Genomic DNA, 56912 nt, shown 5'->3' on the forward strand with positions numbered 1-56912 from the left:
ACTTCCGGATATCCGGAAGTTCCGCTTCCAACACGGCGGGGGCGGGGCGGGTCAGGTGCCGCGCAGGGAGTGCAGCCAGGCGCGGGCGTCGCCGAAGGCCGCGTCGCTGGTGTGCGGTGTCACGTGCACCGCGGTGCCGTGCGCGGCCGGGTAGCTGCCGAGGAACCGCACCTCCGCGCAGACCCGCTTGAGCCCGAGCAACGCCTCGCCGACCCGCTCGTCGAGGACGTGCCCCTCGATGTCGATCGAGAAGCAGTAGTCGCCCATCGACGACTTCGTCGGGCGGGACTCCAGCCGCGACATGTTGATGCCGCGCACGGCGAACTGCTCCAGCAGCTCTAGCAGCCCGCCGGCGTGGTCGTCGCGCTGGAACAGCACCAGCGTGGTCTTGTCTGCGCCGGTCCGCGCGGGCAGCTGCCCCGGGCGGGCGACCGACACGAACCGCGTCACCGCCGCGGCGTTGTCACCGATGTCCTCGGCCAGCACCTCGAGTCCGTGGTTGGCCGCGGCGATCGGGGCACAGACCGCTGCCTGGTATGCCGCGTGGCCACCGTCGCTGCCGACCAGGCCTGCCGCGGCGGCCGCCGTCGACAACGTCGGGACGTAGACCGCGTCGGGAAGGGTGGCCCCCATCCAGCCGCGGACCTGGGCCCAGGCGTGGCTGTGGGTGCCGACAGCGCGGACCTGGGCGAGCGGCATACCGGTGGGAGCGGCGAGCACGAAGGTGATCGGGACGAGGACCTCGCCCACCACCACCAGCGGGTCACCGCTGGCGAGGGCATCGAGCGTGGCGCTGACGCCGCCCTCGACGGAGTTCTCGATCGGCACCATCGCTGCGTCGATGTCGCCGGCGCGCAGGGCACCCAGGGCGGCCTCGACCGACGGGAGGGCGACGTGGTCCTGGCCTGCGGCCGGGCCCCACGCGTTCAGCGCCATCTGGGTGAAGGTGCCCGCGGGGCCGAAGTAGCCGTGTCTGGTCACTGGTCTGGTCCTGGTGTGGTCACGGAGGTCAGGCTCCTTGGGATCCGGTGCGGGCGGCCGCGAGGGCCTGCTGCTCCTCGGGCGTCAGGGTTGCGTCGGAGCCGCCGCCGACGATGCCCTTGGCATAGGTGCGAGACTCGCCGCGGGCGTGGATCGAGGAGAACACCAGCCCGTCACCCCGGTCGTCGATGACCGCGGCACTGAACGAGAGCCGACCACCCATGTCACCGAAGGCGTCGTAACGCACCACGGCGACGTGCCGCAGCGCCTGGGCGATGTCGGCCCGCAGGGCGGCGAGGTCGCCGCTGCCGACGGGACGCTGGCCCTCGATCACGCRCAGCTGGGTCCGGACCCGCGCGATCCTGACGACGGAGACGAGCGCGACCACCAGCGAGACGGCGGCGACCGCGAGCGCTGCCGCGGCGAGGGTCTGGGGGTCGGACACCCCGTCAGCGTATTGGGGCGCCGCGGATACAGTCGACGCGATATGGATTTCGACCTCGCCACCATGGCCATCGTCTTCGGCTCGATCTTCCTGGTCGAGCTGCCCGACAAGACCTTCATCGCGACGCTGGTGCTGGCGACCCGGTTCCGGCCGCTGTACGTCTGGATCGGGGTGTCGCTGGCGTTCCTCGTGCAGACCGCCGTCGCGGTCACCGTCGGGGGGCTGCTGGCCCAGCTGCCCAAGCGACCGGTCGAGATCTTCGCGGCAGTCATGTTCCTGATCGGGGGGATCATCCTGCTTCGCGGCGCGGCCAAGGCCGACGAGGAGGAGGCCGAGACCGAGGAGGAGTTCGCCCACAAGGGTGCGGCGACCGCGGTCGGCCTCAAGGCGATCGGGGTGTCGTTCGGCGTGCTGTTCCTCGCCGAGTGGGGCGACCTGTCACAGCTGCTGACCGCCTCGATGGTGCTGCAGTTCAAGGAACCCGTGTCGGTCTTCGTCGGTGCGTTCCTCGCGCTGGCCGCGGTGTCCGGCCTCGCAGCGGTCCTCGGACGGGCCCTGCTCGCCAGGGTGAAGCTCGCCACGATCCGGCGCATCGGTGGCGGGGTCTGCCTCCTGCTGTCGGCCCTGACGGTCCTGCAGATCTTCGAGGTCATCACCATCTGACTCGAGCAACCTTTGCTAGCAAAGGTTGCTCGATGGTGGACAGGTTGCAACCTGTGCACCAACACTTTCCCTTGTTAGCAAAGGTTGCTTCAGCCGGTTGGTATGCCGTTCAGCCCTCAGCCCTCGGCGGGCCTGAGCGGCAGCCGCACCACGACGACCGCGCCACCGTCTCGCGACTCCAGGGAGATGTCGCCCCCGTGGCGTTCCACGACGATCCGACGGGAGATGTCGAGGCCGAGACCGGTGCCCTTCCCCACCTCCTTGGTCGTGAAGAACGGCTCGAAGGCGTGGGCAGCGACGTCATCGGGGAGGCCTGGTCCGTCGTCGGCGATCTCCACGACGACGCCGTCCTCGATCCCCCGGACCGTGATCCGCAGGGTGCCGCTGCCCTCCATGGCATCCACCGCGTTGTCGATCACGTTGGTCCACACCTGGTTGAGCTCGCCGGGGATCGCCTCGACGACCGGCAGGTCGGGTGCGTAGTCGCGGACCACGGTGACCCCACCCCGCAGCTTGTGCCCGAGCATGACCAGGGTGCTCTCCAGGCCCTCGGTGACGTCGGTCGGCTGCACGAGCGCGCGGTCGAGCTGGGAGTAGGAGCGGACCGCAGCGACCAGTTCCGAGACACGGTGGGTCGCCTCCCGGATCTCGCCCAGCAGCCCCACCACGGTGAGCGAGCTCGCGATCCACTCCAGGCCGGGCTCGAGCTGGCCCGGACGCAGGTCCGCCGCGGCCCGCTCGAAGAGGTCGACGCCGGTTCCGGCCGCAGCGAACGGCGGGGCGATGACCCAGTCGCGCTCGACGTCGTGGGCGACGAGCCATTCGGACAGCTCCTCCTCACGGTCGGCGATGCCGAGGGCGTCGAGCTCCTGCCCGGCCGGCGCGATGCCGCGGCGCATGGTGTCGAGCGCGACGAACTGCTCGGCGGTCATGGAGTTCTCACCCAGCCGTCGCAGCGAGGCCAACAGCGCCTCGGTGGCCTGGTCCAGGGCGTCGACGGCGCGGGTCGCGGCCGACGCCGGGTTGTTGATCTCGTGCGCGAGCCCGGCAGCGAGTGTGCCCAGGGCGACCAGGGACTCGCGCTGGCGGGCCTTGGCCTCGATGCTGCGCACCGTGTTGACCAGCCCCGAGATGAGGTGGACGCCGAACGGAAACCACTCCCGCGCGACGTCCCCGAGCGCCCCGGCCGGGACGCGCAGCAGCCGCCCGGGCAACACACCGCGAGCGGTGGCCATGTAGACCCCGTGGGCATCCCAGGCCTGGAAGCCACCGGCCCACTGACCCGGTGAGCTCATCACCCCGAGCTCGGTCTCCTGCTGCCCGACCCGACGCGCGAGGCTGAGCGACCCCTCGAGGAGCACCCACCAGAAGTCGGCCGGCGTCCCCTCGCGAAAGGGCACGTCACCGGCCACGAACGTCCACTCCGTGCCCGCGGTCCAGAGCCGCTCGAGCTGCTCGTCGCCGAGCCCGTCGAACAGCGCGAGGCCCCTCAGCTCATCGGCGCCCATCAGCCTCCGATCCCCACGTCGTCCCCCTCACGTCGGCCCTCACGTCGTCGCCAGGAAGCGGTGCACGAGGTAGACCGCCATACCGCCCTCACCCACGGCGGAAGCCACCCGCTTCATCGAGTCGAGGCGCACGTCTCCCGCCGCGAACACGCCGGGGATGCTCGTCTCCAGGGCGTAGGGCGGACGGTCGGCCGACCAGGCCCCGCGGCCGGGAAGCACCAGCAGGTCCTGGCCGGTCACGATGAACCCGTGGTCGTCGCGAACGACCTCGTCCCCCAACCAGTCGGTGCGTGGCATCGCCCCGATGAAGATGAACAACGACGAGGTCTCGACCTCCTCGGTCGCCCCGGTCGCCCGGTCGCGCAGAGTCAGCGACTCGAGGTGCCCGTCGCCGCGCGCCGCCACCACCTCGCACCCCACCCGCACCTCGATGCTGGTGCACGCCCGGATCCGCTCGACGAGGTACTGCGACATGGTGAGCTCGAGGCCGGCGCCGCGGACGAGCATCACCACCTTCTTGGCGTACCGCGCGAGGTTCAGCGCCGCCTGCCCCGCCGAGTTCGCGGCGCCGACGACGTAGACCTCCTCGCCCTCGCACTGGGCCGCCTCACTGGCCGAGGCCCCGTAGTGGACTCCCCGGGCCCCGAGCTCGTCGAGGCCGCCCGCCTCGAGCCGTCGGTAGGACACACCGGTCGCGATGACGACTGCCCGCGCCTCCAGCTCGTCGGCGCCGTCGATGACCACGGAACGCACCGGACCCTTGGTCCGCAGCCCCACCGCCTCGCGCGCGACGACCATCTCGGCGCCGAACCTGGCCACCTGCGCCACGGCCCGGTGGGTGAGGTCGGCCCCCGACAGCCCCTTGGGAAAGCCGAGGTAGTTCTCGATGGAGGCGCTCTGGCCCGCCTGCCCGCCCGGTGCGTCGCGCTCCACCACCACCGTGCGCAGGCCCTCCGACGACGCGTAGACAGCCGCAGCCAGCCCCGCCGGGCCGCCACCCACGATGCACAGGTCGTAGAGCGGGGCGTCGGCCAGCGTGTGCAGACCCAGGGCGTCGGCAACCGCGCGGTTGCTCGGGCTGCGCAGTGGTTCGCCGTCCGGGACGAGCACGAGGGGCAGGTCGGAGGCCTGCGCTCCCGCGAGCTCGGCCAGCTCACGCGCGCCCTCGTCCCGCTCCACGTCCAGCCACCGATAGGGCACGTGGTTGTGCGCGAGGAAGGTCTTGACCTCCAGGCTCCGGTCGGACCAGCGGTGGCCCACCACCCGCACCTGGCTGGAGTCGTCGCGATGGGTGTCCCGCCAGTCCCCGAGCAGGTCCTCGACCACGGGGAAGAACTTGTCCTGCGGCGGGTCCCAGGGCTTGAGCATGTAGTAGTCGAGCCCGATGTCGTTGATCGCCCGGATGGCGACGTCGGTGTCCGCATAGGCGGTCAGCAGCAACAGCTTGGTGTCCGGGCTCACGCTCCGCACCTGCTCGAGGAGCTCGATCCCGGTCATCCGCGGCATCCGCTGGTCGGACACCACGAGCGCGGTCGAACGCCCTCGCAGCGTGAACTCGGTCAGCAGCTCCAGCGCGCCCGCCCCCGACGTGGCACCGACCACCCGGTAGTCGGCGCCGAAGCGGTCCCGCAGGTCGCGCGTGATGGCCTTGGACACGACGGGGTCGTCGTCGACGGCCAGGATCGTCGGCTTGGCCACGGGTCACTCCGTCCCCGGTCGCCGGGCCCGGCGCTGCACCCGGGGCGGCGGTCCGCTGCTCGGAGGCTACCTGCACCCGCCGGAGCCGCGCCATGGTCCAGCAGGACCACCGGAGCACCGGACCACCGGACGGTCATCCCACGACGTTGACGGGGGCGCCTTCCGCGAAGGCCAGCACCTGGTCGACCGCCGCGTCGTAGAGCCGCTCCAGGACGTCCCACTCGACATACCCCAGGTGCGGCGTCGCCGTGACGTTCGGCAGGGCAAGCAACGGGTCGGCCGCGTCGAGCACGGGTTCGACCTCGAACACGTCGACAGCTGCCCGCCCGGGACGCCCTGCCTCCAACGCGGACACCAGTGCTCCGGGGGCCACGATCGAGGCCCGTGAGGTGTTCACGAACAGCGCGTCGGGCCTCATCAGGGCTAGATCCGCGGCCGTCACGATCCCGGTGGTTTCGGGGACCAACGGCAGGTGCACGCTCAGCACGTCGCACTCGGTGAAGAAGGCGGCGCGACTGGTCGCCGCGGCATACCCGGCCTGCGTCGCCCGGGAGAGCGAACCCTCACGTCCCCACACGACGACGCGCATCCCGAACGCGCGCCCCACCTCGGCCACGAGGCTTCCGATGCGTCCGAAGCCATAGACACCAAGGGTTTTCGCGTGCAGCCCCGTGCCCACTGAAGCCTGCCACTGCCCGGCCCGCAGCCGCTGCACCTCGTCGGGCAGGTGCCGCAGGGCAGCCAGGATGAGCGCCCAGGTCAGCTCTGCGGTGGCCTGCGGACCTCCCGCCCCTCCCGCCGAGACCGTGATCCCTCGCTCGGTGCAGGCGCCTACGTCGAGGTGGCTGGTGTTGCGCCCGGTCTGGCTGAGCAGCCGCACCGTCGTGAGCCGCTCGACCACCTCGCGAGGGACCGGGGTCCGCTGCTGGAGCAGGATGACCGCGTCGAAACCCTCGAGCCGCTCGGCGAGCGCCTCCCCGGTCACCGAGTCGGTGAACGCCACCACGTCGTGGCCCTCGAGCAGCCGCGCCGCCGGCAGCCGCGCGAACGCCCCGGCATAGTCGTCGAGGACCGCGATCCTCACGGCGCCGCCTCGGCCCGTTCGACGGTCCCAGGCTCCTGGGTATGCCGCGTGGCCGGCTTGCTGTGCAGGGCCCACCACAGCAGGGCGAGGGCGAGCAGGGAGCCGAAGGTGTCGGAGTTCTGCAGGACCCGGCCGAACCAGCGCGGCCAGTCCGGGTGGCTCAGCCACGTGATGCCCCACCACGGCAACCGGCACAGGAAGAAGCCCGTCACCACCGCGGCGGCGGCGAGGCGGCGGCGGTCGCGCAGCGGGTCGGCACCGAGGACGGCGAAGATGACGACGACCATCCAGTGCAGGTGGTGGATCCAGGCCACCGGCGACAGCAGCACGGCCATCAGCCCGATCGCGGCGACCTCGCTGATCGAGTCGCCCGCCAGGTAGGCACGTCGCGCGAGCTGGTAGCCGATGAACCCCACCACGGCGACGAGCCCCAGCCACAGGACGTCACCGGGCAGGCCGGACGGGCCCAGTCGCAGCAGGAAGCCGCGGATGCTCTGGTTGGACGTGCCGGCGTTGGGACCGAGTCGAGCGGGGTCCTGGAGCGCGCCACCCCAGAAGGCGAACGACGACTCCGGCAGCAGCACCCACGAACCCAGGGTCACGGCGACCGCGGTCACCACGGCGGTGATGGCTTCCTTCCACCGCCGGTTGACCAGGTAGTGCACGACGAAGACACCCGGAGTCAGCTTGATCGACATCGCCAGGCCGACGAGGACACCGGCCGGGATGCGGCGCAGCAGTCCGGGGCGCGGCGTGCGCAGGTCCATCAGGCAGGCCAGCACCATGAAGGCGTTCACCTGTCCGAACCGGATCCCGTCCGACACCGGGTGCAGCCACAGCATCGGCACCGTGAGGAGGGCCAGGGTGATCGGCGCGAGGGTGCCGGTGCGGTGGATGAGGCGCCACCCGGCATACCAGACGATGGCGGCGGTAGCCGCGACCTGGGCCAGGGTCCACAGCCAGCCGATGGCGCCAAAGGGCAGCAACGCCAACGGAACCGCGAGCACTGCGGCGAAAGGTGGGTAGGTGAAGGGCAGCAGCTGGGGGGCTTCGGTCATGGCCGAGTAGATCGGTCGCCCGGTGAGGATCGAGACGCCCGCCTGGCGGTAGACCTCGACGTCGACCTGCCACTGGTCCAGCGGCCAGAACACGAGGTAGCGCAGCACCGGTACGGACGCGCCGGCGAGGACGATCACGACGGCGAGCGTCCACCGCGCGGCCGGCGACCAGCCCGCCACGCGGGAGCCGACGGAGCGACCCAGGGCACGGAACCGGTGTCCACGTCCTCGGGCCACGGCGGCGGTCGGGGTCGCGGTGGTCACGCCCCCATTCTGTCCTGCGCCGCGACCCGTAGCCTGTACGGGTGACCCGCCGCGCCCGACTCTCCCTCGCCGGCCTGTTTTCGATCCTCCTCGTGACCCTGCTCTCCGTGCTGCTGCCGGGTGCGACCGCCGCCGCTGAGCAGCCTGCAGCCACCCCCGCAGCCACCCCGGCGGACGCGACCAACCCGATCATCCTCATCGGCACGGGCGGCCTCACCTGGAGCGACGTGAGCGCCAAGGGCACCCCGGCGCTCTGGTCGTTCCTGCGCGACGGGTCGACGGCGGCGCTCTCCGTGCGTTCGGTCTTCCCCAACACCTGTCCGATCGACGGGTGGCTGAGCCTGTCGGCCGGCAACCGCGCGGCGGCCCCCGGCACCGGCAAGAGCGGCTCCCGCAAGACCACCGACCCCTGCCCGCCCGTCCCCGAGGTGAACAGCGGCGTCGTGCCCGACTGGAACAGCTACGTCAAGGCTGCCGACGCGCTGAAGTTCGACTCCACGCTCGGCACCCTCGGCGAGACGCTCGCCTCCAACCAACAGTGCGTGCAGGCCGTGGGGCCGGGTGCCGGGGTGGGCGCGGCCTACCGCTCGGGCGCGGTGCCCAGGTATGCCGCGTGGGAGCGCACGGAGCTGACCGGCCTGCTCTCGCGGTGCCGGGTCACGCTCGTCGACGTGGGGTCGTTGCGGGACCCGACGGACCTGCCCGAGAACGAGATCGCCACCGAGGCGGGAACCCGACAGGTCCAGGCCACCGCCATCGACAGGCGGATCGCCCAGGTCCTGGCGGCCGCGCCGAGCGGGTCCGACCTCGTCGTCGCCAGCCTGTCCGATGCGGGGATGAGCGAGCGACTGCGCCTGGTGGCAGCCAAGGGCCCGCGGTACGGCTCCGGCACCCTCTACTCCCCCTCCACCCGCCAGGACGGCCTCGTCCAGTCGGCCGACCTGACCGTGACCGCCCTGAGCGCGGCCGGCGTGCCGACCCCCGAAGCCCTCGGTGGGTTCGCGCTGCGCAGGGGCCAGGAGGACTCCAACTCCGAGGCCGCGGCCCGCGACCGGCTGCGGCACCTGCTGGACTTCGACCAGGCCAGCCACGAGGTCCACCCGCTGGTGCCCCCGTTCTTCAACGCCGTCGTGATTGCCCAGCTCGCGATCTACCTGCTGGCGGCCATCGTCTGGCGCCGCGACTTCGGGTCGACCGCCCTGCGACTGCGGCTGCTGGGCATCACGCGTCGGGTCGCCGTCATCGCCGCCACGATCCCGGCCGCCACGTTCCTCGCCAACCTCCTCCCGTGGTGGCGCTTCCCCATCCCGATGGTGGCGGCCGTCCTCAGCGTCGGGCTGTTCGTGGCCCTCATCTCGGCGATCGCGCTGGTCGGGCCGTGGGCCCGTCGCATCCCCGGGCCCCTGGTCGTGGTCGCCCTGGCCACCCTGCTCGTCCTCGGGGGCGACGTGATGTTCGGGTCGCACCTGCAGATCTCCTCGCTGATGGGACTGCAACCCGTCGTCGGCGGCCGCTTCTACGGCATGGGCAACGTGACCTTCGCGCTGTTCGCCACGGCTGCCCTGTTGCTCTGCATCGCGGTGTCCAGCCACTTCGTCCGACGCGGGAACCCGCGTGCGGCGGCCGCCGCCGCGCTGGCCATCGGGCTGGCGGCCGTGGTGGTCGACGGCTACCCCGGGTGGGGTGCCGACGGCGGCGGTCCACCGGCCCTGCTGCCGGGCCTGGTCTACCTCGTGCTCGCCATCCTCGGCATCCGGATGACCTGGCGGCGCGGCGTCCTCCTGGCCGGAGGCACGATTGCGCTCTTCCTGCTCGTGGGCTTCCTCGACTCGCTGCGTGGCAGCGAGAACCAGTCCCACCTGGGGCGGTTCTTCGACTCGATCTTCAAGGGCACGGCAGGCGACATCATCGTGCGCAAGCTCCAGCAGAACATCGACATCCTGTTCGGCAACTACCCCCTCGCGCTGCTCGTCCCGATCGCCCTGGTCTTCGTCATCGTGATCCTGGCTCGACCGACCTCGTGGGGGTCGCGGTCCCTGCAACGCTCCTACGAGGCGGTCCCGACCCTGCGCCCCGGCCTGATCGCCCTGCTGATCACGATGACCATCGGCTTCGCGATCAACGACTCGGGCGTGGCGATCCCGGCCAACGGCGCGATCATCGCGGTCCCCCTGATCATCGCCGTCAGCGTCAGGGTGCTGGAGGACGAGGCTCGGGGTGCTGCGACGACACGCGCGTCGCGGCGACGGTGAGCCACCCCCACACCAGCAACGCGGCATACGGCACCGGGGTGCGGCGCACCCACAGGGTGATGCGCTCGACGGTCGGCGTCATGCCGACCACGCGACCCGGCACGTAGGCGACTGCCATCGCGACCAGTCGCACCAACAGGATCACGTCCAGCACGCTGGCCGCGAGCACCGGCAGCGTCGCCCACGTGAGCAGGTCGTACCACGGCAAGGAGTAGGGCGCAGCGACGGTGTAGGCCGTGCTCAGCACGAGCGCCCATCGAACCGCCGCCCCGGTCGAGGTGGCGGGCGCGAGGTGTCGGGTGAGCCGGGCGAGGACGACCACGAAGACGAGGACCGCCAGCACTGCCAGCCAGGTGACCACGGTGCGGGCGTGGCCGGAGGTGAGCGGCCCGGTCAGGGCTTCGTAGAGCAGCCGCCACGGCGTCGCGAGCGAGATCGACCGGCGAGCCCGGTCCAGCTGGTCGAACACGTGCGGCCCTGCCCACAGGTGCAGGGGCACGACGAGGACGAGGGCGGCGAGCGCGAACTGCACCGCCCGGCGGACGAAACCGGCCCTGTCGTGGACCCACCAGCCGAGCAGCACTGCGAGCGCCACCACGCCGTAGGTGACCTTGCAGGACACCGCGAGACCGGCGAAAGCGCCGGCGGCCCAGGGGCGGCGCGCCGCCAGCACCAGCGCGGCGACGGCCAGCGCGGCGGCGACGAGGTCGACGTGGGCACCGAGGACCCCGACCCCGAAGACCAGGGGGTTGAGCGTCCACAGCGTGTCCACCCGGCGTGGGGTCGCGCCCGCCCGCAGGAGGAGGAACCGCACGGCCAGCCAGGCCAGCACGACGAGGACCTGCCAGCACCAGACCGTCTCGCGGACGTTGGCCCCCGCGACGTGGGAGGTCAGCGACTGCAGCAGGGTGGCGAAGGGTCCGTAGACACTGACCGTGTCGGTCCACGGGGGTTCGACCGCCGAGGTCACCGGGTCCAGGGCGGACCACCCGCTCGGCGGGGTGAGGTAGGGGTCTCCGCCGAGGGCGGCGATCCGGCCGTAGGCCGCGTAGTTGGTGTGGTCGGCGGAACCGAACGGACCCGTGAGCAGGGCCAGCACCGCCAAGCCGACCGGAAGCGCCCAGCCACCCGGGACCAGTCGGCGTCGGGCCCGGGTGGCGACGGCACCGAGCATCGACGCCCCAGACACCACGGAGTGCTCTCCGCGCAGCCGCGCAGCGACTCCCAGGGCGCCGACGACGTAGGCGGTCCACAGCAGGCCGGTCACGAGCGCCGGACCGGGTGACCAGGCCAGGTCGCCCGGCGCCCAGCCGCGCGGACCCAGCGGGGGTTTCGCCGCGCTGGGCCCGGCCAGTCCCACCAGCAGGAGGAGCGCGAACGACAGGGTCAGGGCGGGCGTCACCAGCCTGTGGCCCCGAGCCCGCAGGGACGTCGAGGCCCCACCCGCCGTCGTCATCGTCGCGCCGGTCAGCGCAGCCCGCGCCGGGCCCGGCGGCGCGCCAGGGCGAGGGCGACGTCGCGGTACTGCTTGGCCCGGTGCACCTGGCCGCGCCAGTCGGAGCCGCTGACGCGGTGGTGCAGCTCGCAGGGCACCTCCTCGACGCGCAGGCCCGCCAGCAGCACGTCGACGGTCAGCCCGACTTCCACGCCCCAGCCTCGTGCGAGCGGACTGGCCGCATCGAACGCCTGCCGGGAGATGCACCGCATGCCCGACAGCGGCTGCTGCGCCACGAAGCCGGTGAGGTCCTCGATTCCCTTGCGGGCCAACCGGACCACGAACCCGTGCCCTCCCCCCGCCGTCTTCTGCGGAGGCAGGGTGGCGATCGTCATGTCGGCCCGTCCCTCGAGGACCGGCGGCACGAGCACCGCGACGTTGGCAGCGGTGTCCTCCAGGTCGCCGTCGACGAAGAGCAGCGGTCGTCGGCCCGCCGAACCACCCACGCGGCCCTCGACCCCTTCATGACGGGCGACGTAGCCGGCACCGGTGGTCATGGCCGCGGCCTTGCCGCGGTTGCGCGCGTGCCGCACCACCTCGGCCCCGGCCTCAYGGGCGATCTGCGCCGTGTCGTCGGCGCTGCCGTCGTCGACGACGACGACCAGGTCCACCCCCGGTATGCCGCGCACGGCACGAACCGTCGCAGCGATCCGGTCCGCTTCGTCCTTGGCCGGGATCACCGCAGCCACGGTCAAGGTGGTGGGCTGGGTCATGTCAGCGCAGGGTCACCTGGCGGCTGAGCAGTCCGGACCGGGCCCGGCGCTCCTCCGCGGTGAGGGGCGAGTCGGCAGCCGAGGCCGCGGCATACCGGGTCATGAACTCCGCCAGCGGGGCCTCGTAGTCGTCGGACGTCTTGTCGGACTCGAGGTCCCAGACGGGCACGAGCAGGCCACCGGCGCGGAACGCGCCGAGCAGGCGGGTCGGCTCGCCGAGCCCGCTGTCGCCGCTGGCGTGCAGGCGGGCCAGGGCGTCGGTGGCGACGTCCTCGTCCTCGGGGAGCACCAGGCGGATGTGGGTGCGGTCGCCGATGCGGCACCAGTAGGCCGACGGCGCGGCGGCCATCTTGACGGTCGGGATGACCGACTCGTTGGCTCGCTCGAGCGAGGCCTTGGCCTCGTCGTCGAGCTCGCTCTCACCGACCCAGAAGTCGAAGCCCTGGTGCACCGTGACCTCGAACGGCGCGGAGGTGTCGAGGAGGTCCTGCAGCCGGGGAGTGTCCGCCGTCGCGGCTGGCGTGCTGGTGATGGGCATTCCCTGCTCGGCCGAGGCGGCCGCCAGCAAGGAGGTCGCGAGGTCGCGCGACGCGTCCCCGGAGATGGAGCCGGACTGGGTGCCGACGAAGACCGCACCGTCCGCGCGGTGCAGGCCCGGCCACGCGAGCGGGAGCACCGTGGCGATGGTCACCTCGGTGGGCGCGCCCTCCGGCGCCCGGCCCTTCGCGAAGGTGACGGTCGCCGTGGCGGCCGGGAGGATCTCGCGCATCGCGACCCAGTCGGTCTCGCCGGGCAGACCCTCGAAGGGCCGCGCGACGAACGGTGCGGGATCGACGCGCGTCGTGGCCGTGCCGTGGTCTGCGCCCTTGCGGCGCCGTGATGCCTTGCCCATGGCGCAAACCCTAGTGGGAGGTCGTCGCCGAACCCTCAGTGACTGCGGCGCCGGGAGGGGCCGCCGAGGGAGGCCCACACCGTCGAACCGTTGCGGTCCTCGGTGACTCCCCACTCGTGGGCGAGGCTGCGGACGATCCGCAGGCCTCGACCCGACGGCGCCCAGATGGTGCGGGGAGCCGGGCGGGGGGTGCTCTCGCTGCCACCGTCGGTCACTTCGACCTCGACGACGCCACCCTTGACCTTCCAGTGCACCCGCAGGTTGCCGTCGGCCAGGGGACGGGCGTGCCGGACCGCATTGGAGACGAGTTCGGACACCACGATCTCAGCCTCGTCGATGACGGCGGCAGGCACCTCACGTCCCTCGAGGTCGTCGACGAGCGCCTTGCGGATCTGGGCGACCGACGTCGCCCGCCACGGGACCCGGACGGTCCGGGACGCGTCTCGGCTGCGCCCCGCCGACGACGGTTGCGAGCGGTGAGGGCGTTCCCCCATCGATGCTGCTGCCATCCGTTGCCCATGTCCCATCGTTGCGAGTTCGCTCGGAGACTACCGACTGACCTCCACAGCGTCGAGGACCGCGCGTGGACGGTTGCTGATGATGGCGTCGACGCCGAGTTCCAGACAGAGCTCGATGTCGGCCTGTTCGTCGACCGTCCAGGCATAGACCTCGTGCCCGTGGCGGTGCTGCCGAGCCACCGTCTGGGGGTAGCGCCGCAGGATCTTGATGTCGATCCCGACCGTGTGGATGCCCTTGGGCAGCGACCCGTCGCGGAACCGCAACGGCACCGAGTCCTCGATGAGGTAGACCGCCGGCACCTCCGGGCAGAGCTGGCGCATCCGCTGGACGGCCAGCTGGGAGAACGACATCACGCGCACCCAGTGCTGGTCGGGACGTCGGGGGCGGTCGAGGTCGAACTCGGCCAGCACGCGGGCCAGCTGGCGCTCGACCAACCCGGCATAGCGGGTGGGGTGCTTGGTCTCGATGGCCAGGCCGATCGGCCGTTCGGACTCCAGGACCGTGGTGAGCAGGTTGCGCAGGGTGAGGAGCCTGTTGCGGTCACGGTCGGGCAGCTCGAGGTCACCGGGGTGGTCCTGCTTCCACGAACCCCAGTCGAGGCCCTCGAGCTCAGCGAGCTCGAGGGTCGAGACGATGCCGCGTCCGTTGGAGGTGCGGTTGACGCGGCGATCGTGGACGCAGACGAGGTGCGAGTCGGCCGTGAGCCGGACGTCGCACTCGAGAGCGTCCGCACCCTCCTCGATGGCCCGCATGTAGGCCCGCAGTGTGTGCTCCGGCTCGGCGAGGCTGGAACCCCGGTGGGCGATCACGAGCGGACCGCTCCGGAGGGTCTGGCCGGAAGGTGTGGGGACGACATCGTCGAGCACCAGACCATGCTTCCACACCACGGCTGTTCCCACCGGGCGCTTTGCCGGATCGCCGCAACGATGCGGCACGATGGCAGCCCGGGCACGTGCCGCGCCCTGCCGGCCCTGCCGGGCACGCGGCACACCGCGGCGGTTGGCTCGACTTGGCTCCACGGGCTCACACGGCTCACACGACGGGGAGGTGCGGCGTTCCATGGGTGTGAAACTGCCCGCCTTCCAGACCCTCGTCGACGCGCACTGGCGCGACGTCGCACGCCTCGCCCACGCCCTCGCCGGTCCCGTCGACGGAGACGACGTGGCCCAGCAGGCGTGGACGCAGGCGCTCGCGGCCTACCCGACGTTGGGCTCGGCCAGGAACCTGCGCGGCTGGCTGCTCACGATCACGCACCGGTGCGCGATGGACGTGCACCGGGGACGGGCCCGCCGGGCGGTGCCCCATGACGACCCGGCCTCACTGGCCACGGGCCCGGCCGCTCTGTCAGCTCCGGCCGCTGACGCCGACCTGCCGGACGGACCCCTGTGGGCCTCCGTGGCGGCGCTGCCACCCCGCCAACGCGAAGCCGTCGTCCTCAAGTACGTCGCCGACCTCGACCACCCCACCATCGCCACCGTGCTGGGCACCTCGCCCGCCATGAGCCGGCGCCTCGTGAGCGACGCGCTCGCGACCCTGCGTAAGGACGTGTCATGACCGACCCCACTGCCCGCCTCGCGGCCTTCGAGCCGAGCCCCTCCCACCTGCACCCTCCGGTGCTCGCCCCCAGCGACGTCTCCTACGTCGTGGAGGACACCGCGATCGGTCGGATGCTGTTGGCCCGCAACGACTCTGGCGCTCTTGTCGCCTCGGCGTTCGTGGCGACCTCCGAGGACGAGGACCACGTCCTGGCGCGACTCAGCGAGCGTGTGTCGCCGCGGGTGCTGCGCCAGCCACGCGAGCTGGACGAAGCCCGCACCGAGCTCGAGGACTTCCTCGCCGGACGGACGCGAGCGTTCACCGTGCGCACCGACCTGGCGCTCGCGTCGGACTTCCAGCGAGCCGTGCTGCCGCGCCTCGCGGCGACGGTCGGCTACGGCGACCGGGCGACCTACGGCGAGCTGGCCGCCCGGGTGGAGCGACCGAAGGCGGCCCGCGCCGTCGGCGCTGCCCTCGGGGCCAACCCGTTGTGCGTGGTGCTCCCGTGCCACCGCATCGTCGCCTCCAGCGGCGCCCTGACCGGGTATGCCGGTGGGCTGGCCGCCAAGCGCTACCTCCTCGAGCTGGAGGCCAGCCACCGCTGACGGGTGAATCTGCGAGCATCGGACGCATGTCGCTCTCCGACCTCGACCTCACCCACCTGCGCCAGTGCGTCGACCTCGCCCGTGAAGGGCTCGAGGCGGGCGACGAACCGTTCGGTTCGGTCCTCGTCGACGGCGCGGGCGCCATCCGGTTCGCGGACCGCAACCGCGTCCAGGACGGCGACCAGACGCGTCACCCGGAGTTCGAGGCGGCGAAGTGGGCGGCCCAGCACCTCGCCGCAGACGAGCGGGCCGCCTGCACCGTCTACACCTCCGGCGAGCACTGCGCGATGTGCTCTGCGGCGCACGCCTGGGTCGGCCTCGGCCGCATCGTGTATGCCGTGTCCACCGAGCAGCTCGTCGGCTGGCTCCGCGAGTGGGAGGTACCGCCCGGCCCGGTCACACCGCTGTCGATCCAGGCCGTGGCGCCGGGACTCCGGGTGGACGGTCCGGCTCCCGAGCTCGAGCAGGAGGTGCGCGAGCTGCACCGCCGGCTGCACGGCATACCCGAAGGTCGTTGACGGCGAGGCAGTCAATGGCGGGGTTCGGCCGGGGCGGTCCCTCCCTGGGCGTCGAGGCGGGCCGTGAGTGCGTCGACCGCGCGCCGCAGGTCGCCGATGGTGGCGCTGCGCGCGTCGGGCCGCAGCTCGACGGTGATGGAACCGCCCGGTTCGAGCGCGACGCGCTGCACCTCGCTGAGCGAGTCGGCTCCGTGTGTCTGGATCGCGTTGTTGAGCTCCTCGGGACTCATGCCCACGTGGGCGAGGGCCCGGTCGTCGAGCACGCCGTCGTCGACCACCACGGTGGGCCGACCGTCGAGCAGCCAGGCGACCCGAGGGCTGCGCAGTGACCAGCGGTCCAGTCCCGCGTTGACGACGACGAGCACGGCTGCGCCCAGCAGACCGCCCACGAGCGAGTTGTCGTTGCCGATGATGGCGTTCTGGACGACGTTGGACAGCAAGAGCACGACGACGAGGTCCTGCGAGTTCATCTGTGCCATCAGGCGTTTGCCGGCGACCCGGATGATCAGCAGGATGCCGAGGTAGATCACCACGGTCCGGATGACCTTCTCCACCGGGGGCATGTCCAGGTGGAGGAGGTCGTCGACGACTCCCTGCGGTGCTGCGGCGACGAGCTGTACTAACACGGGGGCTCCCTCAGGCTGATGGCTCTGGGCGCCAACCTAACCCCGTCCCCGCCTCCCCGCGGGTAGCGCGGCTACTCGCGGCCGGACGAGATCCAGGCCGGGTCCTGGCTGAGGTTGCGGCCACCCTCGACGAGGTCCGCGGCGCCCTGCAGTCGAGCCAGCTGGTCGTCGTCGAGGTGGATCGCGAGGGCCCCGAGGTTCTCGTCCACCCGCTCGGGACGACGGGTGCCGGGGATCGGCACGACCGGCATACCGAGGCGCGCGCCCTGGGCGAACAACCACGCCAGCGCGACCTGGGCCGGGGTGGCGCCGAGCTCGGCGGCGACGGCCGTGACCACCTGGACGACCCGCTGGTTGGCCTCGAAGCCGGCGTCGAACCGCGGGTGACCCTTGAGCATCGACCCGGCCACCGCCTCCCTGGTCATCGCCCCGGTGAGGAAACCCCGCCCGAGCGGCGAGTAGGGCACGAAGCCAGCCCCCACCTCGCGTGCGGCCGGCACGACGAGGTCCTCGACGTCGCGCGACCAGATGCTCCACTCGCTCTGCACGGCGGTGATCGGATGGACCGCGGCGGCCGCACGCAGCTCGTCCGCGGTGACCTCGGACAGCCCGAGGTGCCGCACCTTGCCCGCTGCGACGAGCTCTGCCATAGCGCCGACGGTCTCCTCGATCGGGACGGTCACGTCTCGGCGGTGCAGGTAGTAGAGGTCGATGACGTCCGTCCCGAGACGTCGCAGGCTCGCCTCCGCCGCACTGCGGACGTATGCCGCGTCGCCGCGGACGCCCGTGCCGCCCGGTCCGTGGGTGGGGACGCCGGTGATGCCGAACTTGGTCGCGAGCTGCACCTCGTCGCGGCGGGTTCGCAGCAGCTCGCCGACGAGCTCCTCGTTGGTGCCGGCCGGCCCCGACTCGCCCTCGCGGGGGCGGCCGTAGACGTCGGCGGTGTCGATGAAGGTGACGCCTGCGTCGACGGCGTGATGGAGGGTGCGCAGTCCCTCCGCGGGGTCGGTCTCGCCGTAGACGTGCGTGATCGCCATGCCGCCGAAGCCGAGGCGGCTGACCTCTAGGCCGTGGCCGAGGTCGATGCGGGTGATGGCGTCGGGGCTCTGGGTGGCGTGGTTGGTGGTGTCGCTCATGGGGTGGTGCTCCTCCCTGTTCGGTCCACTCGTTCACAACCCCACGGCCCGCGCGATCCTTCCCTCGCCAGGAGCCGGGTGAGCGCAACGGCGCCGCGTTCAGCTGGCTGAGTGTCGGGCCTGCTCCAGGTTCGACTGGTGGGGGCCGGAGAGCCAGTCGTTCTGCTGCAGACGCGCGTCGACCGGATCCTCTCCTCGGCGCAGCGCATCGATGTAGGCACGATCGGCGGCGAGGCGCGCGGCCACTTCGGGGCCTTCGGCCACGGCGCCGTGGCCGGGGATGACGACCTGGACGTCCCTGGTGGCCTCACCCAGCCGGTCGAGGGCCGACGCGTACGCGTCCACCTGGCCCGGGCGGCGAGCGTCGAGGAGCGGGATCAGGACATCGGAGAGCATGTCGCCCGCGACCAGGACGCCGCGGTCAGCCAGGAGGAGCGCGGCGTGGCCGGGGGCGTGCGCCTGGTGCTCGATGACCTCTCCCGGCAGGGGTGCCCCGTCCGAGGGCAGCGGGGTGAGGAGCGCGACCAGCTCGAGAGGGATGCCCGACGCGCTGTCCGCAGCCATCGCCTGCGCCCGCTCTCGGGCTTCACTGGCAACCCGGGCGCCGGTGGCGGTGGCGTAGCGCGGAACGTCACCGAAGCGGGAATGCCAGAGCAGGTGGTCCCAGTGCGGATGGGTGGAGAACCCCGCGACCACCGGGATGCCGAGCCGGTCCACGTCATCGGCGAGCTGGTCCAGATCGGAACCGTCGATGCCGGGATCGACGAGGGTCAACCCAGTCTCCCCGCGCACCACGACGGCGTTGCTCCAGACCCACTCGCTCTGCCGGACCCAGACGCCGTCAGCCACCTCGTTCAGCATCGAATCACTGTGTCAGGTGTGTGCGTCCGGCGCGAGGCGCCCGGCGATGGCGCCCGCCTGGAGCTCGCTCGCTTCGTGCGACCCGATTCACTGCCTGGCTCACCGACCGCCATGGCCAACGAGCTGGGACTGCAACGTGGCCTTCGAGGTGGACGACGTGCAGGCGGCTGTCGACTGGGCTGCGACAGAGGGCTACGGGCTGGTCGGGGGCACTGGCGAGTACGAAGGCACGTGGAAGATGGCCTATGTCCGGGGCCCGGAAGGGATCATCGTCTCCTTGGCCCAGCGCCTCGACTGAGCCTCGCCACGAGCCGGGGCAACGCCGTTCCACCGAACGCGGAACGGCGTTGCCACGGCGTGGTTCACGAGGCCGTCACCACCAGGGTGTGCGACCCGGCCTTGGTCGGGACCGTGACCTCGAGGCCGCGGTTCGTCGTGCGGCTCGTCCAGTCGGACAGCACCTGGCCGTCGAGCACGACCTGGGTCACCGTGCTGCCACGCGGGACGGTGTGCCCGATCCAGACCTTGTCGGCGCCGACGGCCGAACCGACCTTGATCGTGGTGGTGTAGCGCGAACCGAGGACCGAGGCCGAGACGTCGGCGAACCCGCGGCCCAGCCGGATCTGCTCACCGGAGGCCGACGGCTGTCCGGCCGGCACCTGCGGGACCACGACCAGCTGACCGTTCCCGAGGTCGGGCTGGATGCCGAGCCACTGGTGCACGACCGCCCAGGCGGTGCCGTAGTTGCCCCACGCCTGCATGAACATCGAGCGGCAGGTCCAGCACCGGTCGATGTTGGCGCCCTGGTCGGGTGAGGGGAAGATCTCCGGCATGGCGCCCGGCTGCTCGTCGGGAGTCCCGCCCGTGGCGGGTTCGGCGAACATCGGGTCGGCCAGAGCGTGCGTGTAGCGCTGCTGCTGTCCCGCTCCGAGGCGGCCGTAGTTGCCCTCGCCGATCGACTGGATCGACGTCGTCAGGCCGAAGACCACCTTCTCGCCCGTGCCGTTCTGGCCGCCGCCGCAACCGGTGTGGAACAGACCGGTGGACAAGGGTGCCGTCCCGCTGTAGCAGGGGTCTTCCCGGCCGGCCAACGCGGTGTTGCCGTGGGCGAACGGCGCGAGTCCCGGCACGGTGCGCCCGTTGACCCGCAGCTCGGCCTCCATCGGGGTCTGGCCGATCCAGTGCTTCTGGAAGGACTGGACGTTGCCGGGGTCGGTGAGCGAGTCGGCGTACTGGGACGCCGCGGCATACCACCACGCATGGTCGAAGCGGTCCTGGATCTGGCGGGCGAGGTTGTTGGCCCACGCGAAGGTGGTGCCGTCGTGCTTGGCCTTCGCCATGTCGGCCAGGTCGTAGAGCCCGCGGATGTAGTAGACGGTGTTGTCGAGCTTCTCGGTGCCCATGCCGCCGCGCTCGACGTTGCCCAGGCCCTCGGGGAAGCCGTCGTGGTCGGCGTCGAGGGTGCGCGTGACGTACTTGAGGTTGCGCACCGAGAAGTCGTACAGCTCGTCGCGGAACCCGTTGTCACCGGTCCAGCGCCACAACAGCGCCACGGTGCTCGGGAACTTCACCGTCTCGTCGGTGTTGAAGTTGTATGCCGTGCTGCCGTCCGGGTTGGTGYTGCGCGAGTCCTGGCCGTACCAGATCGACCCGTCCGAGACGACCTCGTGCGTCACGACGCCGGAGCGGTCGTTGAGGATGTCGGACACCTCACGCAGCGCCCGCAGGTGGTCCTTGATGGCCTCGAACTGCCCGACCGAGACGGACGCGAAGGCGGTGTACTCGGCGTCCGTGCCGAAGATCCACGGGTAGTCGGGGAAGCCGGCCCCGATCCAGGTCGCCTTGGCGACGGTCCCGGACGGTGCGGGGAACTGCTTGCCCTGGTTGGTCCAGCGGATCTGCAGGTCCGTCGCCGTCTGGGTGAGGTCGGCGATGTTCTGCTTGCCCCACTGCACCGCGTCCTGCACGAGCGGGTCGCCGGGCAGGGACAGCTGGGTCATCTGCGACAGCGCCTGGCGCGAGGCCTTCTTGGCGGCCAGCGCGGCGGCGGGGTCGGCCAGCGCCTTGGCGAGCTCGCCGCGAGCCGAGGTCAGGCTCGCGGCCTGGGTCGAGCCCTGGTCGGAGCCGGCCACGCCCAGCCAGATGGTCTTCGAGCCACCGGCCGGCAGGTCGAGGTTGTACGTCAGCCGGCCGCCGGTGCCCTTTCCGAACGGACCGTCGTCACAGACGGAGGGCTTGGGGTCGGCCGGGGCGCCGGTCTCGGTGCCGGTGCAGCGGTGGCCGGGCTGGGGGCCATAGAACTGGGGACCGATCTCCCCCGTGGTCGGGGTGGCTGCGGTGCCGACGACGGCGGCGTAGTGGTGGACGGGCGCCCCGGGGAGCGCGCCGTCGTCGGTGAAGGCGAGGCTCTTCCCGTCGTAGGCACCGGTGTCCTGGATGTTGTCGCTCGCGTTCGGCGTCACGCCGCCGAAGCCCCATGGGTACTGGCCCATCAGCTCGGAGTGCGCGTCGACCGACAGCTTGGCCGTGCGGGCGGCACCGGGATTCGTCACGGTCAGCCCGAAGAGCGCGCCGCGGACGCCGTCAGGCACGAAGTCAGTGCGGGCGACCTTGAGGCCCGCGGTGTCCGGCAGGTCGTAGCGGCTGTACCCCCACCCGCTGGTGAACTTCGTCGCGGGACCCACCCACTGGTCGTCGAGGCCGAACCACACACCGTCGACCATCTTCATGGGCGGGGTCCAGACACCGCCCATCTCACCGGTGATGTGCCAGCCGTTGGCATAGAACCGGCCGTCCTCGAACCCGATCGAGTAGGCGCGTGTCCCGGCCGAGACCTCCCGCCGGTCGGCGAGGCGGGTGCTCACCGACAGCTCGTCGCCGGCTGCGGCGACCGCTGCTGCGGTTCCCCCTCCCCTCGGCGTGGCAGTGGCTGGCACCTGTGCCGCCATGACGGCCGCTCCGAGCAACAGCGCTGTGGCACCGGCAACATGAGATCGAGACATCGTCGTCCTCCGACCCAGAAGGGGGAGCGGCGCCGGGCGGCGTCGCCTGGGTGGTCAGGACCGTACGTCCGAGGTTTTCGGACTACTTTGTCCGGACCTTGGGACGCTACACCCGCCCCTGCGCACCGGCAACGCCAGACAGCTGGCCACCTCACCGAGGGCGCCTCGGGCCGCTCACCTGCGCAAACGCGCCGCCGGGGCGCTCGGTCAGGCTCCGTGCGCGGGAGGCTCCTCGGCCAGGACCGTGACGGCGCGCTGACGCCGGGTGTCGACGGTCAGCTGGAAGACGTCGGGGCGGTGGTAGTGACCGACGGGGTCGAACATCCGCCGCCCGGCCGCCACCGCGGCGAGGTCGATCTCGGCGGTGAGGATGCCCTCCTCGTGCCGCAGCGGACCCGCGACGATCTCGCCGTTGGGGTTGCAGATCACGCTGTTGCCGGGCTCGACCCACTCGGCCTCGGCGCCCTCCTGCGCCCGCCACACGCGGTCGCGGTCCGGGAAGTCGGCCGGGATCTGGTCGACGCGCAGGCAGGGGTTCACCCCGAGCACCCACACCCGACCCTCCCGGGCGATGTGCCGCATCGTGGCGATCCAGCCGTCACCCTGCGCCAGGGTCGGCGCGACCCAGATCTCGACGCCCTGGGAGTACTGGTGGAAGCGCGCCAGCGGCATGTAGTTCTCCCAGCAGATGAGGCCACCCACCCGGCCCAGGTCCGTGGGCACGACGTCCAGCATCGAGCCGTCGCCCATGCCCCACACCGTCCGCTCGGATCCTGTGGGCATGAGCTTGCGGTGCTTGTTGAGCAGCCGGCCATCCGGCCCGAAGTACAGGAGCGTGTTGTAGATCGTGGTCCCGTGCGGCTCTCGCTCGTCGACACCGACCACCACGTATGCCGCGGCCTCCCGGGCGGCGGCGCCGATCCGTTCCGTCGTGGGTCCGGGCACGACGACGGCCTGGTCGACGAGGCGGGCGTACCAGGCTTCGTCGCCGTCCCAGATGGGGACCGAGTCGATCCAGATCGGTGTGCCGGGCACGAACACCTCGGGGAACACGATCAGCTCGGCGCCCCGAGCGGCGGCCTCCGCGATGAGCCGTACGACCTTCTCGGTCGTCGCCTCGCGATCCATCAGCACGTACGCCGCCTGCACCGCAGCCGCCGTGAAGACTCTGCTCATCGAGGCACCTCCACCCGACACGTCGCCCAGGTCAGGCCCAGGTCGGGCGAGCCCTGCTCCTCACGGTAGACCGGTTGCCGTCGTGATGACCCACCTCAGGTCGTGTTGCCCACCTCAGCTGGCAGAGCGCAGGTAACGGCCGAAGTGGGGGACGGTGAACGCGATCCGGCCCCTCTCGCCAGAGTAGATCAGACCCTTCTTGAGCAGCGCGTCCCTTGCGGGAGAAAGGGATTGGGGCTTGCGGTCCAGCACCTGCGCCACCGAGGCGGTTGGGACGGACTCGGTCTCGTCGACCTCCTCGCCGGCTTCGGCCAGCGTCAACGCCGCGTCCGCCATGGCCCGCAGGTACTCACGCTCGGCGGGCGTGGCACGTTCGAACCGGGACCCGAAGAAGCCCACGCCCAGCTCGGCCTCTGCCTCGRGTGCGGCGACCATGATGTCCTCGGCCGTGATCGGCGAGCGCGGGGCGACGTCCCACGCGACCTTGCCGTAGGCCTGGACGAAGTACGGGTAGCCGGCGGTCGCGGCATACATCGCATCCAACGCCTCGGGCGTGAACTCGGCCTCCTCGTCGGCGGCCGGCGCGACGAGCGCGAGGTCGGCCGCGGCGCGGTCGAGGCGGTCGATGCGTTGGTAGCGGAACAGGCGCTCGGAGTAGGACTTCGAGGCGGACAGGACGGCCGGGAGGTGCGGGAGTCCGGCACCCACGACGATGACCGGCAGGCCCGACTGGGAGATCTCGTGGCAGGCCGCGCAGATCGCCGACACGTCGTCGGCCGACAGGTCCTGCATCTCGTCGATGAAGATCGCGACACCCCGACCCACGTCGGCCGCCAGCCCACCCACATCGGTGAGCAGCTCGACCAGGTCGATCTCGATGTCGCCGGAGTCCGCGCGTCCGGTGGCCACGGGGGCATCGATGCCCGGGTTCCACTTCTCGCGCAGCTTGGCGCCGGGAGCGGAGTCGCGCTGGGCAAAGGCCTTGATGACCCCGAGGACGTGGTCCACCTCGTCACCGGCGGGGTGACCGAGCTCGCGGACCGCCACGTGCAGCGCCGCGGACAGCGGCCGGCGCAGGCCCTGGTCGGGGCGTGCCTCGAGCTTGCCCGTACCCCAGTGGGCGCGGACGGCGGCGGAGCGCAGGGCGTTGAGCAGCACCGTCTTGCCGACCCCGCGCAACCCGGTGAGGACGATGGACCGCTCGGGTCGACCACGCGCGATGCGTTCGAGCACGACGTCGAAGGCGTGCAGCTGCTCGTCACGACCGGCGAGCTCGGGTGGGCGCTGGCCGGCTCCGGGCGCGTACGGGTTGCGTATCGGGTCCACGATCGCAGGGTATGGCTGTCTCTAGCGTTTCCCTGAGATTTCGCGATACGCGCCGATCGTGTCGCCCTCCGACGGGTCCAGGGTCGGGGTTCAAGTCGAGCTTCAAGTCGAGCCCAAGTGCCGCCCAAGAGGCGCTGGCCACTGTTGCCTCACCAACAGCGCCGGACCGCCCGGCCAGACCAAAGATCACTGGAGTCATCCCATGAACGTCCGCACCATCACCGCCGTCGCCGGCGCCACCTTCGCGCTCGTGGCGCTCGTCCCTGCCAGCGCTCACGCCGCCACGGTCGAGCGCCTCGACCGCAGCCTCTTCGACAGCACCCCGAGCGTGTCCACCTCGAGCTGGCACTTCGACGGGCTGACCGCAGGGCCACTCGGAGGCGCGCTCGACCTGGTCATCACCGCCTCCGATGGCACCTTCCCGACCGCCCCCGGGTCCTGCGAGCCGGTCGACGTCCGCGCCGTCCTGCAGGTCAGCCCCGGCGAGGTGCTGACCGTCACCACCGCCGGCGAGGCGTGCGCCCACATCATCGATGCCAGCCTCAGCGTCAACGCCTACTTCGACAACGACGACGTCGTCTACTCCGGAACCGACCACAAGAAGGCCAAGGTCGTCGGGGACGGCCTCATCGCGGCGGCACACAGCTGGCTCGGGGGACAGGCGAGCGTCTCGACGTCCGTCCGCTGGTGAGATCTGGAGGTGGGCCGCGCGGGTCCGCTCAGCCCACCTACGTGGGCTCACCTTCTGGGAGCAGGCGCTCCGCGGCCGGCGCCCTGGTCAGCGCCCTGGGTCAGCGCGCCCTGTGGTCAGCGCGCCCTGTGGTCAGCGGCGGGTGCGGCGGCGGACGATGTGGCCGACGACCGCGGGGATCCAGCCGGTCTCGCCGCGCATCCAGCGGCCCGCCACCAGGTTGTGCGGGACGACGACGAAAGAACCCTTGAAACCCTCGGTGAGCGACAGGTCGGTGCCGAAGACATCGGTGACCACCTGCCAGTCGAGGTCGGTGTGGCGGTCGATGTGCTCGCCGATCCCCACCGCGTAGCGCTCCACGATGGCGGCGTGGTCGGGCCGGGCACCCTCGGGCGCGCCCGACCACGCGGCATACGCCCTGTCGAGGCCGGCACTGAGCGAGTCGAGGTCGTCGACGTCGACGCCCTCGGCGGTCAGCGACTCCAGCGCCGCGGCGATCCGGCCACGCTCACCGTCGCCGAGCGGGTCCACGAGCGGGCGCAGCGAGGCGCCCGGGTCGAGCGTGTCGCCCGCATCAGGGAGCGTGCGCTCCCCGGCCTCGGGCACCTCCGGCACCTCCGCGGCGGAGTCGTCGCGGCCCCGACCGAACCACGCCATGGCCGTGACCTACTTGACCGTGGCTGAGCCCGAGTCGGCGACGAGCTGCTTGCCCGCGCCCTGCCATGCCTTCATGCCACCGTCGAGGTTGGCGACGTCGAACCCCTGCTGGGACAGCCAGGCGACGGCCCTCGAGGAACGGCCACCTCCGCGACAGGCCACGGCGAGCGTGCCCGCGTCGATGTCGGGCAGCTCGTCGAGCCGGGACGGCAGCTCGCCGAGCGGGATGTGCAGGGCACCCGGCGCGTGGCCGGCGTCCCATTCGTCCTGCTCCCGCACGTCGAGGAGGACGGCGTGGTCGTGGACGTCCGTGACGGGCACCTGGGGGATGGTCATGCCCCAATGAAACACCCCCGCCAGACCACGCGGAAATCCAGTGGGCAGACCGTCCCCCCGGGCGGCACAGTGTGGCCATGACGAGCAGCGCCGCGGCGATCGCCCGGGTGGTGGCCACCGCCCGCGCCCAGGTGGGTGACCACCCCGCTCTCGTGCCGGTGCTCGACGGCCTGCCCGAGCTGCTCGCCGACCTCGTGGAACGCTGGTCGCTCACCCTCGGCGAGGTCTACACGGAGGGGCTGGGCGTCCCCGTGGTCGCCGTCGACTCCGACGGCGCGCCGGCGGTCCTCAAGATCGAGCAGGCGGGCCCCGGCTTCACGGCCCAGGTGACCACCCTCGAGGCGGCCAACGGACGAGGGTATGCCGCGGTGCTGGCGTCCGACGCCGCCCGCGGCGCCGTGCTGCTGGAACGTCTCGGTCCCAGCCTCGCCTCCTCGAGGATGCCTGCGGCGAACCAGCTCGACCACCTGGCGGCCACGCTGCGGCTGGCCTGGGAGGTGCCGGTGTCCCTGGCTCCGGAGGTGGCCGCCGGTGAGGACAAGGCTGCCGGGCTGGGCGGCATCGTGCGCCGATTCCGCCAGGCCGACGACGAGGAGCGGTGGGGCGCCGCCCTGGACCGAGCCCACGAGCTGGCCCGTCACCTGTCGGCGACCCGCGACCCCGCGCGCGACGTCCTCTGCCACGGCGACCCACACCCTGGGAATGCGTTGCAGGCCGACGGGATCCCGCGCTACAAGCTCGTCGACCCTGATGGCTTCCGCTGCGAAGCGGAGTACGACGTCGGCGTGACCCTGCGCGACTTCAGCAGGGAGATCCTGGCCAGCCGTGACCATTCCCTGGCGCGCGAGCGGCACGAGGCCCTCTGTGTGCACGCGGCGGAGCTGACCGGCACGGACCCGGAACGGGTGCGGCAGTGGGCGTTCGTCGAGCGAGTGACGACGGGCCTCTACCTGCGGTGGTTCGACGACGACGAGGCCGCCGAGTCGTTCCTCGACGCCGCCACCGTGCTGCTGCCCGACTGAGTCGGCGGCGACCTGCCACCTCGCCGCTACTTGAGGAGTCGGGACATCCGTCGATCGGCCAGCGGCTTGCCACCGGTCTGGCAGGTCGCGCAGTACTGCAACGACGAGTCGGCGAACGACACCTCACGCACGACGTCGCCGCAGACCGGGCAGGAGTCGCCGGTGCGGCCGTGCACCCGCATTCCGGCGCGCTTGGCGTCCTTGAGCTCCTTGGCCGGTTTGCCGGACGCGGTCGCGACGGCAGCCGACAGCGTTCCCCGCAACGCGGCATACAGCCGGTCCACGGCCTCGTCGTCGAGGGTCGCGGCCATCGCGAACGGCGACATCCTGGCGACGTGCAGGATCTCGTCGGAGTACGCGTTGCCGATCCCGGCGATGAAGCCCTGGTCGCGCAGCAGGCCCTTGATCTGTGAGCGTCGCCCGGACAGCAGCGCACCAAAGACGTCGCGGGTGAACTCGTCGGCCATCGGGTCGGGTCCGAGGGAGGCGATCCCGGGAACGTCGTGCGGGTCACGGACCAGGTAGGCCGCGAGACGTTTCTTGGTGCCCGCCTCGGTGAGGTCGAAACCGGACGCGTCGGAGAACCGGGTCCGCAGGGCGATCGGGGACTTGCCCGGACGCAGCACCGTGTTGGGCATCGCGTCCGACCAGCGCAGCCAGCCCGCGCGGGCGAGGTGGAAGACGAGATGGACACCGTCGCAGTCGATGTCGACGAACTTGCCGTGCCGCGACACTGCGTCGACGGGAGCTCCCGTGAGGGCCTGCGGCGGCGGGTCGAAGGTCTTCAGCACCGAGAACGACCCGAGCTCGACCCCTGTCACGGCCAGCCCGACGGTCCGCTCGGCGAGGAAGTCGACGAGCGCCTGGACCTCGGGCAGCTCCGGCACAACGCCGAGTTTGTCAGAGATCCGCAGCGGATCCGCGGGAATCTCCCGCACCGACAGGCCCCTTGCGCGGCGGTGCGACGATGGAGCCATGACGACGACGGCGGCGCCCCATGAGCTGCTGCGGCTCAAGTCGCACACCGGTCGGCTGGCCCTCGCCACCACGGTGCTGGGGAGCGGGATCGCCCTRCTCGACAGCACCATCGTCAACGTCGCGCTCCCGACGATCGGACGCGACCTCGAGGCCGACCTCGCCGGGCTCCAGTGGGTCGTCAACGCCTACGCGCTGACGCTGGCCTCCTTCATCCTGCTCGGCGGCTCGCTGGGTGACCGGTTCGGGCGACGAGCGATGTATGCCGTGGGCGTGGGTGGGTTCGGCGTCGCTTCAGTGCTCTGCGCCCTCTCGCCGACGGTCGAGGTGCTCGTCGCGGCACGCGCCGTCCAGGGTCTGTGCGCTGCCTTGCTGGTGCCGGGCAGCCTCGCGATCCTCCAGGCGTCGTTCCACCGGGACGACCGGATGGCCGCCATCGGCGCCTGGACCGGCCTGCTCGGTGTCGCCACGGCGTCGGGACCTGTGATCGGCGGCTGGCTCGTCGAGCGTGACTGGAGATGGGCCTTCTGGGTCAACGTGCCACTCGCGGTGGTGGTCGTGGTGCTGAGTCTCAAGTTCGTGCCAGAGTCGCGAAATCCGGTGGCCAGCAAGCACATCGATGTGACTGGAGTTGCGCTGGCCGTGGTCGGGCTGGCCGGACTGACCTATGGCCTGACCTCGCTGTCCGACGGGCTCAGCGTCTCTGCCCTGGCCATCGGCGGCATCGGGCTGATCGCGCTGGGCGCGTTCGTCCGCGCAGAGATGCACACCCACGATCCGATGGTTCCTCCCTCACTGTTCGCCAACCGGGTGTTCACCACCATCAACCTGGTCACGCTCCTGGTCTATGCGGGACTGTCTGCCGCGCTGTTGTTCCTCGTGCTGTTCCTCCAGACCGTGGCGGGGTGGTCCGCCCTCGCGGCCGGCGCCGCGACGCTGCCCCTCAGTGTCGTCATGCTCGTCCTCGCGGGCCGCTTCGGGAGACTCGCGGCCAGGTCGAGCCCCCGTCCCTACATGATCGGCGGAACCCTTGTCGCCGCAGCGGGATTCGTGCTGCTGGCCCTGTCACCCCGAGACGCCTCCTACGTCACCGACGTCTTTCCCGGCATCACGCTCGTCGGGCTCGGCCTCGCCATGACGGTCGCCCCCCTGACCGGCACCGTGCTCGCCGCCGCGCCGGACGAGCTCGCTGGCACGGCGAGTGGCGTCAACAACGCCGTCGCACGCACGGCCGGGCTGCTCGCGGTGGCGGCGCTCCCCCCACTGGTCGGGTTGGGCGGTGCCGACTACGCCTCGGCCGATGCCCTGGCGCCGGCCTACCGGCTGGCCATGCTGATCTGCGCCGGGCTCTTGGTCGGCGGCGCGGCCCTGACGGCGTTCGGCCTGGCCGAACGAGAGACCCCCTGCGCGGATGCCCCCCACCTCGACGTCACCGGCCGCTAGTTCTCGCAGGGGAGCGGCGGGCGCGGGGCGGGGCGCCGCCTAGAGGTCGAGGGCGATGCGCAGCAGGCGCACCAGGCCGTAGCCGTCGCCCGCGCGGCATACCGGCACTTCCCGCTCGTGGCGGCCACGCGGCGCGGCGAACTCCTCCAACGACACGGGTATGCCGTGCGACAGCACCTGCTCGCCCGGGGTCAGCTCGCGGATGGCGATGGCTGCGACCGTGTGCGGGCGTTGCTCGGCGAAGTCGCCGTAGATCTTGGGGTCGTGCTGGCCGTCGTCACCGACGAGGACCCAGCGGATGTGGGGGAACTCGTTGGCGAGCCGGTGCAGGCAGGCCTGCTTGTGCTCCTGCCCGGACCGGAACCACCCGGTGTTGGTCGGGCCCCAGTCGGTGAGCAGCAGGGGTCCCGGCGGGTAGCCGTGTCGCCGCAGGAACCGGGTCAGGGTCGGCGCGGTGTTCCAGGCGCCGGTGGAGACGTAGACCATCGGGGCCTTCGGGTGCTCTTCGAGCAGCTCGCGGTACATCGTCGCCATGCCGGGCACCACGTGGCGGGCGTTCTCGCTCTTCACGAAGGTGTTCCAGGCCGCGATCATCGGGCGCGGCAGGGAGGTCGAGATGACCGTGTCGTCGATGTCGCTGATCAGGCCGAAGGTCTCGTCGTCACCCACGATCATGACGGCCGCCACCACGTCCTCGKCGTCGGCCGCGGTCACCGTCACCTCGTGCCAGCCCGGCTCGAGTCCGTGGTCCTTGACCTTCGTGTCGATGTAGCCGCTGCGGTCGCTGCGGGTGTGCACCGTCTTGGAGCCGACGGTGATCGTCACCGGGACGTTCATGGCTGGTGCGGTGAGGAACGCTCGCCAGCCACGGCGCTCGTCCTCGGCGGACCGGAGCTCCGCGGCGGAGGCGCCGGCGTCGGCGCGCTCACCGGCCTCGGGCCGTCGGGTCAGGAGCACCCTGCCGAGCACCCGGGCGAACTCCTGCGAGCCGTAGCCGGTGTGGGCCACGATCCGGGTCTGCCAGCCGCGGCGGCGAAGGGCCGAGTCGACCTGACGGTGCCAGGCGTCCTCGACGATGGAAGCGCGATGCGGTCTGGCCATGAACAGACCCTATGGCCTCGCGAGGACCGTCCTGAACTGGTCGACGAGGCGATCACTGGTCGCGCCGGGCCCGTCGAACTCGAAGATCTGCTCGCCACGGCTGGCGATCAGCAGGGGACCGCCGCCGAGGTCGAAGTCCTGGGCGAGCTCGAAGTCCTCCGCGGCCAGCTCCCGGGCACGTTGGCTGCCCGCGAACAGCTCGATCGCGGGACCGTCCAGCCCAAGACCCGCGCAGATCGACTCGAGGACTCCCGGTGCGTCGAGCGGTCGTCCGTCGACGAAGTACGCGTGCTGCACGGCACCGAGGACGGTCGACACGGGCAGCTCGCCCGCGGCGAGGAGGGCGATGAGGCACGCGGCCGGTGCGTTGGCGGCATACCGGCCGGACTGCACGACCTCCACGTCGACGAGCGAGCAGGCGGCACTGAGCACCGCGCTGACCGAGGGCAGGTAGGCCCAGGAGGCGGGGTCGTAGATGTCCATGACGTAGACGAGCAGGGTCGACGGGTCGGCCGTCGACGGGAGCCCGTGTCCCGCCCATCCGGTGGCGAACCTGCCCGGCACGCCGAGTCCGGAGGTACGCCCCGCCTCGTGTCCACAGCGCAGGTGTCCACAGCGCAGGCCGAGCCTGGTCGACGGGCGGGGGGCGCCACAGCTCGTGAAACCGCCGCGGCAGGTGCGGGGGGCACCCTTCATCTTGCAGACCTCCTGGGGCGTAACCGCCGCCCGTGAATGCACAGACCCAGTCAGACAAAAAAGCAACCGGGGTGGCCGTGTGGCCGAACCCGGTTGCTTCAGGTGGAGTCGAGACTAGCTCACAGCGCCTCGGAACGCGAGGATCGGGCCTCCGCGACGATCTGGGAAGCCAGCACGCGGAGCTTGAGGTTCTGTTCCTGGGACTGGCGCCGGAGCAGCTCGAAGGCCACGATCTCGCTGATCGAGTGACGGCCCATCAGCACACCCTTGGCCTGTTCGATCACCGCGCGGCTGGCCATCGCCTGCTCCATCTGGGCGGCCACCTCACGGGCACCGGCCACCTGGACGGCGGCTGCCAGAGCATCGGCCGCGCGGGCCGCAGCCATCCGCACGAGCACCAGGTCACTGTGGTCGAACGCGTGCCGCGCGTAGCCGTAGAGGTTCAAGGCCCCGAACCGCCGACCGCCCGACTCCAGCGGCAGCGCGAGCAGGGACTGCACCTCTCCGGCCTCGCACCCCGCCATGAACGCCGGCCAGCGCTCCTCGCCGCCGGCGAAGTCGACGAGGTTCTCCCGGCCGTTGCGGAACGCGTCCRGGCACGGCCCGTCGCCGACGGCGTACTGCACGGCGTCGATCTCGAGCGTCCCGGCCGTGGTGTAGGCCGCGGTGCGCGGCCGGTCCTCCATGACCACCGTGACCCCCACCGCGTCGCAGCCGTCGATGTTGGCGTTGACCGCCGCCACGAGCCGATCGAGGTAGGGGGCGAGGTCGTCGAGACCCTCGAGCGAGCCCGCGAGCTCGCCCATCAACCGCTGGGCCGCGGCCAGGCTGCGGTCACCGGCGTCCTCGTGGAGCGCCTCGGCCTCCCGGGCGTCCCGCTGGGTGATGCGCGAGGAGGGCGGGGTGCTCGAGATGTCCTCGGCCGTCGCAGCATCCGCACTGCTCCGGGTGCTCGGGGTGCTCGGGGTGTTGTCCGGTGTGAGGTCTGGGACGGCGGCCAGCTCGGGCATGGGGGATCCTTCAGGCGGTGTGGTGTTCACGCTCACCGTACCCGCCGGTCAGCTCCCTAGGGCCAGATGGAGCCGATCCACTCCGGGTGGTCGATGAAGGGGTTCCGGTTGTGCTGCCAAGTGTCGTAGATGACCTGGTTGCGCCGCACCTCGAACGCGTCCGGTGGGTCGCCGGCGCTCCACGCCTTGAGGACCGAGAGCCTGCCGATGGCGGGGGCGCTGCCATTCGCCACGGAGTCGTTCGGCTCGAGGTTCGGCCAGCCGTCGTCGCCCTCGTAGCGGATCGCCATGTAGAGGATCATCCGCGCCACATCGCCCTTGACGGCGTCGCGCGGCTCGAACGAGTCGCCGTCCCGCCAGCAGTCGGCGCACTGGCTGACGGCCGAACCCCCGTTGTCGAAGTCGAGGTTGCCGCGATCGGAGTTCACGGTGACGTCCTCGGGACGGAGGTGGTGGACGTCGGTCCCGGGTCCGTTGGCGGTGCCGAAGTCCCCGTGGCTCTTGGCCCAGACGTGCTCGCGGTTCCACTGGTCGATGCCACCGCCGTTGTCGGACTTGGCGATCGAGCGCCCCGAGTAGATCTCGATGACGTTGGAGGTGTGGTTCGGGTCCTGGTCGGTGTCCTTGAGGGCGTCCCAGACCTGGTCGTAGGTGAGAACCGTCTGGGTCCTGATGATCGTGTGGAGCGAGGTGCGCAGTGCCGAGCCCGACTTGTCGATCGCGGTGGCGTAGTAGGTGCTGTCGTACGGACCCGGTGCCGTGGTGGTCGAGGTCGGGGGCGACGTGGTCGTCGTCGGGTCCGGGTCGGGGGTGCCGCCGGTGATGGCCGTCGGTGACTTCTGGCCCGCGTGGGAGAAGTAGGCCGTCAGGGTGCCGGTGACCGTGATCTTCGTCCCGAGCTTCGACGGGTTCGTCTTCAGCCCCCAGGCCGCGCGCCACTGCGTCGTCAGCTGGACGTAGAGCATCTTCGAGGTGCCGGTCTCGCTTGCCGAGTCAGCGAGAGCGATTGCGAGGTCCCCCGTGAAGTTCGACCGGTTGACGGTGCTCGTGGCCACCGGCTCCCCGACGACGTAGCCCGTCACGGTCTGGCTCGTGCCGTTCTGGGTGGCGATCGCCTGCGCCACGGTCAGCGGGGTGGCCGCCAGTGCCGTCCGTGCGGTGACGGCGAGGAAGGCGACGAGCAGGAGGGCGGCGAGGGCCGCGAGGCGCGGACGCACCCGGATCGTGAGCTGCATGCTGGCAAGGTGCCAGCCGCGCGGCATACAGCGGGTGGCCGGGCGGTCAGCGCCGGTGCCGGGCTTGGCAAATTTCCCGTATGCCGTGTTGCGGGCCGGGCGCCCACGCGCGGTTGGATGTCGCAGCGCGGTTAGATGGCGGGATGGCACGCGCGCGGCTCGGACCTCGGAGCCCCCGGTGATCGAGCAGCCCTCGACGGTCTTCCGCAAGGGCAGTCGGTCGGCGCCGGATGGCTACTTCCGCTGGGAGGCGGCCGGTCTGGCCTGGCTCGCCAGCGCCCAGGGCGGGGCGGACGTGGTCACCGTGCTCGACGTCGCCTCCGACCACCTCGACCTGCGCAGGCTCACCTTCGCCAACCCCGACCCGGCCATGGCCGAGGCGTTCGGCGCCGCACTGGCGCGGACCCACGATGCCGGCGCCGCGGCATACGGGAGCCCGCCGGACAGCTGGGAGGGCGATGGCTTCCTCGGTCCGGCGACCGCGCTGCTGCCCCTGCCGCTGCGGGCCAGCGGGACCTGGGGCGAGTTCTACGCCGAGCAGCGCCTGCTGCCCATGCTGTCGATGGGGATCGATAGGGGTATCTACCACCGATCCGATATTGCGCTGTTCGAGCGGGTCGTGCGTCGAGTCGCCCACGGCGAGTTCGACGACGGGGCGACCCCGGCCCGCATCCACGGCGACCTCTGGTCGGGCAACATCGCCTGGACGCCCAGCGGTGGGGTGCTCATCGATCCCGCGGCGCACGGCGGCCACCGGGAGACCGACCTGGCGATGCTGGCGTTGTTCGGGTGCCCGCACTGGGACTTCGTGATCGGCGGCTACCTCGAGCAGCACCGGCTCGACGCGCAGTGGCGGCAACGCGTGGGGTTGCACCAGCTGCACCCGCTGATGCTGCACGGGGTGCTCTTCGGTGCCGACTACCCGCGCCGGGCCCTGGAGCTGGCCCGCCGATACCGCTAGGTCCGGCGCTCAGCCGTCCAGCAGCCCGCGGAGGAAGGCGGCCTGGCCGACGTGCTGCTGGTCGTCGTTGACCACGCTGACCAGCCGTACGCCGAGCGTGACGGGCGGGTCCCAGCGCTCGTCGACCACCCGGCCGAGGTCGCCGGGGGTGAGCGGCCGGACGTAGTCCACGGTCACGGTGTGCACGGCGTCGAGGTAGCCGACCAGCTGGTCCGGGTCGAGACCCCGCACCTGGGAGACCTGGTCGGGGGTGTGGCCGTAGCCCGTGTCGCCCGGTCCGAACGGCAGCCGGAACCGCTCGTGCCAGCCGCCGCTCRTCCACACCTGCTCGTGGCCCGCAACCTCCGCGATGTGGTCGTCCTGGATGCGCGTCAGGTGCCAGACGAGCCACCCGATCGAGTTGGTCGTCGGCGTCGGACGCTGCGCGAGCTGCTCCGCGGACAGGCCACGGACGGCGGCCTCGGCGCCCTCGCGGATCCGGGTGAAGGCGTCGACGAGCAGGTCACCGAGGGTCATGTCCCGGATCCTAGGCAGATCGCCCAGGCCCTGCCTCTCGGAAATCTGGGAGAGACAGGGCCCGGGCGTGCCATTGCCCGACACCGACCCTGGCGGCCGAGGCGACTCAGGCGTTGGTCCGTCGCCGCCGACTGACCACGGTCAGGAGGACACCCAGCAGCAGCACCAGCAACGCCACGCCGAGGAGGCGTCCGACGTTCGCGCCGGTGAAGGCCAGGATGCCTCCCGATCCGGGCGGCGTGTCGGTGAAGGTGAGCCCGCCGTCGGGGTCGAGGGGGGTGTTCGTGCTGCTGGTGGGCGACTCGACCGGGTCTCCGGTCGGGGTGGTGCCCCTGCTGAGCCCGACGTTCCCCACGTGCCCGGCGTCCACATCGGCTTGGGTGACGGAGTACTCCGCACTGACGCACGTCATCGACTCTGAAGGCGCGAGAGTGCTGCGCGGACACGTGACGGGGATGCCCGCAGCCGCGAGCAGCCCGTCGTCGATGCTGAGGTCGTGCAGCGTGACCTCACCGGTGTTGGTCACCACGAACGAGTAGTGCAACACCTGACCCGGACCCGTCAACGCGGTCTCCTGGACCGTCTTCACCAGGCTCAGCGACGGAGCCGGCGGGGACGGGGGAGTGGTGCAGGCCGAGTTGTCGGACGTCGTGCCCTGCTCCTGGCCCGCGGGCACGGACACGGAGTTGAACAGGCCGGTGCCCGGACCGGCGCAGCTCGTCGCCTGCGTCTGGTTGGTGTACGTGAACGTGATCGAGAGGTGGTAGGTGTCGGTCGCGCCGGCGGCGAGAGTGGTGCCGGACCCGCGCAGGACGATACTGCCGGTTCCGTTCCAGGTGCCGGAGCCGGCACCGGTCCAGGACCCCGCCGTGGTCGTCAGGTTGGCGGCGAAGTCAGGCGTGTCCGTCAGAGGACCGTAGGTCGCCGTGGCGGTCCCGGAGTTGTGGACGACGACGTCGTAGTCGACCGTGTACAGGCCGTTGGCGTCGGGCCCGGTGACCGCCCCGACCGTCTTCGCGATGTTGACGTCGGGGGTGGGGATCGCGTTGTTGGTCAGCGTGCAGCTGATCGCGGCCCCAGCCACCGGAGTCACGGAGATGGACCCGTTGAAGGCCGCGCCGTTCGGCAGTCCGGTCTGGAGCCCTGCCGAGTCCGTGCAGGCGATGGTGGTCGTGTAGGCGGCAAGGTTGGCGCTGGACTCGGTGAGGAAGTAGGGGCTCCCGGCCGTCGCTGGGTACGCCCCGGTCGTACCCGTGCCGGGGCCCACCGTGGACCCGCTACCGGTGGTGGTGGAGTTGGCAGTCGCGTTGACCACCGGTCCCGTCGCCGAGCCGCTGTGGATCTCGACGGTGAACTGGTCGCCCGCTCCGGCGCGAGCGGTCCCCAGGGCCTTGGTGAGCGTGATCCTCGGGGCCTTCACCACCAACGTGGCGGGGCCCGGCGGGCTGAGGTTGGTCGTGACGTTGAGGGGGCCGTTGGTGTACGAACCCTCCGACGTCGCGGTCACGTCGACCGTGATGGTGCAGGAAGCCTGTCCCGACGGGAGGTCGCCACCCACGACCGCAATCGATCCCGACCCTGCCACGGCGGTGGCTGCGAAGGGCACACCGACCGGTGGGTTGTCCTTGCAGGTGCCTCCGACGGTGGCGTTGCCGGCGATGGTCATGCCGGCGGGGAGGGTGTCGGTCAGCGTCCAGTCGTTCTTGGCGTCGAGCTCGCTGGTGTTGGTGACCGTGATGGTCAGGGTCGACGTGCCGCCGGGAGCAATGAGGGCGGGGCTGAAGGCCTTGTCCACCTGGGGCGTCACGTCGATGAGGCGGACGTTGTCGAAGGCTCCATCGTTGCCGTTGGTGGTGCCGTTGTTGTTCCACATCTCGATGCCGACCGCGCTGGTGCTGGCCTGGAAGGGCGCGTTGGAGGTCATCGAGTTGATCCGGACCGTCTTCGTGACAGTGCCGAAGGCGCCGCCGATGTTGGCCGTGACGGACTGGGTGTAGGCCTTGACGTTGGGGTCGGACGTCGTCTGGCAACCGTTTACTGGAGAGCCGATCGGATGCGCCACACCCGCCGAGTCCGTCCAGGCGAACTGGTAGGAGGGGTCTGCCGCCGCGACGTTGCAGTTCGTGTAGGCCGTATCCACACCGAACGTGTAGTAGTGGCCCGGCGTGACCGAGATCGGCTTCACCGTCTTGAACATGACCCCGTTGGCGGGCCCCGCGGGGATCGTGTCGCAGACCTGGCCGCCCGTCGTGTCGGTCGACTGGCACTCCGTGTAGGAGCTGCTGACGTGTTGCGTCGTCGGTGAGCCCGGGCTGAACTGCTGGCCCATGCCCAGGGCGAGCATGCGAAGGAACTGGTAGCTCAGCACGCCGCTGTCTTCGGAACAACGGTTGTTGGCCCCGGAGGCCACGCTGCCCGAGATGGCCCACGCAGGGGTCGTGGAGTTGGCGTTGCTGAGGATCACGCCGTTGCAGCGTGCCGCGTCGATCCAGGCGGGTGAGCCGGTGTAGGTCTCCCCGGTAGCGCCCACGTAGGTCGTGGAACCGGGCGCCGAGTAGGACTGGGCCCCCAGGGCGGTGTTGGTGGTGCCGTTCTCGAAATCCTCGACGAAGACCGGCGTGCCGGGCTGAGGCACTCCCGGGCTCCCTGGAACGGTCGCTGAGGCGCCCCCAGCGAAGAAGGTGCCGGCCCCCACCGAGCCGAGCACCAGGACAAGCACCGTCATCGATGCCACGGACCAGCTGGGGCGAGTGTTCAGCCCGAGCCACGATTTCTTGTTGGTCTTCCCCACGAGAGGTAAAGACGGCCGGGACGAGGTTGCGTGACGCAACGCGCGCGATGAGGTGGGTCACACGTGAGCGTTTGGATCGCGCAAAGTCGAGGTGCGTCCACCCGGGAGCAGCAGCCCCGAGTCGCCGAACTCGTGCCACAGGTACCCACCCCTGGCCGCTTCGTCATAAGCGCGCTGGGTCAGGTCCCGCCCGGCCACCGCCTCGACGAGCAGCAGGTGCGAGGCCTCCGGGTCGTGCCACCCGGTGACCAGACCACCCACGACCCGCGGCGGGTCGTCGCGGGAGACCACGCGCGTCGTCCACCCGGAGCTCGCAGTGAGCGCGCCGCTCACGTCGTCGACGGCCGACTCGAGGGCGCGGGTCACCGTCGTCCCGACCGCGACGACGCGGCCGCCACCTGCGCGGGTCGCGTTGACCAGCCGGGCGACCGTCGCCGAAACCTCGAACCACTCGGGTTGCGGCGCCTCACCCGCCTCCTGCGACGAGACTCCCGTGTGCAGGGTGACCACTGCGACGCCGACCCCTGTCGCGACCAGCCGGGTCACCAGCTCGGGACTGAACGGCCTAGCGGCACTTGGCATTTCGGCGCTACCCGGTCGCGTGGCGAACACCGTCTGGTAGGCCGCGAGCGGATAGCTCCGGTCCAGGTAGCCGTAGGCGATGGGTCGTCCGTACCGCACGAGGTGCTGCTCCAGCGGACGCGGTCCGCTCACCGCCGCGCGCCACAGCCGGTTGCCGCTCCCGGTGGGGGAGGAGGCAGCCCTCGGGTAGGGCGCCAGCAGCGTGAGCCGGCCACCGGCCGGGAGCTCGAGCTCGTCTCCTACCTCGGCGTCCAGGATCGCGCGTGACGCGTCCGGTGCCGTGCGCAGCTCGACCACCCAGGTGCCGTCGTCGAGCCTGGTGGCCGCGTGCACGACGACCGGACGGCGGGGGCCGGCCATGGCATCGAACTCCGCCGCGAGGGTGGCCGAGTTGTTGACCACGACCAGGTCACCAGGCAACAGGTATGCCGGGAGGTCCCGGAAGAGCGCGTGCGCCACTCCCTGCTCGGTCACCACGAGCATCCGCACCTCGTCGCGCGCCAGCCCGCGCTCCTCGGGTGGGGCGGGCGCGGTGGAGTCGTCGGGGCTGTCGAAACGGGTCAGCGGAGCGACGGAGAGACGGGTCACGCCGAGACCCCCCGCTGGTCGGCGGAGGCGATGACGCCATTCCCCACGGGTTGGGCGGCCCGCGCGGTGGCCACGGCGAACTCGGCGGCCCGGTACCGGCCGTTGGCCGGCCGCTGGCGTAGCAGGGTGCGGATGGCCGGCACGACCGTCTCGGGCAGCGGGCGGTCGCTGATGTCCTCCCCGGGGAAGGCTGCCTGGTGCATCGCGGTTCGCATGTCTCCGGGGTCGATCGCGTAGGCGGCGATCTGCGGGTTCTCGGCGCCGAGCGTCAGGGTGACCTGGTCGAGCGCGGCCTTGGACGCGGCATACGCGCCCCATCCCTCGTAGTGCTCCACCGCCGCGTCCGACGAGATGCCCACGAGCACCCCTCTGGAGGCGCGCAGCGCCGGGAGGACCAGCTGGGTGAGGGCCAGCGGGGCGGCGACGTTGGTGAGCCAGACGTCGTCGAGGCCGTCGGGGTCGACCTCCGCAAGGGGCGGCAGGGGGGTGGGGCCGAGCGTGCTGGCGTTGTGCACCAACAGGTCCAGCCGACCGGTCGTCGCCACGGCTGCGGCGAGCGCCTGGCGGTGTGCCGGGTCGGTCACGTCCCCCGCAACCTGGGTGATGGTGCCGGGCAGCGACCCCACTGAGTGGTGCAGCCGTTCGACGTCCCGGCCGTCGACGACGACGTGCCAGCCGTCCGCGGCGAGGTCCTTGGTCAGGGCCAGGCCGAGTCCGGCCGAGCCACCCGTGATGAGGGCGGTGCGCATGATGCCTCCAGTTGCGATGTTGCGATGTTGCGAAGTTCGACTGATGGAGACATCATCAAAGTTAAAGTGAACTTGAAGTCAAGCGCAGGTCGAGACGAAGGGGCAGGACGTGGACACGACCGATGTGCTCACCGTGTCCGAGGTGGCCGAGCGCAGTGGTTTCGCGGCCTCGGCGTTGCGCTACTACGAGCGCGAAGGGCTGATCGAGGCGTCGCGCACGTCGGGCGGCCAGCGACGGTACGCCCGCAGCGTGCTGCGCCGGCTCGCGTTCATCAGGGCAGCGGGCAACGTCGGGCTGAGCCTCGACGAGATCCGCCGTGAGCTGTCCAACCTGCCTGCCAACCGCACGCCGACCAAGTCCGACTGGCACCGGATCTCGGCCCACTGGAGGACCCGGCTCGACGAGCAGGTCGCCGCGCTGGAGGCGTTGCGCGACAAGCTCGACTCGTGCATCGGCTGCGGCTGCCTCTCGCTGCGCCAGTGCGGCATCTCCAACCCCGCCGACTACGCCGCCTCGACCCCGGACGCTCCCGGCGCCGCCTACCTGCCGCCGCTGCTCCGGCGTCCACCGCGCTGAGTTCCGGACGACGTCCATGACGCTCACCCTGCTGAGCTACAACATCCACAGCGGCGTCGGTCTCGACGGCGTGCTGGACCTGCCACGCATCGCCGACGTCATCGCGGCCAGTGACGCCGACGTCGTGGCGCTGCAGGAGGTGGACCGTCACCGTCGGGCGCAGAGCCGGTTCGAGGACCAGCCGGGTCGGCTCGCCCAGCTGCTGGGCTTCCACCTCGCGTATGCCGCGAACCTCGACGACGAGCCCGCTCGCCCGGGTGAACCTCGAGCGCAGTACGGCACCGCCCTGTTGAGTCGTCTGCCGTTGGTGTCCGTGACCAACACCCTGCTGCCGTGCTTCCCGGGCAGCGAGCAGCGCGGCCTGCTCGAGGCAGCCGTCCGCGTGGACGACACCACCCTCCGCGTGCTCGGCACCCACCTGCAGTGGGACAGCGAGGCCGAGCGCACCCGGCAGGCCGAGGCGATCGTGGCCACCCTCGACGAACGCCCGACCGTCCTCCTCGGCGACCTCAACACCACACCGGGCTCCCCGGCATACCGGTCCCTGGCGGGGCGGCTCGAGGATGCCTGGACCGTCGCGGGGGACGGCGACGGGCACACCTTCGAGGCCGAGCGTCCGCCGCGGCGCATCGACTACGTGTGGGTCGGCGGCGGCGTGCGCCCCCTCTCGGCGCGGGTGCTGCGCTCGGACGCGTCCGACCACCACGCCCTGCAGGTGGAGGTCGCGCTGCCCTGACCTGCCTCCGCCCGCGGCGCGCTGCCGAACGGGCACCCCAAGTCAGTCCCAAGTGGTGCACAAGCAGGTGAGCCGACGCTGGTCCCGACCAGTTCACCGCTGCACCTTCCGAAGGACGACTCACCATGACCCGCTCGCTCTACCGACTCGGCCGTGGCGCCGCTGCCCACCCGTGGCGGACGCTTTCCGCCTGGGTGCTCATCGCCCTCGTGATCGCCGGACTCGCCGCAACCCTCGGCGGCACGCCCCAGGACGACTACAACGTCCCCGGCGCCCGGGCCCAGGTCGGCATCGACCAGCTGCGCGCCCACCTCGCCGGAGCCGGCAACACCGCCGCCCGCGTGGTCGTGCACGACCGCTCCGGCGGCCGGCCCACCGACACCGCCCTGACCGACCTGTCGAACCGGCTGGAGCAGCTGCCGCACGTCGTGCAGGTGTTCCCACCGCAGCGCTCCGCCGACGGCGACACGGCAGTCGTCAACGTCAGCTACGACGCGCCCGTCACCGATCCCGACCTCATGGGCAACCTCGAGCCGCTGGACACCGCCGTGGCACCTCTGCGCTCCGCAGGTCTGCAGGTCGAGCTCGGTGGGGAGCTGCCCGAGAGCGCGGCCGCGCCGATGGAGGGTCGCGGCGAGATCATCGGCATCGTCGCGGCCCTGGTCATCCTCGTGTTCGCCTTCGGGTCCGTGGTCAGCGCCGGCCTGCCGATCGCCACAGCGCTCGTGGGCCTCGGCGTCGGCAGCGCGGGCATCACCCTGCTCGCCGCGGCCACCGACGTCAGCACCGCCGCCCCGATGGTCGCGACCATGGTCGGCCTCGGCGTCGGCATCGACTACGCGTTGCTGCTCGTCACCCGGCACGCCGAGTACCTCGCCCAGGGCTTCAGCGTGACCGAGTCCGCCGGACGGGCCGCCGCCACGGCCGGTCGCTCGGTGGTCTTCGCCGCCAGCACGGTGCTTGTCTCGTTGATGGGCCTTCGGCTCGCCGGGCTGCCGGTCTACAGCTCCTTCGGGTTCTCGACCGGTATCGCCGTGCTCTGTGTGATGGCCGCCTCCCTCACCCTGGTGCCGGTGCTGTGCCGCTTCGCCGGCCGTCGGCTGCTGCCCCGCGCGGTCCGCCGTGGGGGCGCGACCCGTAGTGGGCGCGCCGCCGGTGTTGCCGGTGCCAGTGCCGCCGGCACCGGCGGTGAGGGTGGACCTTCCCGGATGCCGTTCACGGCACGGTGGGCGGTCAAGGTCGCCAGGCGTCCGCTGCTGTGGGCGATGGCCGCGGCGATCGTGATGCTCACCCTGGCCGTCCCGGCGCTCGACATGCGCACCTGGCCGCAGGACCCGAGCAGCCAGTCCACCGAGCTCACGACCCGGCGCGCCTACGACCTCGTCAGCGCCGAGTTCGGCCCCGGCAGCAACGGTCCGCTCACCGTCGTGGTCGACCGCTCCACGCTGGGGGATGCCGCCCTGACCAAGCTGACCCGGGATCTCGAGAAGCGCGCCGACATCGTCGCCGTGACTCCCGCGATCACGTCTCCAGACTCGGCCATCAGCGTCTTCGACGCCATCCCGGCCTACGGGCCGACCGACGAGCGCACCGGCGAGCTGGTGCGCAGCCTGCGGGCCCAGCTGCCGGCCGGCGCCGAGCTCACTGGCGGCACCGCCTTCTTCGCCGACATCGCGCAGCTGCTCGCGGGACGCCTCTGGGTCGTCATCGCCTTCGTGGTCGCCGTCTCGGTGCTGCTGTTGGCGCTGGTCTTCCGCTCGGTCGTGATCCCGCTCAAGGCAGCAGTCATGAACCTGCTGAGCATCGGTGCCGCCTATGGCGTCCTGACGGCCGTCTTCCAGTGGGGCTGGGCGACCGACCTGCTCGGCCTCGACCACCCCATGGCCGTGTCGAGCTGGGTGCCGATCCTGATGTTCGCCATCCTCTTCGGCCTGTCGATGGACTACGAGGTGTTCCTGCTCTCCCGGATCCGTGAGGACTGGGCACGCACGGGCGACTCGCACGGAAGCGTCGTGCGGGGGCTGTCCGCCACCGGGCGAGTGATCTCCAGTGCGGCGGCCATCATGGTCGCGGTCTTCCTCGGCTTCGCCAGCGAGGTGGACGTCGTGGTCAAGCAGCTCGGCATCGGCATGGCCGCCGCGATCCTGCTGGACGCGACGGTCGTCCGGATGGTCCTGGTGCCGGCCACCATGTCGCTGCTGGGCGACTGGAACTGGTGGGTCCCACGCTGGCTCGACCGCATCCTGCCGCATGTGCGCGCAGAGGTCACCGACGACGACCTCGTCCCGGAGCTGGTCACCGCGACCACGGCGACAAGGGCCACGACGGTGGCGGTGACCCCCGGCACCACGCCGGGCGACCCGGCATACCTGCCCGTGCCCGTGGGGGCGAACCGCACCGAGGGCATGGCAGCGAACCGCACCGTGGACGCGGTCCCTTCAGACGAGAACCTGTGGGACGACGAGCTCGAAACCGTCACCAGTCGCTGATCGCGACTGACCGAAAACCGTTGACCTGAAAGGAAACCTGTCATGACCACCACGACTGCACCCACCTGGCCGGAACAGCTCACCTTCCCCGGGCAGACGGCCGCCCACCCGGGCCCGGTCGACATGACGATGATGTACGTCATGCACCACGGGTTCCGCCGGGACCTGGCGGCGTTCGCCTCAGCGGCCGTCGCCACCCCGGCGCAGGCGCGGGCCAGCTGGCGGGCGCTGGCCGCGCGCTGGGAGCTCTTCGCCGAGGTGCTGCACCACCACCACGCGGGGGAGGACGCCGGTCTCTGGCCGGCCCTCCTGGAGCGTGCCGACGAGGCGGACCGCCAGGTCCTGGAGGCCATGGAGGCCGAGCACGCCGACATCGACCCGATCCTGACGGCGTGCGCCGCCGGCTTCGAGCGGCTCGCCCACCAGGCCGACGAGGACGCCCGGGCGGCCCTGGCCGTGCGACTGTGCGCGGCGCGGGAGAGCCTGGGGCGACACCTGCAGCACGAGGAGACCGAGGCCATCGAGATCCTCCAGCGGGTGATGACGAACGAGGAGTGGGAGCAGCTCGAGGAGACCCACTTCCGGGCCGGCGTGACGTTCGCGAAGGTCCTCGCGCTGGTGCCGTGGGCCGCGCACGGCGTCCCGGGGCCGCTGCGCCGCCAGGTGTTCGCGAAGACCGGTCGGCCGAACCACATCCTGTGGCTGCTGACCCGACGGGGCTTCGAGCGGCGCGAGGCCCTGGCCTTCCGCTACGTCGACTAGGGCCTCGTGGCCTCAGAAGGCGTAACGGGCCCGCTGGTCGCGCAACCACTGCGCGGCCAGCGGGACCTGCCATTCCTCGCACAGCTCCAGCGCGCGCTCGGCATGCCTGGCGGCCAGGTCCGCCTCGCCGACCGCGGCCGCCGCATGGGCGAGGTAGGCGTCCACCGGGCCCATCGCGTTGCCCGAGCCGGCGGAGCACGAGTAGCCGGCGAAGTGCGCCAGCCGGTCGTAGGCGGCCGACGCCATCGCGTGGTCGTCCAGGCCGAGCGAGGCCTCGGCGGCAAGACACCAGTTGAGCATCGAGAACCAGTCGTCGTCGTCGACGCGCACGGCGTGGGTCGCGGCATAGGCCCGGGCGCGGTCCAGCTCGCCGGCCCGCAGCCAGAAGACGAGCATCGTGGAGGTCACCGGCAGCACGCTGTGCTCAGCGAACTGCTCCAGCACCGGTGCCACCTCGAGGGAACGGCCCTGCCACAACCGCAGCGACATGAGGGCGCCGGCCGTGGCGTCCTCTGTCTGCGACAGCGTCATCTCCTGGTCCAGCCGGACGATGTCGTCCATCCGCCGGACGCACTCGTCGAACCGCCCAGCCATCGCCAGCCACGGCAGCTCCAGGCTGTCCAGCACGATGAGTCCGTAGGGCAGTCGCAGCCGCTGGGCCCAGTCCCGCGCCACCACCGCGTGCTCCCACATCTCCTCGACCAGGCCGAGCTCTCCGGCCACCACAGCCCGCAGCGTCGTGGTGACGACGTACGCGCGTTCGTTGCCGAGCCGGTGCGCGAGCTCCATCCCCTCTGTGACGAGGTCTCGGCGCAGCCGTGCCGTGGAGGGTCGCCAGACGGCGACGTAGGCGAGCTGGCACGCGTCGAGCAGCAGGTCGTCGTCGCCGATCCGCCGGGCCATCGCCAGACCCTCCTCGACGAGCGCCATCCGCTCCTCGAAGGTCGAGCCGTAGTAGATCTCGAGGGCCAGGCCCAGCATCACCCGGCAGCGCAGGCCACCGTCGGCGGGGGGCAGTCCCGCCAGCGCGCGTCGCAACGCCTCGACGACCACCGCGTTGACGGTGCCGTGAGGCCCTGACTGCCAGAGCGCGCCCACGGAGGTCACGGTGGCGGCCCGACCGAGCAGCTCGACGTCCGCCAGCTCGTCCGCGACGCCGATCGCCGCCTCCGCGGTGGCCACCAGGCCCTCCCAGTCGCCCGACCAGCGCTGGGCGTCGGCGAGGTCCATCAGCACGTCGTACCGCTCGCGTGCCGTGGAGTCGGGGTCCTGGGGCAGGGTGTCGAGCGCTGACCGGAGCAGGTCGGCGGACTCCTCGTAGGCGTGCAGCCTCCGCGCGAGGGCCGCCGCGCCCACGGCCGCCAGCCAGGCCCGCGAGGCGTGGGACGGGCCGGCTGCCAGCCAGTGTCGCGCCACCTCGGTCTCGCGCCCCGGCCTGCCGGCCAGCGACTCCCCGACGCGGGCGTGCGCTCGGGCGCGGCGGGTCGCAGGGATCGCTGCGTAGATCGTGTCGCGCACCAGCGCGTGACCGAACAGGTAGCGGTCGATGCCGTCCTCGCGAACCAGCCCGGCATCGAGGGCAGGGTCGAGCTGGTCGAGCAGGTCGTCCTCCTCGAGGCGCGAGATCGCGGCGAGGGTCGCGAGATCGAACTGCCGGCCGACCAGCGCCGCCCAGCGCAGGACCGACACGGTCTCGTCGGGCAGCCGTTTGAGCCGCCGGGCGAGCACGTCGTGCACCGCGGCCGGGGGGTCGGCTTCCGCGAGCAGGCCGGACAGGTCGCCGCCCTCGCGCGCCAGCCGGGCGTACTCCACGAGGAAGAACGGGTTGCCGTCGGTCCGTTCGCGCAGCGACGCGGCCTCCGCGGCCGAAGGCATCGACTCGCTCACGGCCTCGACGACGCGCGAGGCCTCACCCGCTGTCAGCCCGTGCAGGTCGATCCGCACCGCGTGCCGACGGGCGAACATCTCCACCGCGTCGAGGAGTGCGTCGGTGGGCTCGGGATGGCTGCGCCACGTGCCGAGGACGAGCAGCCGCCCGTCCTGGACGGTCTCGCCGAGCAGCCGCAGCACGCGCAGCGACGCGACGTCGGCCCAGTGCAGGTCGTCGAGCAGCACGACGATGGTGCGACCCAGCGCCGCCTCGGACACCGCCCCGGCGATGGCCTCCCACGTGCGGAACCGGCCACCACCGTCCTCGTCCTGCTCGGTCGTCTCGGGCAGCTCGCGCCCGAGTCCCCGCAACACCTGCTGCCATGGCCACAGCGGAGGCGCCCCGTCGTCCTGCGAGCACCGTCCGAGCAGCACGGTCGCACCGCGTTCGCCGGCGACCCGGGCCAGCTCGGCAGCCAGGCGGCTCTTGCCGATGCCCGGTTCCCCGACCAGCGCGGCGAGGGCCACGGCGCCCGACTCTGCCTGCTCGAGCGCGCCGACGAGCTCGGCCAGCTGGGCTGCCCGCCCCACGAGCGGCCAGGGCGGCAACGTCGGGACGAACGACTGGATCCGCGTGCTCGACCCGTTGGCGGCGACGGGCTCGGCAACGCCCGTTCCCCCGGCGGGCATCCCGGCTTTCGGTGGCGCGGAGAGCGACGCCGGCTGCCAGTCCAGCGCGGGGTCCTGCCGCAGCACCGCCGCCTGCAGGTCGCGCAGCTCCTGCCCCGGTTCGAGCCCGAGCTCCTCGGCCAGCACCTCGCGCACCTCCCGCAGCGCGTCGAGCGCCTCGGCCTGGCGGCCCGCTCGGGTGAGAGCCAGCGCGCGCAGGCCCCAGAGACGTTCACGCAGCGGGTATGCCGTGGTGAGCGCCTCGAGCTCGCCGGCGACGGTGGCGTGCTGCCCGAGCTCCAGGGCCGCCACCGCCCGGTCCTCCAGGGCGACGACGCGCAGCTCCTCCAGCCGGGCACGCTCGGCCACCGCGAACGGCGCATCCTCGAGCTCGAGGTAGGGCGTGCCGCGCCAGAGTGCCAGCGCCCTGTCCAGGTCGCCCACGATCGAGGTCAGCTCCTCGGTCGTGAGCCCGCTGGCATCGTGCAGGCGGGCGAGCTGGCCGATCCGACGGTGGGCACGGCTCACCGCGCTGTCGAACGCGGCCGCGTCGAGGTGGTCCTCGCCCACCCGCAGCGCGTACCCCGGCGCAACCGTCACCAGGACCGTCGACGGCGCCCGGGCCGCGCGCGCCGGCTCGAGGGTCCGGCGCAGGCCCGCGACGTAGGCCTGCAGCGTGCCATTCACCCCGGGTGGCGCGCCGTCAGCCCACAGCATGTCGACGAGGGCGTCCACCGACACCGGGCGACCGTGGTTCATGGCGAGCGCGGCGACGAGGGCGCGCTGCTTGCGCGTTCCGAGGTCCACCGGCTCGTCGCCGAGATGGGCCTGCACGGCACCGAGGACACCCACTCTCATTCGCCCGAGAGTACGCGCGGGGGCCGCGTTCACACTCGTGCTTTCAGGCGATACCGGCGACGCAGCCAGCCACCCCCCACCGAGCGGTATGCCGCGTGGTGACCACGCGGCATACCGATCCCCCTGGTCCCCCGTCAGGACGCACCTGCGCGTGGGGTCAGTCGGTGACCCGCCCGTTCTCGACCAGCCGCGGGATGCGGTGGTTGCCCACGAACAGGCCGTGCGGGTCGACCGCCGAACGAATCCCCTTGAGCTGCAACCAGGTCCGCTCCGTGTAGCCGGTGCGCGGGTCGACGTCGGTCTCGGCGAAGTTGAGGTAGCTGCGGCCGTTCGACCAGGGGGACAGCACCTTGGTGAGCCGGTGGGCGTCCTGCTGGCCCTGGGCAGCCAGCTCGGGCGTCATCGCCATGGCACCCGCGAAGGTGACGAACTGCCCGTCGAGCCTGGACAACGCGCCGCCGCCTTCGTGGGCCCGGCCGAGCGCGCCTCCGAGCTGACGCAGCTCGGCCATGAGCAGCGAGGACGACGTGCCCGCCCCCACCTCGGACAGGAAGGCGTCGACGGCCTCGTCCGGTAGGGAGCCCAGCATCGCCGAGTCGGACACGACGGGCGTCGGTCCCTCGGGATCCATGTGCAACCGCACCAACGACTTCGCGGGCACCCGCCCGAAGGTGTCGATCTCGGGGGAGAGGGCTCGCAGGTCGGCGAGCGCGGCCCGGCCCGCCTCGTCCGAGCCGAGCACGGCACCGTCGATGACGACGACCGAGCGGCCACGGAGCATCTCGGGGATGTCGGGGATGGGCGGCAGGTTGAGGATGCGGAACGACGTGGTGACGTCGTCGGGCGCGCCCGGAGCCCACTGCGCCCACCGGCGCAGCACGGGGTCCGCGAGCTCGCGGTCCCAGACGAGCATGCCCGCGTAGGCCGACTCGATGGCGTAGAGCCGGAACTCCAGGGCGGTGACGACCCCGAAGCTGCCGCCTCCGCCACGCAGGGCCCAGAAGAGCTCGGCGTTGCGGTGCGCGTCGGCACGCACGTGCTCACCGTCGGCCGTGACCAGCTCGACGGCGGTCAGGCTGTTGGTGGCCAGGCCAAGTCGTCGGGCGTACCAGCCGATGCCGCCGCCCAGCGAGTAGCCGGCGATACCGACGTCGGGGGAGCTGCCGTGGAGGGCAGCCAGGCCGTGGTCGCCGGCGGGTTCGGTCGCGTGCATCCAGAGGGCGCCGCCCTCGACGCGGGCGATCCGGCGGACTGGGTCGATGCTCACGCCGGCCATCGCCGAGGTGCGCAGGACGACGACATCGTCCAGGCCCTGGGCGACGAGCGGGCCGGCGTTGTGCCCGGTGCTCTGAGGAGCGACCCGCAGGTCGGCGGCTGCGGAGGCGCGTACCACCTGTTGCACCTGGGCGACCGTCGTCGGCTGCGCGACGGCCGCCGGCCGCTGGTCGAGGGCCGCGTTCCACGGCAGGCGTGCCGCGTCGTACCCGGGGTCGCCGGGGAGGTGAACGGCACCGTCGCACAGGCCGCGCAGGGACTCGGCGCGGTGGGCTGAGGTGGTGAGTTCGATGGTCATGGGTGACTCCTTGTTCCGCAGGTCTGTAGGTGTGCAGAACACGGTGCCCTCACCCACTTGGGCAGCACTTGGAGCCGACTTGGGGCGTCAGGCCCGGCGCTTGGTGCGGCCTCGTGGTCACCGAGGACCTGTTGAGGCGGCTCCGTGACCACCGGGCGGCACCAGGTCAGGAGACAGCGGCACTTGTTGCGTCCTGGTGGTCACCGAATGCGGTGGAGAGCCACCTCGTGACCACCGGAGGGCAACACGTCGCGCGAGGCCGGGGGCGTGGTGGTGGTGCGCCCGACCCGGATGGCGACGTCCGCCACCGTGTCCTGGAGCAACCTGACCAGCCGGTCGGCGACGTCGTCCACGCAGGCAACCGCGAGGCCCTCCACGGCATACGCGACCGTGTGTGGCGCGGTCTGGCGTCGGTAGGTCCGCTCGCCGACGAGGGGGACGCGCGCGTAGCGCTCCGCCCAGGCGTGGGCGTCGGGGGCCGACGCGAAGGCGGTTGCGCACCAGACGTCGAGGTCGGCGCGCACAGCGGGCCGGGTCGCCGCCAACCGCTGGGCGGTCAGCAGGCCCACCGCGAGGACGTTCTGGCGGCTCGCCGGAGCCACGGGGAGGGCCGCAGCCGCTGCCCGCGTCGCGATGACGAGGTCGAGGTCGAGGTCCGTTCCGGTGAGGCCGACGACGTCGGGGATGAGGGTGACCAGCCTGGGCCGGTCTGCGTCTCCCAGCGAGTCGTTGACCATCCGGGCGAGCGTGGCCAGCAACGGGTGGGTGCACGCCGGGTGGTCGCTCCAGCGCTCACCCGCGAGGAACGAGGCCATCTCCATGAAGCAGGCGCCCTTGCGGGGGTTGCGATGGCGTCCGGCGGACAGCACAGGGACCAGGTCTGGCAGGGTCGTCTCGCGGCTCATCGCATCTCCCAGCGCACGGTCGTGGTCACCCGCCACGCCGCCATTTCCACTATGCGCCGAGGAATCTCGGGGCGCCACCCCTCGCTCGGACGATGGCGGTCGGGGGCGCGCAGGCGTCGTCGGAACCAAACCGCAGCATCCACAAGGGTGGCCTAGTCCTCCTGAGGGAGAAGGGGAGCCCCTCGCTGCCGGATGTGTCGTAGTACGCCCGGCCCGACGATGGTGACTACCGGGAGGGCATCACCGAGTCCGCAGCCCGGCACCCATTTCTCGCCACCAGCTGGCTCTTGTGCAGGGAGTCCCGAATGACGGTCATCGAGCGCCTCTTCGACAACGCGTGGTACGTCGCCAACGCCTCACCGACAGCCCGCGACCAGCTCGCCGCCGACGTGACGCGGGCGTGGATGGAGCGCGAGTCGGCGATGAGCGACGCCGCCAGCGCCTGCAGCGTCGCCGGCGTGTCACCGGCCCGATCGGCCCTGGCCTTGTCGCTGAACAACGCCACCCAGGCGGCCTACGACCGAGCCAGGTCCCGGGCCGCCGAGGCCGCACGCTGCACCGACATCATCGGGGGCCACGCCTTCTGCGTGCGACGCGAGGTGCACCCGCACAGCGCCATGACCGTCGACGTGACCTCGTGCACACTCATCCGTCGGGCATCCCTGTCGGTGAGCGGTCGCGGCCAGGAGTGGAACGCCACCTTCTACGACCCTCAGGGCAGGCTCCGCGAGTCGTTCTCGACCACGCTCGGCACCGAGCCCTGGGCAGCCCTCCACGCTGCCTGCGAGTGGATCGTCAGCGGTCGGCTCTGAGGTCGGTCGGCTCTGAGGTCGGTCAGCTCGGAGGCCGTCGCTCGGCGGTGAGGCTCGCGAAGTAGGGGGCCGACACCGACTTGGGCACGACCATCGCCCAGGCGTCCAGCACGATCTCGGGCAGCCTGTCGAGCTCGAGGGCCGCCGTCCAGGCCTCGACCCACTGGTAGCGCAGGTCGACCTGTCCCGGCATGAAGAACACGTCGGGCTCCGACTCGACCAGCGCCGCCCGCTCCTCGCGTGGGAAGGCGAAACCCATCTCGGTCTCGTCACGGGAGAAGGCCAGCCACACGATGCTCCCGACACGGAACTTCACCCGGTCGCGGACCAGCACCTCGTAGGCGCGGGGCAGCGGCGCCGCGATGCGGCGCACGTCCTCGACGGTGACTGCCACCCCACCACTGTCGCACTCGGCGCTGACAGCGCAGTCATGCAGGAGTGCGAGAAGGCGTCAGTGCTCCGGGACGTTGGCCCGCAGCTCCTCCAGCCACGCGCGGCCCGTGACATCGGACGGCATACGCCAGTCGCCGCGGGGCGAAAGGGAGCCGCCCGCAACGACTTTCGGCCCGTTGGGGAGCGCGGAGCGCTTGAACTGGCTGCTGAAGAACCGCTGCACGAAGACTTCCATCCAGCGCCGGATCGTCGCGAGGTCGTAGGCCGTGCGGCGGCTCTCGGGGTACCCCGCGGGCCACTCGCCGGACTCCACGTCGGACCACGCGTGGAGCGCCAGGAAGGCGATCTTGCTCGGGCGGTATCCGCGACGGAGCACGTGGTAGAGCGTGAAGTCCTGCAACGCGTAGGGCCCGACCGCGTCCTCGGTGGACTGGATCTTCTCGCCCGCCTTGGTCGGAACCAGCTCGGGGCTGATCTCCTGGTCGAGGATCTCGGTGAGCGTGCCGTTGACCGGGCCCTCGAACTGGCCGCTGCTGACCACCCACCGGATGAGGTGCTGCATCAACGTCTTCGGCACACCGCTGTTGACGCCGTAGTGCGACATCTGGTCGCCGACGCCGTAGGTGCACCAGCCCAGCGCGAGCTCCGACAGGTCGCCCGTGCCGAGGACGATGCCGCCACGCTGGTTGGCGGCGCGGAAGAGGTAGTCGGTGCGCAGACCGGCCTGGACGTTCTCGAAGGTCACGTCGTAGACCTCCTCGCCGCGCCCGAACGGGTGGCCCAGGTCCCTGAGCATCTGGGTGGCGGCCGGCTTGATGTCGAGCTCCTCCCACGTGATCCCGAGGGAGTCCATGAGGTGCACCGCGTTGCTCTTGGTGCCCTCGCTCGTGGCAAAGCCCGGCATCGTGAAGCCGATGATGTCGGCGCGAGGCCGCCCCAGCCGGTCCATCGCCTTGGCCGCGACGATGAGCGCATGCGTGGAGTCGAGTCCGCCACTCACGCCGATGACGATCTTCGGCTGCCAGGTGTCGGTGGCGATCGCCCGCAGCCGCTGCTCGAGCCCGGACACCTGGATGTTGTAGGCCTCGTAGCAGTCGAGCGCCAGGCGGTCCTCGTCGTCGGGCACGAAGGGGAACCGGTCGACCTTGCGACGCAGCCCGATGTCACCGGCCGGTGGCTTGAGCGCGAAGCCGAGCGTGCGGAAGTCTGCGCCGTCGCTGGCGTCGATCCGCTCGGCGCGGCGGTTGTCGTCGAACGACCCCTGCCGGATGCGTTCCTGGCGCAACCGGTCGAGGTCGACGTCGACGACGGTCGCGCGGGCACCGTCAGGGAAGCGCTCGCTCTCGCCGAGCAGGTCGCCCATCTCGTAGACCATCGTCATGCCGTCCCACGACAGGTCGGTCGTCGACTCCCCTGCTGACGCCGCGGCATACAGGTAGGCGGCGTTGCACCGCGTGCTCGCCGACCGGGCAAGCAGGTGGCGGTCCTCGGCGCGCCCGACGGTGATGGGGGAGGCGGACAGGTTGAGCAGGACGGTGGCTCCGGCCAGCGCGGCCTTGGCGCTCGGGGGGACCGGGACCCACATGTCCTCGCAGATCTCGACGTGGACGGCCAGGCCGGGGACGTCGTCGGCCTCGAAGATGAGGTCCGGGCCGAACGGGAGGTCGCCCTCGTCGTCGGCGCCGGGCCAGTGCGGCGCGTGGAACCAGTCGCTGCGGGTGTCGTCGCCGGAGGCGAAGTGCCGCTTCTCGTAGAACTCGCGGTAGTTGGGCAGGTTGGACTTCGGGACGACGCCGAGGACCTCCCCGCGGTGGATGACGACGGCACAGTTGAACAACCGGTTGCCGTGCCGCAAGGGCGCGCCCACGACGACCACGGGAAGGAGGGTCCGTGTCGCGACCGCGACGGTGACCACGGCGCGGTCGACCTCGTCGAGGAGGACGTCCTGGAGGAGGAGGTCGTCGATGGCGTACCCGGACAGGCTCAGCTCGGGGAACAGGGCCACGGCGACACCCTCCGCGTGCCGCAGTCGCACCTGCTCGACGACGGCCTCGGCGTTGCGCGCGGGATCGCCCGCGGCAACCGGGAGGGTGCACGCCGCGACCCGGGCGAAGCCGTGGCGGTAGGCAGACGCGAAGTCCGGCGATGAAGCCCCGTGGTCCATGGCCCGAGTCTGTCAGAGCGTCCGGCGCGAGGACCGGCGAAGGGTTCGACGTCGAGCGGGACGTCGAGCCGGGACGTGGCCGCGCGTCATGGTTCCGGGCCATCGGACGTCTCATGGTGTGACCAACTATCGGGGGATGGACGGTCGTCACGAACGGCGGGCGGCACCCGCACCCTCCGCAGCCCGCCGCCCGCCGTTCGTCCTGGCGCCAAGCCTTCGGAAGCGGTCGGTCTCGGAGGCGGTCAGTCGCGGAGCCGCGCCGCCTGACGGGTGAGGTGGTCGCGCTCCGCAGCGCTGGTCGCCGCCCTGGCGGCCACGGCATACAAGGTGCGTGCCTGCTCGAGGTCGCCGGCCTTCTCGTGCAGGTATGCCGCGACGGCGCCGTGGCGGGGGACGGTTGCGTCCACGTCGGCCAGGGCTCGCAACCCGGCGAGGGGGCCGTCGACCTCACCCACGGCGACGGCGCGGTTCAACGCGACGACGGGACTGTCGGTGAGCCGGACGAGCTCGTCGTACCACTCCAGGATCTGAGTCCAGTCGGTCTGGGAGGCGGACCGGGCATCGGCATGGAGGGCGGCGATGGCGGCCTGCACCTGGTACTCACCGAGCTGGTCGCGGGCCAAGGCGTGCTGCAGGATCCGCACACCCTCGGCGATCGCGGTCGTGTCCCAGCGGGACCGGTCCTGGTCGGCCAAGGTCACGAGCTCGCCGTCCTCGGTGCGCCGGGACGCTCGGCGGGCGTGGTGCAGCATCATCAGCGCCAGCAGGCCCGCCACCTCTGGCTCGTCGGAGCTGGCCGCCAGCTGACGAGTCAGCCGAATCGCTTCCGCTGCCAGGTCGACCTCGCCCGTGTAGCCCTCGTTGAAGACGAGGTAGAGGACGCGCAGGACGACCGCGAGCTCGCCCGGCCGGGTCAGCCGCTCGCCCGAGATGGTGTGCTTGGCCCGGCTGATCCGCTGGGCCATGGTCGCCTCGGGGACGAGGTAGGCCTGCGCGATCTGGCGCGTGGTGAGACCGCCGACGGCCCGCAGGGTCAGCGCCACCGCGGACGTCGGCGAGAGCGCAGGATGGCACGAGAGGAACAGCAGGAGCAGCGTGTCGTCGGCCTGTTCGGTGGCGCCCGGCGCGGGTTCGTCGTGGAACCGCTCCTCCCGCCTGCGGCGGGCGGCCTCCGAGCGCACCGCGTCGACGTACTTGCGCGACGCCACCGTGACGAGCCACGCCCTGGGGTCGTCGGGCTGCTCGGAGGGCCAGCGCCGGAAGGCTTCCACCAGAGCCTCCTGCACGGCATCCTCGGCCGCCGCGAAGTCTGCGCCGCGGCGGACGAGGATGCCGAGCACCTGCGGTGCGACGTGCTTGAGCAGCTCGTCGAGGTCGCTCACGGGTGCGTCACTCGGTGATGACGGGCGGCTCGGACATGAACGCCCGGACCTCGATCCACTCGTTGAGTGGGATGCCGCCAGGGCCCGGGGCCGACGAGAGGAACGCCGCCGCCTCGTGCGCGCGCTCCACCGAGTCGACGTCGATCACCATCCAGCCGGCGATCAGGTCCTTGGTCTCGGCGAACGGGCCGTCGGTCACCGGCGGCTTGCCCTCACCGTCGTACCGCACGAACGCCCCCTCGGGTGAGAGCCCTTCACCCTCGACGAACTCACCCCGCTCGCGGAGGGTGTCGGCGACGTGGTGCATGAAGCCGATGTGGTCCGAGATCTCCTGAGGAGTCCACTGGTCCATGGGGATGCAGCCCTGGGGACTGCGCTCCGGACCGCCTCGGTAGTGCTTGAGCAGCAGGTACTTGGCCATCGTCATCTCCTTCGTCCGTGCCGGCCATTCTGGCCACCATCACCCCCAGGACGGAGCCGACGCAGCGTTCTCGACATGGTCACGCACGCCTTTTCCGGATCGAGAGGGCCCGACATGCTGGCGACTGCGCCGTGCGATCAGCGTGTCGCGCCCTCTCGACCGACTCTCACGCTGTGGGCAGGTGGGCGTCGAGCCAGCCGACGACCTCGTCCATCACCTCGTCGCGGTTGGTCTCGTTCAGGACCTCGTGGCGCGCGTCCGGCCACAGCTTCACGCTGACGTCCTGCACGCCATGGCGGCGGTACTGGTCCGCGACCTGCTGGACGCCCTTGCCCTTGGCGCCGACGGGGTCGAGGGACCCGGCGATGAGGTGGATGGGCAGCTCCTTGGGCACGCGGGCCACGACCGAGTCCGCGTTGACGGCGGCGAGCCCGCCGAGCAGGTCGACGAAGAAGCCGCTCGTGAACACGTTGCCGCAGCGCTCGTCGGCGACGTACTTGTCGACCTCCGCCTCGTCGCGGGAGAGCCAGTCGAACTTGGTGCGGTTGGGCTTGAAGGCTGCGCCGTACTGACCGAAGGTGAGCTGGTCCATCAGGCCGCTGGGGTGGCGACGGCCGCGCAGCCGGGCCTGGGCGGACGCGAGCGCGAGTCCGACCTTGCCGAGGGCACCGGGGTCACCGGCGGTGCCTGACAGCACCAGCCCGTCGAGCTCCGCGCCGAACCGGGTCACGAAGGAACGACTCAGGAACGAGCCCATGCTGTGCCCGAACAGGAACAGCGGCAGGCCGGGGTTCTCCGACCGCGCGTGCTCGGTGATGAGGTGCAGGTCGTCCACCACGGTGTCCCACCCGTGGTCGTCGGCGAAGTAGCCCGCATCCTGGGCGGTGCGCGCCGTGGAGCCGTGGCCGCGATGGTCACTCGCGTACACGGCATACCCAGCCGCTGTGAGCCGCTCACCGAACCGCGCGTAGCGGTCGGAGTGCTCGGCCATGCCGTGCGCGACCTGGACCACGGCTTTCGGTGGGCCGTCGGGCAGCCACCGGTTGACGTGCAGCTGGGTTCCGTCGGAGGTGGACAAGGTGATGGTGCTCGACTGCATCGGGCCTCGCTCTTTCGCTGGAGATCGCTCTGCTGGGGCAGCGATCTGCGTCGCTGCGCTGGGATGGTCGTCGGTGGTCGGTGGTCGGTGGTCGCTGCGCTGAGAATAGCCACGCGCGGCAGCACCCACCCGGGGACTTGCCCATTCTGTGGCGCCGCCCACCGGCTTCTTGCGCATTCCTCGACGCGATGAGTTCCGAGCGGTGGCATGGTCTGTATCGACGAAACCACCCTCGTGCGAAAGGCTTCGACCATGACCAGAAAAGTCTCGGCCCACCTGTTCAACTCCGTCAACGGCGTAGTGGAGTCCCCCGACCAGTGGCAGTTCGACCGCTTCGGGCCCGAGGAGATGGAGATGATGGGCAAGGCCATCGGCGGCGTCACGGACGTGGTCATCGGTCGCAAGCTGTGGGACGAGTGGTCGCAGTACTGGCAGTCCGCCGGTGCCGACGACCCGTTCGGCGGGTTCATCAACCCGGTGCGCAAGCACGTG

52 protein-coding genes (1 of these 52 running past the window's edge) are annotated in these 56912 nt (G+C 71.5%); 16 read left to right on the forward strand and 36 right to left on the reverse strand.

The window, feature by feature from the left end:
- Positions 1-51 precede the first annotated feature (51 nt).
- A complete protein-coding gene (pheA, locus tag AC1DVZ_RS10355) occupies positions 52-981 on the reverse strand; it encodes a prephenate dehydratase (RefSeq protein WP_477618109.1) in 930 nt (309 codons plus the stop codon).
- 28 nt (positions 982-1009) lie between these two features.
- A complete protein-coding gene (locus AC1DVZ_RS10360) occupies positions 1010-1426 on the reverse strand; it encodes a DUF4446 family protein (RefSeq protein ID WP_477618110.1) in 417 nt (138 codons plus the stop codon).
- A gap of 42 nt (positions 1427-1468) precedes the next feature.
- On the opposite strand from AC1DVZ_RS10360, the gene AC1DVZ_RS10365 reads away from it, so the two are divergent.
- Positions 1469-2089, forward strand: a complete 621-nt coding sequence (locus tag AC1DVZ_RS10365) for a TMEM165/GDT1 family protein (RefSeq protein WP_477618111.1) — start codon at positions 1469-1471, stop codon at positions 2087-2089.
- A 116-nt stretch (positions 2090-2205) separates the two neighbouring features.
- Here the strand turns inward: AC1DVZ_RS10365 and AC1DVZ_RS10370 are convergent, their stop codons facing one another.
- The 4 genes from AC1DVZ_RS10370 to AC1DVZ_RS10385 form a co-directional block, all read right to left on the reverse strand.
- Entirely contained in the window at positions 2206-3597 is a 1392-nt protein-coding gene (locus AC1DVZ_RS10370; RefSeq protein WP_477618112.1) for an ATP-binding protein, read from the reverse strand.
- 39 nt (positions 3598-3636) lie between these two features.
- On the reverse strand, positions 3637-5295 hold the full coding sequence (locus tag AC1DVZ_RS10375; RefSeq protein WP_477618113.1) for an FAD-dependent oxidoreductase: 1659 nt from the start codon (positions 5293-5295) through the stop codon (positions 3637-3639).
- Positions 5296-5428: 133 nt separating this feature from the next.
- Positions 5429-6379, reverse strand: a complete 951-nt coding sequence (locus AC1DVZ_RS10380; protein ID WP_477618114.1) for a D-2-hydroxyacid dehydrogenase family protein — start codon at positions 6377-6379, stop codon at positions 5429-5431.
- Entirely contained in the window at positions 6376-7701 is a 1326-nt protein-coding gene (locus AC1DVZ_RS10385; protein ID WP_477618115.1) for a glycosyltransferase 87 family protein, read from the reverse strand. Before AC1DVZ_RS10385 ends, AC1DVZ_RS10380 begins: the two co-directional genes overlap by 4 nt.
- Positions 7702-7742: 41 nt before the next feature.
- Here AC1DVZ_RS10385 and AC1DVZ_RS10390 point away from each other — a divergent pair, with 41 nt between their 5' ends.
- Entirely contained in the window at positions 7743-9953 is a 2211-nt protein-coding gene (locus AC1DVZ_RS10390; RefSeq protein ID WP_477618116.1) for a hypothetical protein, read from the forward strand.
- Here AC1DVZ_RS10390 and AC1DVZ_RS10395 read toward each other — a convergent pair.
- From AC1DVZ_RS10395 to AC1DVZ_RS10415, 5 genes are all read right to left on the reverse strand, one after another.
- Positions 9892-11355 (reverse strand): MptA/MptB family glycosyltransferase, encoded by a 1464-nt coding sequence (locus AC1DVZ_RS10395; protein ID WP_477618117.1) that lies wholly within the window; start codon positions 11353-11355, stop codon positions 9892-9894. The genes AC1DVZ_RS10390 and AC1DVZ_RS10395 overlap by 62 nt on opposite strands.
- Positions 11356-11420: 65 nt before the next feature.
- Positions 11421-12161 (reverse strand): glycosyltransferase, encoded by a 741-nt coding sequence (locus AC1DVZ_RS10400; RefSeq protein WP_477618118.1) that lies wholly within the window; start codon positions 12159-12161, stop codon positions 11421-11423.
- Between the two features lies 1 nt (position 12162).
- Positions 12163-13053, reverse strand: coding sequence for a DUF5926 family protein (locus AC1DVZ_RS10405; protein ID WP_477618119.1), 891 nt, complete (start codon positions 13051-13053; stop codon positions 12163-12165).
- A 35-nt stretch (positions 13054-13088) separates the two neighbouring features.
- Positions 13089-13547: an ATP-binding protein gene (locus AC1DVZ_RS10410; protein WP_477618161.1), complete on the reverse strand. Its 459-nt coding sequence runs from the start codon at positions 13545-13547 to the stop codon at positions 13089-13091.
- A 54-nt stretch (positions 13548-13601) separates the two neighbouring features.
- Positions 13602-14438 carry a glycerophosphodiester phosphodiesterase gene (locus tag AC1DVZ_RS10415; protein ID WP_477618120.1) on the reverse strand — a complete coding sequence of 279 codons (837 nt, stop codon included), beginning with the start codon at positions 14436-14438 and terminating at the stop codon, positions 13602-13604.
- 193 nt (positions 14439-14631) lie between these two features.
- Between AC1DVZ_RS10415 and AC1DVZ_RS10420 the strand changes: the two genes are divergently transcribed.
- From AC1DVZ_RS10420 to AC1DVZ_RS10430, 3 genes are read left to right on the forward strand one after another with little or no spacing between them, the layout of a single operon-like run.
- Entirely contained in the window at positions 14632-15126 is a 495-nt protein-coding gene (locus AC1DVZ_RS10420; protein WP_477618121.1) for an RNA polymerase sigma factor, read from the forward strand.
- The gene (locus AC1DVZ_RS10425) at positions 15123-15713 is read left to right on the forward strand and encodes a methylated-DNA--[protein]-cysteine S-methyltransferase (protein ID WP_477618122.1); all 591 of its coding nucleotides are present in this window, start codon (positions 15123-15125) and stop codon (positions 15711-15713) included. The genes AC1DVZ_RS10420 and AC1DVZ_RS10425 overlap by 4 nt, the downstream gene beginning before the upstream one ends.
- Before the next feature lie 26 nt (positions 15714-15739).
- Positions 15740-16231: a nucleoside deaminase gene (locus AC1DVZ_RS10430; protein ID WP_477618123.1), complete on the forward strand. Its 492-nt coding sequence runs from the start codon at positions 15740-15742 to the stop codon at positions 16229-16231.
- 11 nt (positions 16232-16242) lie between these two features.
- On the opposite strand, the gene AC1DVZ_RS10435 is transcribed toward AC1DVZ_RS10430, so the two are convergent.
- From AC1DVZ_RS10435 to AC1DVZ_RS10445, 3 genes are all read right to left on the reverse strand, one after another.
- Positions 16243-16857 (reverse strand): DUF421 domain-containing protein, encoded by a 615-nt coding sequence (locus AC1DVZ_RS10435; RefSeq protein ID WP_477618124.1) that lies wholly within the window; start codon positions 16855-16857, stop codon positions 16243-16245.
- Between the two features lie 71 nt (positions 16858-16928).
- Positions 16929-17993, reverse strand: coding sequence for an aldo/keto reductase (locus tag AC1DVZ_RS10440; protein ID WP_477618125.1), 1065 nt, complete (start codon positions 17991-17993; stop codon positions 16929-16931).
- Positions 17994-18092: 99 nt separating this feature from the next.
- Positions 18093-18854 (reverse strand): MBL fold metallo-hydrolase, encoded by a 762-nt coding sequence (locus tag AC1DVZ_RS10445; RefSeq protein WP_477618126.1) that lies wholly within the window; start codon positions 18852-18854, stop codon positions 18093-18095.
- A gap of 136 nt (positions 18855-18990) precedes the next feature.
- Here AC1DVZ_RS10445 and AC1DVZ_RS10450 point away from each other — a divergent pair, with 136 nt between their 5' ends.
- Positions 18991-19152, forward strand: a complete 162-nt coding sequence (locus AC1DVZ_RS10450; RefSeq protein ID WP_477618127.1) for a VOC family protein — start codon at positions 18991-18993, stop codon at positions 19150-19152.
- Positions 19153-19216: 64 nt separating this feature from the next.
- Here the strand turns inward: AC1DVZ_RS10450 and AC1DVZ_RS10455 are convergent, their stop codons facing one another.
- The 3 genes from AC1DVZ_RS10455 to AC1DVZ_RS10465 form a co-directional block, all read right to left on the reverse strand.
- Positions 19217-21856, reverse strand: coding sequence for a glucosidase family protein (locus AC1DVZ_RS10455; RefSeq protein ID WP_477618128.1), 2640 nt, complete (start codon positions 21854-21856; stop codon positions 19217-19219).
- A gap of 207 nt (positions 21857-22063) precedes the next feature.
- The gene (locus AC1DVZ_RS10460; protein WP_477618129.1) at positions 22064-23032 is read right to left on the reverse strand and encodes a carbon-nitrogen hydrolase family protein; all 969 of its coding nucleotides are present in this window, start codon (positions 23030-23032) and stop codon (positions 22064-22066) included.
- A 114-nt stretch (positions 23033-23146) separates the two neighbouring features.
- Entirely contained in the window at positions 23147-24358 is a 1212-nt protein-coding gene (locus AC1DVZ_RS10465; protein ID WP_477618130.1) for an ATP-binding protein, read from the reverse strand.
- 202 nt (positions 24359-24560) lie between these two features.
- Here AC1DVZ_RS10465 and AC1DVZ_RS10470 point away from each other — a divergent pair, with 202 nt between their 5' ends.
- Entirely contained in the window at positions 24561-25049 is a 489-nt protein-coding gene (locus tag AC1DVZ_RS10470; protein ID WP_477618131.1) for a hypothetical protein, read from the forward strand.
- A 132-nt stretch (positions 25050-25181) separates the two neighbouring features.
- Here AC1DVZ_RS10470 and AC1DVZ_RS10475 read toward each other — a convergent pair whose 3' ends face one another.
- Positions 25182-25706 carry a DUF3806 domain-containing protein gene (locus AC1DVZ_RS10475; RefSeq protein WP_477618132.1) on the reverse strand — a complete coding sequence of 175 codons (525 nt, stop codon included), beginning with the start codon at positions 25704-25706 and terminating at the stop codon, positions 25182-25184.
- 9 nt (positions 25707-25715) lie between these two features.
- Positions 25716-26042 (reverse strand): rhodanese-like domain-containing protein, encoded by a 327-nt coding sequence (locus tag AC1DVZ_RS10480; protein ID WP_477618133.1) that lies wholly within the window; start codon positions 26040-26042, stop codon positions 25716-25718.
- Between the two features lie 77 nt (positions 26043-26119).
- Between AC1DVZ_RS10480 and AC1DVZ_RS10485 the strand changes: the two genes are divergently transcribed.
- Positions 26120-27064, forward strand: coding sequence for an aminoglycoside phosphotransferase family protein (locus AC1DVZ_RS10485; RefSeq protein ID WP_477618134.1), 945 nt, complete (start codon positions 26120-26122; stop codon positions 27062-27064).
- A gap of 26 nt (positions 27065-27090) precedes the next feature.
- Here AC1DVZ_RS10485 and AC1DVZ_RS10490 read toward each other — a convergent pair whose 3' ends face one another.
- A complete protein-coding gene (locus tag AC1DVZ_RS10490) occupies positions 27091-27951 on the reverse strand; it encodes an Fpg/Nei family DNA glycosylase (protein WP_477618135.1) in 861 nt (286 codons plus the stop codon).
- Between the two features lie 88 nt (positions 27952-28039).
- Here AC1DVZ_RS10490 and AC1DVZ_RS10495 point away from each other — a divergent pair, with 88 nt between their 5' ends.
- A complete protein-coding gene (locus AC1DVZ_RS10495; RefSeq protein WP_477618136.1) occupies positions 28040-29482 on the forward strand; it encodes an MFS transporter in 1443 nt (480 codons plus the stop codon).
- A 39-nt stretch (positions 29483-29521) separates the two neighbouring features.
- On the opposite strand, the gene AC1DVZ_RS10500 is transcribed toward AC1DVZ_RS10495, so the two are convergent.
- The 4 genes from AC1DVZ_RS10500 to AC1DVZ_RS10515 all read right to left on the reverse strand — a co-directional run bounded on the left by AC1DVZ_RS10500 (position 29522) and on the right by AC1DVZ_RS10515 (position 33524).
- Positions 29522-30583: an App1 family protein gene (locus AC1DVZ_RS10500; RefSeq protein ID WP_477618137.1), complete on the reverse strand. Its 1062-nt coding sequence runs from the start codon at positions 30581-30583 to the stop codon at positions 29522-29524.
- Between the two features lie 9 nt (positions 30584-30592).
- Entirely contained in the window at positions 30593-31279 is a 687-nt protein-coding gene (locus tag AC1DVZ_RS10505; protein WP_477618138.1) for a hypothetical protein, read from the reverse strand.
- Positions 31280-31398: 119 nt separating this feature from the next.
- Positions 31399-32289 (reverse strand): GAF and ANTAR domain-containing protein, encoded by an 891-nt coding sequence (locus AC1DVZ_RS10510; RefSeq protein ID WP_477618139.1) that lies wholly within the window; start codon positions 32287-32289, stop codon positions 31399-31401.
- 56 nt (positions 32290-32345) lie between these two features.
- On the reverse strand, positions 32346-33524 hold the full coding sequence (locus tag AC1DVZ_RS10515) for an endonuclease (RefSeq protein ID WP_477618140.1): 1179 nt from the start codon (positions 33522-33524) through the stop codon (positions 32346-32348).
- Between the two features lie 178 nt (positions 33525-33702).
- On the opposite strand from AC1DVZ_RS10515, the gene AC1DVZ_RS10520 reads away from it, so the two are divergent.
- The gene (locus tag AC1DVZ_RS10520; RefSeq protein ID WP_477618141.1) at positions 33703-34485 is read left to right on the forward strand and encodes a fructosamine kinase family protein; all 783 of its coding nucleotides are present in this window, start codon (positions 33703-33705) and stop codon (positions 34483-34485) included.
- A gap of 9 nt (positions 34486-34494) precedes the next feature.
- Here AC1DVZ_RS10520 and AC1DVZ_RS10525 read toward each other — a convergent pair whose 3' ends face one another.
- The 4 genes from AC1DVZ_RS10525 to AC1DVZ_RS10540 all read right to left on the reverse strand — a co-directional run bounded on the left by AC1DVZ_RS10525 (position 34495) and on the right by AC1DVZ_RS10540 (position 39711).
- Entirely contained in the window at positions 34495-35001 is a 507-nt protein-coding gene (locus tag AC1DVZ_RS10525) for a mycothiol transferase (protein WP_477618142.1), read from the reverse strand.
- Positions 35002-35107: 106 nt separating this feature from the next.
- On the reverse strand, positions 35108-37726 hold the full coding sequence (locus tag AC1DVZ_RS10530) for a DUF7507 domain-containing protein (RefSeq protein ID WP_477618143.1): 2619 nt from the start codon (positions 37724-37726) through the stop codon (positions 35108-35110).
- Between the two features lie 123 nt (positions 37727-37849).
- The gene (locus AC1DVZ_RS10535) at positions 37850-38962 is read right to left on the reverse strand and encodes an S-adenosylmethionine:tRNA ribosyltransferase-isomerase (RefSeq protein ID WP_477618144.1); all 1113 of its coding nucleotides are present in this window, start codon (positions 38960-38962) and stop codon (positions 37850-37852) included.
- Entirely contained in the window at positions 38959-39711 is a 753-nt protein-coding gene (locus AC1DVZ_RS10540) for an SDR family oxidoreductase (protein ID WP_477618145.1), read from the reverse strand. Before AC1DVZ_RS10540 ends, AC1DVZ_RS10535 begins: the two co-directional genes overlap by 4 nt.
- A gap of 109 nt (positions 39712-39820) precedes the next feature.
- On the opposite strand from AC1DVZ_RS10540, the gene soxR reads away from it, so the two are divergent.
- From soxR to AC1DVZ_RS10560, 4 genes are all read left to right on the forward strand, one after another.
- A complete protein-coding gene (gene soxR, locus AC1DVZ_RS10545) occupies positions 39821-40288 on the forward strand; it encodes a redox-sensitive transcriptional activator SoxR (RefSeq protein WP_477618146.1) in 468 nt (155 codons plus the stop codon).
- A gap of 16 nt (positions 40289-40304) precedes the next feature.
- Positions 40305-41024 carry an endonuclease/exonuclease/phosphatase family protein gene (locus AC1DVZ_RS10550; RefSeq protein WP_477618147.1) on the forward strand — a complete coding sequence of 240 codons (720 nt, stop codon included), beginning with the start codon at positions 40305-40307 and terminating at the stop codon, positions 41022-41024.
- A 125-nt stretch (positions 41025-41149) separates the two neighbouring features.
- Positions 41150-43513 (forward strand): MMPL family transporter, encoded by a 2364-nt coding sequence (locus AC1DVZ_RS10555; protein WP_477618148.1) that lies wholly within the window; start codon positions 41150-41152, stop codon positions 43511-43513.
- Between the two features lie 42 nt (positions 43514-43555).
- Complete coding sequence (locus tag AC1DVZ_RS10560) at positions 43556-44275, forward strand: hemerythrin domain-containing protein (RefSeq protein ID WP_477618149.1); 720 nt, start codon at positions 43556-43558, stop codon at positions 44273-44275.
- A gap of 12 nt (positions 44276-44287) precedes the next feature.
- On the opposite strand, the gene AC1DVZ_RS10565 is transcribed toward AC1DVZ_RS10560, so the two are convergent.
- The 3 genes from AC1DVZ_RS10565 to AC1DVZ_RS10575 all read right to left on the reverse strand — a co-directional run bounded on the left by AC1DVZ_RS10565 (position 44288) and on the right by AC1DVZ_RS10575 (position 50149).
- Positions 44288-47671, reverse strand: a complete 3384-nt coding sequence (locus tag AC1DVZ_RS10565; protein ID WP_477618150.1) for a BTAD domain-containing putative transcriptional regulator — start codon at positions 47669-47671, stop codon at positions 44288-44290.
- A gap of 157 nt (positions 47672-47828) precedes the next feature.
- Positions 47829-49244, reverse strand: a complete 1416-nt coding sequence (locus AC1DVZ_RS10570) for an FAD-binding oxidoreductase (protein ID WP_477618151.1) — start codon at positions 49242-49244, stop codon at positions 47829-47831.
- A gap of 200 nt (positions 49245-49444) precedes the next feature.
- Positions 49445-50149: a hypothetical protein gene (locus AC1DVZ_RS10575; RefSeq protein WP_477618152.1), complete on the reverse strand. Its 705-nt coding sequence runs from the start codon at positions 50147-50149 to the stop codon at positions 49445-49447.
- A gap of 305 nt (positions 50150-50454) precedes the next feature.
- Between AC1DVZ_RS10575 and AC1DVZ_RS10580 the strand changes: the two genes are divergently transcribed.
- Entirely contained in the window at positions 50455-50961 is a 507-nt protein-coding gene (locus tag AC1DVZ_RS10580; protein ID WP_477618153.1) for a hypothetical protein, read from the forward strand.
- Positions 50962-50983: 22 nt separating this feature from the next.
- Here AC1DVZ_RS10580 and AC1DVZ_RS10585 read toward each other — a convergent pair whose 3' ends face one another.
- The 5 genes from AC1DVZ_RS10585 to AC1DVZ_RS10605 form a co-directional block, all read right to left on the reverse strand.
- A complete protein-coding gene (locus AC1DVZ_RS10585; protein ID WP_477618154.1) occupies positions 50984-51355 on the reverse strand; it encodes an MmcQ/YjbR family DNA-binding protein in 372 nt (123 codons plus the stop codon).
- Between the two features lie 57 nt (positions 51356-51412).
- Positions 51413-53518 (reverse strand): NAD(+) synthase, encoded by a 2106-nt coding sequence (locus tag AC1DVZ_RS10590; RefSeq protein WP_477618155.1) that lies wholly within the window; start codon positions 53516-53518, stop codon positions 51413-51415.
- Positions 53519-53760: 242 nt separating this feature from the next.
- Complete coding sequence (locus tag AC1DVZ_RS10595) at positions 53761-54900, reverse strand: RNA polymerase sigma factor (protein WP_477618156.1); 1140 nt, start codon at positions 54898-54900, stop codon at positions 53761-53763.
- Between the two features lie 7 nt (positions 54901-54907).
- Complete coding sequence (locus AC1DVZ_RS10600; protein ID WP_477618157.1) at positions 54908-55321, reverse strand: YciI family protein; 414 nt, start codon at positions 55319-55321, stop codon at positions 54908-54910.
- A gap of 166 nt (positions 55322-55487) precedes the next feature.
- Complete coding sequence (locus AC1DVZ_RS10605) at positions 55488-56420, reverse strand: lysophospholipase (protein ID WP_477618158.1); 933 nt, start codon at positions 56418-56420, stop codon at positions 55488-55490.
- Between the two features lie 252 nt (positions 56421-56672).
- On the opposite strand from AC1DVZ_RS10605, the gene AC1DVZ_RS10610 reads away from it, so the two are divergent.
- On the forward strand, positions 56673-56912 hold the beginning of the coding sequence (locus tag AC1DVZ_RS10610) for a dihydrofolate reductase family protein (RefSeq protein ID WP_477618159.1). Its footprint extends 312 nt past the window's final position; the window shows 240 of its 552 coding nt (coding positions 1-240); its start codon is at positions 56673-56675; its stop codon lies beyond the right edge, outside the window.

Source organism: Pedococcus sp. P2_E5, assembly GCF_056403895.1.

Bases quoted from the DNA above. Each gene is read 5' to 3' on its own strand.
- AC1DVZ_RS10485 (WP_477618134.1), top strand. From the start codon at position 26,120: ATGACGAGCAGCGCCGCGGCGATCGCCCGGGTGGTGGCCACCGCCCGC.
- AC1DVZ_RS10530 (WP_477618143.1), bottom strand. From the start codon at position 37,726: ATGACGGTGCTTGTCCTGGTGCTCGGCTCGGTGGGGGCCGGCACCTTC.
- AC1DVZ_RS10430 (WP_477618123.1), top strand. From the start codon at position 15,740: ATGTCGCTCTCCGACCTCGACCTCACCCACCTGCGCCAGTGCGTCGAC.
- AC1DVZ_RS10555 (WP_477618148.1), top strand. From the start codon at position 41,150: ATGACCCGCTCGCTCTACCGACTCGGCCGTGGCGCCGCTGCCCACCCG.
- AC1DVZ_RS10470 (WP_477618131.1), top strand. From the start codon at position 24,561: ATGAACGTCCGCACCATCACCGCCGTCGCCGGCGCCACCTTCGCGCTC.
- AC1DVZ_RS10370 (WP_477618112.1), bottom strand. From the start codon at position 3,597: ATGGGCGCCGATGAGCTGAGGGGCCTCGCGCTGTTCGACGGGCTCGGC.
- AC1DVZ_RS10575 (WP_477618152.1), bottom strand. From the start codon at position 50,149: ATGAGCCGCGAGACGACCCTGCCAGACCTGGTCCCTGTGCTGTCCGCC.
- AC1DVZ_RS10565 (WP_477618150.1), bottom strand. From the start codon at position 47,671: ATGAGAGTGGGTGTCCTCGGTGCCGTGCAGGCCCATCTCGGCGACGAG.
- AC1DVZ_RS10560 (WP_477618149.1), top strand. From the start codon at position 43,556: ATGACCACCACGACTGCACCCACCTGGCCGGAACAGCTCACCTTCCCC.
- AC1DVZ_RS10365 (WP_477618111.1), top strand. From the start codon at position 1,469: ATGGATTTCGACCTCGCCACCATGGCCATCGTCTTCGGCTCGATCTTC.
- AC1DVZ_RS10605 (WP_477618158.1), bottom strand. From the start codon at position 56,420: ATGCAGTCGAGCACCATCACCTTGTCCACCTCCGACGGAACCCAGCTG.
- AC1DVZ_RS10410 (WP_477618161.1), bottom strand. From the start codon at position 13,547: ATGGGGGAACGCCCTCACCGCTCGCAACCGTCGTCGGCGGGGCGCAGC.
- AC1DVZ_RS10480 (WP_477618133.1), bottom strand. From the start codon at position 26,042: ATGACCATCCCCCAGGTGCCCGTCACGGACGTCCACGACCACGCCGTC.
- AC1DVZ_RS10590 (WP_477618155.1), bottom strand. From the start codon at position 53,518: ATGGACCACGGGGCTTCATCGCCGGACTTCGCGTCTGCCTACCGCCAC.
- AC1DVZ_RS10550 (WP_477618147.1), top strand. From the start codon at position 40,305: ATGACGCTCACCCTGCTGAGCTACAACATCCACAGCGGCGTCGGTCTC.
- AC1DVZ_RS10600 (WP_477618157.1), bottom strand. From the start codon at position 55,321: ATGGCCAAGTACCTGCTGCTCAAGCACTACCGAGGCGGTCCGGAGCGC.
- AC1DVZ_RS10460 (WP_477618129.1), bottom strand. From the start codon at position 23,032: ATGAGCAGAGTCTTCACGGCGGCTGCGGTGCAGGCGGCGTACGTGCTG.
- AC1DVZ_RS10440 (WP_477618125.1), bottom strand. From the start codon at position 17,993: ATGAGCGACACCACCAACCACGCCACCCAGAGCCCCGACGCCATCACC.
- AC1DVZ_RS10420 (WP_477618121.1), top strand. From the start codon at position 14,632: ATGGGTGTGAAACTGCCCGCCTTCCAGACCCTCGTCGACGCGCACTGG.
- AC1DVZ_RS10425 (WP_477618122.1), top strand. From the start codon at position 15,123: ATGACCGACCCCACTGCCCGCCTCGCGGCCTTCGAGCCGAGCCCCTCC.
- AC1DVZ_RS10445 (WP_477618126.1), bottom strand. From the start codon at position 18,854: ATGCTGAACGAGGTGGCTGACGGCGTCTGGGTCCGGCAGAGCGAGTGG.
- AC1DVZ_RS10405 (WP_477618119.1), bottom strand. From the start codon at position 13,053: ATGGGCAAGGCATCACGGCGCCGCAAGGGCGCAGACCACGGCACGGCC.
- AC1DVZ_RS10475 (WP_477618132.1), bottom strand. From the start codon at position 25,706: ATGGCGTGGTTCGGTCGGGGCCGCGACGACTCCGCCGCGGAGGTGCCG.
- AC1DVZ_RS10540 (WP_477618145.1), bottom strand. From the start codon at position 39,711: ATGCGCACCGCCCTCATCACGGGTGGCTCGGCCGGACTCGGCCTGGCC.
- AC1DVZ_RS10515 (WP_477618140.1), bottom strand. From the start codon at position 33,524: ATGCAGCTCACGATCCGGGTGCGTCCGCGCCTCGCGGCCCTCGCCGCC.
- AC1DVZ_RS10580 (WP_477618153.1), top strand. From the start codon at position 50,455: ATGACGGTCATCGAGCGCCTCTTCGACAACGCGTGGTACGTCGCCAAC.
- AC1DVZ_RS10570 (WP_477618151.1), bottom strand. From the start codon at position 49,244: ATGACCATCGAACTCACCACCTCAGCCCACCGCGCCGAGTCCCTGCGC.
- AC1DVZ_RS10505 (WP_477618138.1), bottom strand. From the start codon at position 31,279: ATGAAGGGTGCCCCCCGCACCTGCCGCGGCGGTTTCACGAGCTGTGGC.